Genomic DNA, 55,533 nt, shown 5'->3' with positions numbered 1-55,533 from the left:
CCGAGATCGCCGGTGTGCAACCAGCCCTGCGCGTCGATCGCCTCGGCGGTGGCGTCGGGATCGTCGAAGTAGCCCTGCATCACCGAGTACCCGCGGACCAGTACCTCGTCGTCGGCGGCGATGCGGATCTCCACACCGTCGCACGGGGTTCCGACCGTGGTGGCGATCTGCTCGAAGGTGTCGCCGGGCCGCGAGGCGGTCGCGGTGCCGGCCTCGGTGAGCCCGTAACCGGTCATGATCGACCGGAACGGTAGTTCGGTCTTGATCCGCCGGATGAGTTCGACCGGGATGTCGGCCGCCCCGGTCACCGCCGCCCGCAGCGACGACAAGTCGCGGGTGGGCGGTGCGTCGAGCAGCGCGTGATAGAGGGTCGGTGGGCCGGGCAGCATCGTCACCCGCTCTCGCTCGACGAGTTCGAGCACGCGATCGATGTCGAACACCGGCACCGGCAGCACGGTCGCGCCCCGGATGAGCGAGCTGATCAGCCCCGCCTTGTACCCGAAGGTGTGGAAGAACGGGTTGACGATCAGATACCGGTCGCCTTCGCGCAGGTCGGCCAGATCGCACCACTCCGCGTACAGGCGCAGGGTCTGGCGATGATTCATCATCACACCCTTGGGCCTGCCGGTGGTGCCGGAGGTGTAGATGATGTCGGCGATCTCGCTGCCGCTCAGCGCCTGTTCGAAAGGTTGTCCGCTGGACAGGAAATCGGACTTCAGGTCGATCACCGGCACACCGTCGGGTGCGGTGTGGTGCGTGCCGAGGAAGCCCTGCTGCACCAGCAGCAGCCGAGCGCCGCTGCGCCGCACCACGTCGGCGGCTTCCTCGGCCTTGAACCGGGTGTTGATCGGGACGAGCACGCCACCGGCGGTGACCAGCCCGAACGCGGCGACGATCCACTCGGCGGAATTGGGCGCCCAGATCGCCACCCGGTCGCCCTTGCCGACGCCGACCGCCGCGAACGCGCCCGCGGCGACCCGCACCCGATCGGCGAGTTCGGCGAAACTCAACCGCAGTGGCCCGTCCACGATCGCTTCGGCATCCTCGAAGCGATCGGCGGCGCTGCGGACCAGCTGCGGAATGGTCTGCCAGGTCATACCTTCAGCAGCCTCGCGAGATTGCCGCCCATGATCTTGGCCTGATGCTCGAGGTTCATGTCCTTGATCTCGTGGATGTAGCGCGCGGGCTCGGCCAGGCCCTCCGGGTGCGGGTAGTCGGAGCCGAACAGCACGTTGTCCACGCCCATGAGGTCGGCGATCGCGCCGAGATCCTCCTCCCAGAACGGGCTGACGAAGATGCCGCGCTTGACCGCCTCCACCGGGTCCTGATGACCGAAGCCCTCCGGCGCCTTCTTGGCCACGTCGGCGAGGTTCTCGAGCAGCGGTGCCAGCCACGACGCGCCGTTCTCGATGACGGCCACCTTGAGTTCGGGGAAGCGGAACAGCGCACCGTGACACACCCAGGAGGCCACCGCGTCCTGGATGGGGCGCCACTCGGTGGTCATCCGGAAGGTGTTGGTCTGGAACGGCAGCATCTCCAGACTCGAGCCCTCCCACTCGGCGTTGTGCCGGGAGTAGCCGCTGTCGGAGGAGTGCATGGTGACCAGCACGTCGTGCTCGACCACCCGTCGCCAGAACGGGTCGAACTCCGGCATGGCGAACGAGCGCGGCCCGCGCAGGCCGGGGACCGGCGCGGGGCGGACCAGGATGGCCTTGGCGCCGTGTTCGACACACCAGTCGAGTTCCTCGATCGCCTTCTCGACGATCGGCAGGCTCACCACGGGCACGGTGAAGATGCGGTCCTTGTAGACGAAATTGCCGTCTTCGCCCCAGGTTTCGAGCAGCCAGCGGTTCAGCGAGTGGACCACCGCGTGGATGAGATCGGGGTGGTGGCGCATGCGCTCCTCGACGAGGCTGGCCAGCGTGGGGAACATCAGCGAGCGGTTCAGCTGGAGCTCGTTCATGAGTTCCAGGCGCGCGCCCGGCTCGCGGAACGCCGGAATCGAGCGCATGGCCTTGCCGAAGATCTCCCGGCGGCTCTTGCCCTCCGGGTTGCCGTTCTTGAAGTAGTCCTCCATCGCGCCGGGCCGGGCGACCACCTCGAAGGTGGGGTTGGGGATGTACTCGCTGATCTGGCCGAGCACCGCGATCTTGGTCCGGCCGTTGATCTCGACGTATTGGATGGTCCCCTCGTACTCCTTGGGGAGGTACCTGGTGAGAGCGTCCTTGGTCTCGTAGAGGTGGTTGTCCGCGTCGAACAACTGATACGGCAGATCCAGCTGCGTCATGAGAGCCTCCTTAGTGATTGATGAGAATCATATTCTCGCAATGGGTGCATGGCAATGTCCCGCTCTCACATCTGGGCCCACACCGTCTTGGTCTGCAGGTACGCGTCGAGGCCCGCCTTGCCCGCCTCGTGTCCCCAGCCGGACTGCTTGTAGCCGCCGAACGGCATGGAGTGGTCGAACACGAGCTGGCAGTTCAGCGACACAGTTCCGGCCTGCAACTGCTTGGCCAGGCGATGCGCGCGTCCCAGGTCCTTGGTCCATACGGTGGCGGCCAAGCCGTAGGTGCTGTCGTTGGCCATCGCGACGGCCTCTTCCTCGGTGTCGAACGGCAGCACCGTGACGATCGGCCCGAAGATCTCCTCGCGGTAGAGGCGGCTGGTCGCCGGGTCGACCTCGGTGACGACGGTGGGGTGCACGAAGTAGCCGGTGCGGTCGAGACGCTCACCGCCGGTGACGAATTCGACGCCGTCGGACCTGCCCTGCTCGACGTAACCGAGTACGCGCGTGAGCTGCTTGGCGCTGATCAGCGGGCCGACCATGGTGCCCTCTTCCTTGGGCCCGCCCAGCTTCATGTTGTCGGCCAGCGTGGCCATGCCCGCGACCACTTTCTCGTAGGCGCCGCGCTGGACGAAGACGCGGGAACCGCACACGCAGGCCTGGCCCGAGTGGGTGAAGGAGCCGAAACCGGCCATCATGATCGCCATGTCGAGGTCGGCGTCGTCGAAGATCAGCACCGGTGACTTGCCGCCGAGTTCGAGGGTGATCTTGTTGAGATTGCTTGCCGCCGAGGCCTGCACGATGGCCCTGCCCACCTCGGTCGACCCGGTGAAGGCGACCTTGTCCACGTCCGGGTGCGCCGTGATGGCCGCGCCGGTGGTGTGGCCGTAGCCGTTGATGAGGTTGACCACGCCGTCGGGCACCCCCGCTTCGGTGAGGAGGCGGTCGAGTACCAGTGCCGACAGCGGTGTCTCCTCGGCGGGTTTGACCACGCTGCTGCAGCCGGCGGCCAGGGCGGGCGCGACCTTGGCGCAGTAGTTGAACACCGGCCCGTTCCACGGGAAGATCAGCCCCACAACGTCATAGGGCTCCTTGAGGGTGTAGGCGTGCTGGTGCGATTCCACGCCGACGAGTCCGCCTGCGTTCACATCGTGGGCGATGCCGTCGATCTTGGTGCACCAGCCCGCGTAGTAGCGGAACCATTCCGCGCCGACGGCGACGATGGTGGCGGCCTGGTTCTGTGGGATGCCCGCGTTGAGGGATTCGAGATCGGCCAGGACGCCGGTGTTCTCCTCGATGAGATCGGCGACGCGCCACAGGATCTTGGCCTTTTCGCTGCCCGCGAGGTTCTTCCAGATGCCGGACTGCGACGCGGCCTTCGCCCGTGCCACGGCGGCGTCGACGGCATCGGTTCCGCCGTCGGTGAATTCGGTGAGCCGTTCCTCGGTGGCGGGATCGATGACCGGGATCACGTCACCGGTGCCGGGCCGGTTGCGGATCTCGTCGAGCACGTTCTGTACGGACATCATGTTCTCCTATAGTGGAAATGGAATTCTCGCAAGCGTATGCGGATGGCGATCGAGGTGTCCAGGGTTGAGCGGGGTGGTTGTCAGCGTGGGCCGGGCGTGAAGCTGCCGCCGTAGGGAGTGGGGACGGTCAGCGGCCCGGTCGGGGCGGGCGTGGCGGTTTGCAGAGGATCGGCGGGCGGGGGTTGCCGAACGGGGTCGTCGGCAGGGCGTGGCGCGTTGCGGGCGCCGCGCGGCAGGAGGGTGGGGTCCGGGTCGGTGCAGTCCGCGTTGACATACGGCTGCGCGTAATCGGGCACCGACCCTGGGCGCCGCGGCACGTCGTAGTCGCAGGCGTAGCGCGGGTAGATGCTGGCCAGGGCCCACACACCGCCGTCGTGGAACGCCGAGGCGACCGCGTCGAGCGCCGATCCCGCACGCTGGGTGGGGAAGAAGAATTCGTTGAGCGCGGGGATCCGGGAGTAGGCCACCTGGGAGACGGTGACGAGATTGCCGAGCAAGGCGACCATGGTCGGCGAGTTCTCGGCCAGCACCGCATCGAGCTCGGTGAGCAGCGGCGGTGTCTGCGCGAGCAGCCGCTCGTAGCCACCCGTCATCGCGGCCGTGCCGCCGAGGACGGCCGCGAGATTCGCCGATGTCGAGCGCAGCGTGCCGCGCCCGTCATGCAGGGCGGTGAGTACTACCCGGCTGTTGCGCAACAGGTTCACGGTGTTCGGCAACACGGTGTCGAGGGTGGACACGAGGAAGGTGCCGCCGTCGATGATTTGCGCCAGTTTGTCGGGGCCCGCGCTGCTCACCCCGAGCTCCCGCGAGATCGTCGCGAGCCGTTCGGGATCGATCTGGGCGAGGGTGCCGCTGAGACTTTGCAGCATGTCCGCCATCGGAACCGGGGTGGAGGTGCGGTCGAGCGTGACCACCGACCCCTCGGCCAGGTACGGCCCGGCATCGGTGTCGGGCACGAAATCCAGATACTGCTCGCCCGCCGCCGACAGGGCCGCGGCGCGGACCCGTCCGGTCGCCGGGATCCGAACGCCGTCGTCGATGGCGGCGACGGCGACCACCTTCTCGTCGACCACCCGCACCGAATCGACCCGCCCCACCCGCACACCGCGCAGAGTCACCTCCTGGCCGGGCAACAGCCCACCGGACTGCGCGAGTTCGACACGGACCCGATAGGGGCGCGCGAGCGGTTCGATGCCGAAGGTCGAGATCAGCAGGTGCGAACAGGCGCCGGCCAGGACGGCGAGCAGCCCGAGCAACGACACCGCCGACCGGTGACGGTGGGCCACCCGGACGAACCCGACGAGCAGGCGCGCGGGTGCTTCGGCGGGGCCGCGCCCGGTCATCGCGGCACTCCGACCAGGCGGCCGCCGAGCCGGGCGATCATGTGCTGGAGCGAACCGACGAAGGCGGTCCAGTCGGTGATGTCGGGTGCCCGGCCACCGGCTCCGCCCGGGCTCGCCGGGTCGGGGACGGCCAGTTGGGCGATGTCCACCGCGACATGGCCGTTGGGACCGCTGATCATCTTGAGGACGATCTTGATCATGTCGTTGACCGCGTTCAGGTCGGCCTGCGGGTTGGTTGCCGCCGCATTGAGCCCGGACGCCAGGGTGTTGATATTCGCGGCCATGCTCGTGTCGTTGGTGCCGCGCACGCTGGGGAACCTGGCCAGCTGGGTGGTGATCGTGTGCACGCGATCCACCAGGGTGACCAGCGCGTCGGTGTTCTCGGCGAGGACTTCGACGGCGGGCCCGGCCGCAGCGACGGCATCGGCGAGGGCCGCCTGCTCGGCGGCTACCGTCCCGGTGAGCTCGGTGGCGGAGCCGAGGACACCGTTGATCTGATCGGATCGCTGGGTGAGGATGCCGAGCAGGGCACGGGTCTCGTCGAGCAGTGCGGCGAGTCGGTCGCCGCGCCCGCCGACGTACTCACTGAGCGCGGCCACCACGGTGGTCAGGTACCCGACGGTGCCGCCGTTCACCAGAAGTGCTGCGCGCGAGAGCATTTCCTCGATCGTCGAGGCCGCCGAGGTCGACTCCGGCCCGATCGCCGCGCCGTCGGCGAGTACGGCGGCGCCGGGCTCGACCACCGGCGGTGGCTTCATCGCGACGAAGACATCGCCCATCGGTGTGGCCGACCGCAACTGCGCCGACGTGCCGACCGGCAGTCGCACGGCCGCCGTGATGCGCAGTGTCACCACGGCGGTGTAGTCGCGGGCCGCCATCGACTCGACCCGGCCGATCTCGGCGCCGTTTAGCGTCACCTTCGCCTGCGCGGGCAGATTCAGCGCGTTGGTGAAGGTGGCCGTGAGGGTGTAGGTGTCGCCGCCGAGACCCGGTGCGGGCAGCGGCAATCGATCCAGGCCCGTCGCGCAGCCCGTGCAGGCGACCGTGATCGCGGTGAGCAGGCCCGGCAGAATCCGGCGCGTCATCGGCCGCTCTTTTCCGCGATGCCCGACAGGATGGCGGTGATGCCGAAGTCGGGGCCCATATCGTGCAGGGTTCCGGTGGCGCAGCCCAGGCTCTGCAACTGCAGTAGATTGCAGATCTCCTTGACCATCTGGCCGTCGAGCAGTATCCGGTTGACGTCCACTCCGGCCCGCAGGGCGCGCACGTTCGGGTCGACGGAGTTGTAGGCGTTGTCGACGACCATCGGGAACACGTCGAGGAACTGGGCGAGGTTGTAGTCGTAGGCGGCCAGGGAACCGGTCAGGGTGTTCGCATTGCCGACGAGCCCGGAGATCGTGCCCCTGTGCCGCTGCAGCAGCTCGGTGACCTGGTTGACGATCCGGTTCACCGCCGCTCCGGTGTCACCGGTCCCCAGCTGTTGCCCGGCCAGGAAGTCGCTCAGTTGTGCCACGGCACCGCCGAATTCGCGCAGGGTCCGGTCGTTGCGCGCGGCGGCGGCGGTCAGTTCGTCGAGCTCGGTGACCACGGTGGTGATTGCGTCGCGGGTGGCGGTTCCGTTGTCGTCGCCCAGTCGCAGGGCGCGGGAGAGCTCGTCGAGGGCGGCGCGCATGTCCGTGCCGTTGCCCTCGGTGGCGGCCGCGCCCAGGTCGATCAGGTCGGCCACCGGCCCGGCGCCGGTGCCGTCACCACCCAGCGAAGTCGACAACTGCTGTGCCATCGAGAGCAACGCGTCGAACTCGACCGGTGACTTCGTGTACGCCCGGTCCAGCACCGCGCCGGGCGGGAGGGTCGGCCCGCCCCGGTACACCGGGGTGAGTTCGATGTGGCGATCGGTGAGCAGCGAATCCGAGATCGTCACCGCCTGCACGTCGGCGGGCAGCGCGATCGCGCTGTCGACGCTCATCTCGACTTCGACCTCGGTACCGCGCGCCTCGATCCGCACGATCCGGCCGACCCGCATACCGAGCACCGAGACGGCATTGCCCACGTAGAGACCGTTGGCGTTGGCGAAATGGGCGGTGAGAGTTGTGGTGTCCGCGCCTGCCCCGGAGGAGCAGCCGGCGAGGCAGGCGGCGGTCAGGGTGACCACGGCCAGTTTCAGGGTGGACAGCAGCGCATTCATCGGCAGTCCTCGAGGTAGGGCGCCCGGCCGGCCTCGACGGCGAGGGCGCTCAGCGCGCACATCCACGAGTCGACGAAAGCGCCGTCGGGCGCGTTGGCGGTGAGTTCGGCTCCCGTGCCGGTCGCGTTGGCGAACATGCGCCACGGCACCGGGAGGATTTCCAGGATGTTGCGCAGCAGCTCGTCGTGGCCCGCGATCATCGCGGTCATGTCGTGCAGGTCGGTCAGCAACTGCTCGATCTCCGCGTGCTCACCGACCACGATCGGTTCGAGTCGCTCGACCAGCCGGGTCGTCGCGGCCAGTAGGCTGCGCAGCGCGTCTTGGCGGGCCAGGATCTGCTGGAGCACCGCCCCACCGCGGGTGACCACCGCCGCGAGTTCGGCCTGCTGATCGCGGATCACCGTGCCGACCTGCTCGGTACTGGTCAGCAGGGTGCCGATCTGGTCGCGTCGGGTCGCGATGACGTTCGACAGCGAGCGGATATCACGCAGGATGCCCGGCACCAGCGACGGCACGCCTTCCAACCCGCGCGACAGCGATGTCATCGATTCGGCGATCTGGTCGGCGTCGAGCTGATCGAAGGTGGTCGTCGCGTCCTGCAGCGCGGTCTCGAGGTCGTAGGGCACAGCGGTGCGCGACAACGGAATCCGGTCGTCGGCCAACCCGCCGACGCCGGTGGAGCGCAGTTCGACATAGCGGGAGCCGAGCAGGGTGGTCAGTTTGATCGCGGCCGAGGTATCGGCGCCGAGGGCGATGTCCTCCTCGATCGTCAACACCACCTCGACGTGGTCACCCGCCAACCGGGTCGCGGTCACAGTGCCGACCGGGATGCCCGCCCAGGTCACCGGGTCACCGGGGGCTATCCCCGCGGCCTGTGCGAAATCGGCCGACACCGTGCGCGATCCGAGATGCAGCGAATTGACCACCACGAGCACGACCAGCACAAGCACCATCGAGCCGACGGCGACGAGACCGGTCCGCAGCGAGGAATCGGCGTGCCGGTCCGCGCGTGCGGGGACCGGGAACAGGCGGGTGAACGCGCGAAACGGTTTGTTCATGGTCCTACCTACAGATCGCGGAATGCTGGGGCCGACCAGTCGGGGAAGTGCCGCCGAGAATCTGGGCGATCAACGGATCCAGGCCGGGGATGATGCTGAAACCGATATCGCAGACGTAGGCGTTGACGAACGCACCCGCGTCGGTGGCCCGGATCATGGCCTGGAACAGCGACGGCAGATTGAAACCGAGAAACGCGAAACGCTCTCTGCCGTCCACGAAATGACTGGCGAAGCCGGGTTCACGGTTCATGAACTCCGTGAGCGAGGGTCCCGCGCCGTCGACGACAGCGGCGGCATCGGCGACCACGGTCGAGATCTGCGCGGTCTGGTCCAGCAGGGTGTCGCGGCTGGTTTCGAGTGCCTCGAAGATCTTGCGGGTCTGGGCGATGGTCGTCCGCAGTCCGCCGGTCTGCCCGGCGAGGGCGCTCATCACCGCCGAGAGGTTGTCGATGAGGGCGCCGAGCACCTGGTCGGGTCCGGCGAAGGTCTGCACCAGCGTCGCGGTCTCGGTGATCAGCGCGGCGACCGCGCCGTCGTCGCCTTGGAGCGCGCGGATCAGGGCGGCGGTCAGGTTGTCGACGTCGTGGGGGTCGAGCGCGCTGAACAGTGGCTGGAAACCGTTGAGCAGACCCGACAGATCGAAGGACGGTTCGGTGCGCTCGAGTGGGATGCGCGCGCCGGGCGCCAGGGGAGCGGCCTCACCTTCCGCGCCCCGCGAGAGGCCGAGATAGCGCTGCCCGATCAGGTTCTGGTAGATCACCGAGGCGATGGTGTTGTCGTACACCGTGTGCTCGCGTTGCAGCCGGAAACCCACCACGGCGTGCGGTCCGTCGATGTCGATCGAGTCGACCCGTCCCACCTGCACGCCCGCGACGCGCACGTCGTCACCGACCCGCAGCCCCGAAACATCGCTGAACACAGCGGAATACGCGTGGGTGTCGCCGGGGACATCGCGTTGCAGCGTCACCCGGACCATCCAGGTCAGCAGGGCGGCGACGAGCAGGAATGCGGTCAGGCCGACGAGATCGCGTCTGTGTTTCACCGTGGTTCTCCAGCTGGTGGGGCAGGGACGAGCAAACCGAAGAGGTCGGCCAGGTCGACGGCTTCCGTTGGCAGACCGAGGCTTTCGGCGATGATCGCGCGCTGGTCGAGGGCGGTCACCGGCTGATCGGCGGCACCGATCACCGGCGGACCCGCGGCGGGTCCGTTCGCGCAGCTCGCACCGGCCAGTTCGCCGTAGCGGGGACAGTCGGTGCGGGTGTACTGCTTGTGCGGGGTGAGTTCGACGATCACCTTGGCGGTGCCGCTCTGGGTGTCGGGCTGCCAGAAGTCGTGTGCGAACACGGTCGCGATCCGGGTCTGCGAGGTGGTCATCTGCACGAAATTGCCGCTGCCCGCGGCGAGGACCGCCAGGACCGGGCCCAGCCTCGAATTCAGGTCGATGATCGAATCGGTTCGGTTGTTCAGCGCGGTGCCGACCTTCTCGCCGGTGGCGACGCCCGCGGTGAGCAGTTCGGTGAGCCGGGCTCGCTGCTCGGCCACGGTGCGCAACGGCACGACCGCATTGTGCAGTGCGGCAAGCAGATCGGGCGCGGCGTCACGGAGGCCGTGCACGGCCTCGGTCAGTCCGGTGAGCAAGGAGGTGGTGTCGTCCCCGCCCGACGCCTCGGCCCGGTAGGCCCGCACGATCCGTTCGAGCTGGGTGGCGGCCGCCGCCGCGTCGGCGCCACGACCTCGGGTCGCGCGCTCGAGCGTCTCCAGAATCCCGACGGTCGGGTCGGATTCGGGACGGCCGACCGCGTCGGCGATGCGGCTCAGCGCGGTGAGTGAGGTCTGCAGCTGCACGCTCGCCCGGCTGCGGTCCTCGGGGATCGACGCACCCGGCGTCAGCGGGGTACCCGGGCCGTTGTCGATGAGCTGCACCGACGGCACGGCGAAGACATTGCTCGGGACGACGCGCGCGGTCACCGTCGAGGGGATACCCGCCGCGTGTTCGGGCAGCAGCTCGATGCGAATCCTGTTGGGCGCTCCGCGATCCGCGGGCTCCACCGCGCGCACGGTGCCGACCAGTACGCCCCGGTACTTGACGTCGGATCGTTGCGGCAAGCCGTCGCCCACGTCGACGAGCATCGCGGTGACCTCGACGGTCTCGGTGAACGCGCCCTCGGATCGAGCGATCATCGCCCCGACGGTCGCGACGACCACGCTCAGCGCGGCCACCCCGCGCACGAACAGGCCCGCGTTGCTCAGGTGCCGGTCGTCGGATTCGAACACTATCGCCATCGCGCTACCCACTGATCCGCGAGCCGGCGTCGAAACCCCACAGCGCCAACGTCATCAACAGATTCACCGAGATCATCACCGTGATGCTCGCGCGCATCGCCCGCCCGGCCGCGACCCCGACGCCCTGTGGTCCGCCCCGGGCGTAATAGCCGAAATAGCACTGGATGGTGGTGGTGATGGTGACGAACACGACGGCCTTCAGGAGCGAATACACGACATCGGTGCCGCTGAGCACCAGATCGAAATAGTGGGCGTAGGTGCCGAACGACTGACCGCCGACGATTCCGACGAACAGTTCGACGGCCAGGTAGTCGGCGGCCAGCGCGGCGAGGAACAACGGGATCACCGCGACGATCGAGGCGATCAGCCGCGTCGAGACCAGGAAGGGCACCGGGCGGATCGCGATCGCGTCGAGGGCGTCGATCTCCTCGGCAATCCGCATGGCACCCAGCTGGGCGGTGAACCGGCAACCCGCCTGTGCGGCGAAGGCGATCGAGGCCATGATCGGGGCGAGCTCACGCGTCGCGGCGGTCGCCGCGATCATCCCGGTCGCCGGCTCCATGCCGAGCAGCTTCAGCGCGTTGAAACCCTCGATTCCGACGATGCCGCCCGCGGCGGCGCCGAGGATGATCATCACCCCCGCCGTCCCACCGCCGACGATGAGTGAGCCGTTGCCCCAGGTCACATCGGACAGGATGCGCAGCGATTCGCGACTGTAGTGCCGCAGCGCGATCGGGATCGAGAGTACCGCCCGCACGAAGAACGTGACCATGTGCCCGAACTGGATGACGACGCGCCACGGTCCCGACAGCACGACAAGCACGGTCCGGACACCCGGTGGGCGGTAGACGCTGGCCATTACAGTGTCGTCCTCGGGAACAGCATCGTGTAGAGCTGGGTGAAGCCCAGGTTGACGACCATCAGCGCGACGATCGAGGCGACCACGGCGGCGTTCACCGAGTTCGCCACCCCACCCGGCCCACCACGGGTGTTGAGGCCCTTCTCGCACGCGATGACGACGACGATCACCCCGAACACCGCGGCCTTGACCATCGCCAGATACAGGTCACCGGCGGTGGCGAACGAGGAGAAGGTCTCCATGTAGCTGCCCGGTGTGCCGTCCTGGACATAGACGTTGAACAGGTAGCCGGCCAGGAAGCCGACGAAACAGCTCACGGCGGTGAGCGCCATCGCGATGATGATCCCGGCGGCCAGCCGCGGCACCACGAGCCTGCGTAGTACCGACACCCCCATCACTTCCATCGCGTCGATCTCCTCGCGGATCTTGCGTGAACCCAGGTCGGCGCACAGTGCCGAACCGACGGCCGCCGCCAGCAGGATGGCGGTCACCAGGGGAGCCGACTGCCGGATGACGGCCAGGCCGCTGGCGGCCCCGGCCAGTGCGGTGGCACCGACTTGCCCTGCGAGCAGGCCGAATTGGATGGACAGCGTGGCACTGATCGGCAGGGCAACGGCCACGGTCGGGAGCAGGGAGGTCTTCACCATGAACATCGCCTGCCCGACGAACTCGTCGAACGGGAACCGCCGGGTGGCGATGTCGGTGACGAGATGGCGAAACGCCCGCCTGCCGAGCTCGACCTGTCTGCCGACCGTCCGCAGCGAGGCGATCGGGTGGCGCCGGGTGTAGTCCTTGGACCAGTCCTTGATCTCGGCGACCGCGGATGCGCTGGGTTCCATGGCAAGCCCCTCTCTTTCCGGTGTCGCGCTATCGCGGGACGGGCGCGGCGAGTTCCCGAAGCGAGGACAGGAACAGCTCGTCCATGCGAGGACTCAATTCGCTCAGCGTCGCCGCCCCGGCATGGCCTGCCGTGCCGAAGACTCGTTCGAGGGCGTCGGGGGAGGTGGTCGACCCGATCGACAAGCACAGGCAGGCGACGCCGTCGGCCCGCAACTCCTCGAGCGCCTTGGCGGCATCGGCCTCGGCGTAGTGCCCCTCGTACCCGTCGTCGTAGGGGCATCCGTCCGACAGCACGATCAGCAGCCGGTTCTGTGTCCCCGCTTCGTTCTTCAGGATTTCTCCCGCGCCGCGAATCCCGGCACCGAGGCGCGTGTAGTTCGCGGGCTGGAGCTGATTGAGCCGGGCCCGGCCGACGGCGCCGAAGCGCTGATCGAAGGTCTTGATCGCGGGCAGATGCACCGCGTGCCTGCCCTCGGACCGGAAGGCGTACACCGCGACCCGGTCACCGAGCTCCTCGAGCGTGGCGGCCAGGGTGGCCGCCGCGCGTCGCTGGTGTTCGTGCACCGACAGGCCCGCCTGGTCGGCGTCGGTCGACGAGCCGGAGGCGTCGAGCAGGATCAGCACACCGAGGTTGCGGTCCAGCTTGCGGTGCTCGAGGTAGACGTGTTCCGGTCGCGAATAACCCGAGCGCAGGTCGACGAACAGATCGATGAGCGCCTCGAGATCGAGCTCGTCGCCGTCGGCCCGCCCACGCAACACCTTCGGCCCCAGGCCGACGCGAGCCAGCCGGCGCCGGAGCACATCGTCCTCCGGCACTCGTGCGGCCGCGATGTCGGCGGGGACGGTGAGCGGAAAGTCGATCACCCGGCACCATTGCGGCTTGTACCGGTTGCCGAACACATCCCACTCCGGATGCAGTGCCCCACCGATTCCGGCTGCGGCACCGGGTGTTTCGGCATCGGTGAACCTGATCGGGGTGGGCAGCGGGCGGGCATGCGGTCCGGCCGTGCGTGCCCGGCGAACCGCGCTCACCGGTGTCTCGGTGCCCGCGGCGCCGTCGCCGTCGGAACGCGAATTGCCCATGGTCTTGCGGAAGAAGTCCATCACCGATTTGCCGCTGAACAGTGGGTTCTCGAACAGCTTCAGGATCTTGCTCTCCTCGGACTTCTCCACGCTGTCCTCGACCTCGTCGCCGGCGTCCGGGAGGGCACCGAGGTCGAATTCCAGGCGCAGCTCGCGGTCGGAGGCCCGGGCACCGGGCCCGGGATCGACCGATACGAGACGGGAGGGTCTGATCGTGCCGAACCACGTCGGCGGAGCAGTCACCGCGCCTTTGCCTTTGGCCGCGGCGAGCGAATCCGCGGCGCTCGCGGTCGGTGGCCTGCCGTCGAGTTCGAGGGTGGCCGCCAGCGGAACGCGGCGGGCGAGGTCGGTGAGCACGCGATGACCTTCGAGGGACAGGTACCGGCGCGCCGTAGAGGGCCGTCCCCGCAGCGACTTCACCAGTGCCGGATCGAGGCTCCCGGCGCCGAGCAGCGCGGCCTGGACAAGTACTTCGTGGCGCTGCTCACCGTCGGGGGACACGTAGATGATCCGGCCGTCCGTGAACGGGGATCCCCCGGCGGGCAGCTCGGCGATATCCACCGACCTGCCCGCCAGATAGGTGGCGAGCAGCCGGAACCGGGCGGGCCCGCGCGGATCGTCGTCGCCGGTCATGACGGCGGAAGGACGGCGTCGACGAGTTCACCGAGCGCACTGATGATGTCGGCGTCGTCGGACAGGGCCTGCACCACGGCCGACTGCACGGCACCGCGCAGGTCGAGCCCGCCCGCGACGAGCCCACCGGCGAGGATCAGCATCCGGGTGGAGGACACCTCACGCAGCGGTGAGTTGTCCAGATTCCTGATGGCGGTGCCGAGCGCGACCAGGGCACGCGCCGTCTCGGCGTCGACGCCTGCCTCGTGCGCCACCACCTCCCGCTCGATCTCCGGCGGTGGGAATCCGAGTTCGATGGCGACGAACCGCTGCCGGGTCGACTCCTTGAGGTTCTTCAGAACGCTCTGGTAGCCGGGGTTGTAGGAGATCACCAGCTGGAATCCCGGTGCCGCCCGCAGGGTTTGGCCGAGCCGGTCGACGGGGAGTTCGCGACGGTGGTCGGCGAGGGGGTGGATCACCACGGTCGTGTCCTGGCGCGCCTCGACCACTTCGTCGAGGTAGAAGATCGCGCCCGTGCGCACCGCCCGCGTCAAAGGGCCGTCCACCCAGACGGTTTCGCCGCCTTTGAGCAGGAAGCGGCCGACCAGATCGGCGGAGGTCATGTCCTCGTGGCCGGCCACCGTGACGAGCTCGCGGCCGAGTTCGGTGGCCATCGTCTCCACGAACCGGGTCTTGCCACATCCGGTCGGGCCCTTGAGCAGCAGCGGCAGACCACCCGCGGCCGCCGCACGGAACACCTCGACCTCATTGCCGACAGAGCGGTAGAACGGTACCTGCGGGACGTCGAGCACAGCGCTGGGTCGACTGGTCATCTCATTTTCCTTTGTCGGTATCGGCGAAGGGCACGATCTTCGGGAGTTCGGCGCCTTCGGGTAGGACGAGCCGGCCGCTGGAATCGATGTATCCGCTGTTGCGGAACGGAACCGGAAGATCGGGGTGCGGGCAGAGCCGGTCGGTGCCGTCGCCGCAGATGCCCATGTTGAAGTAGGACCGCTTCTGGATGTCCTCGGGCCACGGATCGGTATGCAGCGCGAAGAACTGCGCGGGAATGTTGTAGCAGACGAAGAAGAAGGTGCTCACCGCCGCGAAAATCGCGAGGAATCGGATGAACTGCTGTTTCACGAAACCGCCCTGGATCTGGTCCAGGCCGCGTTCGACGAATGTGCGGCCACGATCGTCGGTGAAGTAGCGCAGGGCGCACAGGCCCGCCTGCACACCACCCCACATGAGGCCCTCGTACAACGGCCACTGGTAATAGGTGCCGGCATTGATCGACCAGTCCTGCAATGCGCCGGGATAGGTGAAAAGACCCATCGGCATCAGGAAAAGGCCCTCGATGACGAGATCGAAGAAGAATGTCCACACGATCAGGACACCGATCAGTCCGCCCGTATTGATGCCGGGGAAGCGCTGTTTGGTCTTACGCATCACCCAGCAGCCGAGAATGGTGCACAGCAGCACGCCGTACGAATATCCCGGTGCGTTCATCAGGATCGGTTCGGCCATCATCGCACCGGGTTCGCCATAGGATTGCCAGCCCGGTACGTCCTGCACCCACGAGCCCATGTTGAACATCCAGGTGTTGTACGTACTCCACGTATTGAAGTAGTTCAGCAGGGGATCCTGGAAGAACATGAGGCCACAGGCCACCAGCAGCATACCGTCGAGCGTTATCCGCCGCTCCCGCCGCCAGGGCCGGACGATGAAGAAATAGATGCCCACCGGTAGCCCGAGCAGGATGACGCCGGTCCATACGCTGAGAATCACCTTCATGAAGGTGGGCGGGTCGCTCGGTCCGGTGGGGACCCGCTCGAAATTGGGGCCGGTGATCCAGCGCAGCCACACATATATCTGGAGCGCGAGAATGGCGCCGCCGAGGGTGGCCCAGATCTTGACTGCTTTGCTTGTCGACTGAATTTTCGCGCCGAGGGTGGCCACATTGCCGAGTGGCTCGGTGACGGTGGTTCCCTTTTTCGGCGCCGACGGTCCGCTCACGGCGCACCTCCTGATTTTGAATTGTGAGGAATCTCTACGAATGGAAATATACCAGTTGGGATCTCAGATTCCGAGGAGTTTCTGAGATTCGTGGCATACTCGCTGGCATGGCTGAGCGTTGGACCAGAGAGCGGAGACTCGAGCACACCAGGGGTCTGCTCCTGGATGCCGCCCAAGAGGTATTCGCCGAAAAGGGTTTCGCGGCGGCGACACTCGACGACATCGCCCATGCCGCCGGCTACACCAAGGGCGCGATCTACAAGCACTTCGCCACCAAGGAAGAGCTCTTCCTCGAGGTGAACGACCGCTACATGCAGCGCTACTTCGACACTTTCACCGAGGTGCTCGCCGCGGCGTCGAACTTGGGGCCCGAGGAGTTGGATCGGGTGGGGGAGCTGTGGCGCAGGCTCGGCGCCGACCGGGGTACCGAACACGCCGCGCTCGGCATGGAGTTCACCCTGTACCTGTTGCGCAACCCGGAAGTGCGTGAGCGGGTGGCCGCCCGGCAGGAAGAAACCGTGGAAGCGTTGGGGCGCTTCATCATCGAGAATCTCAAGCGCATCGGCGCGACCTCGCTGATCCCACCGATGACGATGGCGCGGGTGCTCATCCATACGACACCCTCGGTGGTGCTCGGCACCAAGCTCGACGGCGTCGATCTCTACGGTCCGATTCTCGAGATGTACATGTCGGCGATCAAGCTGCCGTGACATCCGGGCGCTCATGAGCGGTCTACCTGCTGCGGTCGGCTGGCCGTCGGCGCTGCGGTAACGGTTTGTGGCACTGCGGAATTCGCTGCCGCTGGTCGGATCGACAGTGACATCGTGTCGAGGTAGCCCGCGAGCCCCTCAGTACCGAATTCGCGGCCGATTCCGCTGTTCTTCATGCCGCCGAATGGTGCGACGGGGTCCATGCTGTACGGCTCGTTGATGCCGAGGGTGCCCGTGCGCACCCGGCGCGCCACCGCCGTCGCGCGTTCGATGTCGGGGGACCAGACCGATCCCGACAGCCCGTACTCGCTGTCGTTGGCAAGCGCCACGGCGTGCTCGTCGTCGGTGTAGGCGATCAGGCTCAGGACGGGACCGAAGATCTCCTCCCGGGCGATCCGCATGCTGTTGTCCACGCCCGCGAACAGCGTCGGCCGGATGTACCAACCACGGTCGATACCGTCGGGCAGTCCGGTGCCGCCGACGAGCAGCCGGGCACCGCTGCGCAGCCCCAGGTCGATATAGGCGCGGACGCGCTGCTGCTGACGCTGCGAGACCATCGGCCCGACACGGGTCGCGGGATCGAACGGGTCACCGACACAGAGGTTTTCGACTTCGGCCACCAGCGCGTCGGCGAACTCGGTCGCCCGATGCACGGGAACCAGGATCCGGGTCTGGGCGACACAGGCCTGTCCACCGTTCATCAGACCGGCGACCATCATGCCGGTGGCGACGGCCGCCGGGTCGGCGTCGTCGAGCACGATTGCGGCGGATTTACCGCCCAGTTCCAGGCTGACCCGCCGCAGCGCCGATCCGCACACCTGGGCCACCTGCCTGCCCGCGGGGGTGGAACCGGTGAACGAGACCTTGTCCACGCCCGGGTGCGCGACCAGATGGCGGCCCACCTCGCGGCCGCCGGGCAGAATGCTGACCACGCCGGGTGGCAGCCCGACCTGATCGAGCAGTTCGGCCATGTGCCGGGCGTCGAGCGGCGTCTCCGGCGACGGTTTGAGCACCACCGTGCAGCCGGCCAGCAGGGCCGGGATCAGCTTCGCGACGGTCAGGAACATCGGCATGTTCCAGGGAATGATCGCGGCGACGACACCCACCGGCTCGTGGCGGACCACCACGTCGCGGCCGAGGAATCCGGTTCTGGTCTCCTGCCAGCGGTAGCCCGCCGCGGTGTCGGCGAAGGCGCGCATCATGACGCCGGGCAGCCTCGCGTGTGCCGAGCGGGCGAAGGTGATCGGCGCGCCCATCTCGGCCGTGATGAGTTGCGCCAGTTCCTCTTCCCGCGCACGGTAGGCCTCGGCCAGGCGCCGGACCAGCGCTACCCGCTCCGCCGGGGCCAGCCGCGGCCACGGTCCGGTGTCGAACGCGCGGCGGGCGGCCGCGACCGCACGGTCGATATCGGCCTGCGCCGGGTCGGCGACGCGGGCGATCACCTGCTCGGTGTGCGGTGAGATCACCTCGATGGTCGCGCCGGTCGACGGGCGTACCCATTCCCCGCCGATGTAGAGCTGGTGACGTGGCGACATTGCTACCTCGATCCCTCGGGCGGTGAAGTGTTGCGGGCGAACGGCTTACGGCTTCTTGTGGATGCGGCCGTCCTTCATCACGAACCGCACGTCGTCGAGAACGGTGATGTCGGCGGTGGGATCACCCGGCACGGCGATGATGTCGGCGAGCAGGCCCGGCGCGAGCCGGCCGCGGTCGTCGACACCGATCAGTTCGGCACTGGTGACAGTGGCCGCGCGCAGCGCCTGGGCCGGTGTCATGCCGCGATCGACCAGTGCCCACAGCTCCTTCGCGTTCTGCCCGTGTGGCACGGCGGGTGCGTCGGTTCCGCAGGCGATCCGCACGCCGGCTCGGATCGCCTTGCGCAAGGTCTCCCGTGCCCGGGGAAAGACCTCGGCGGCCTTCTTCCGCAATGCGGGAGCGGCTTTGGACACATCCAGGCCTTCGGAGAGGTAGCTGGTGGGGACCAGGAAGGTGCCCTGCTCGACCATCAGCGCGAGGGTGTCGTCCTCGGCCAGCGACCCGTGCTCGATGCAGTCGACCCCGGCGCGCAGACAGGCGCGGATACCGGCGTCGCCGTGCGCGTGCGCGGCGACACGCACCCCCGCGCGGTGCGCCTCGTCGACGATCGCGGCCAGTTCCTCGTCGGAGTACTGCTGGGCGCCGGCGACGGTGCCGTGCGACATCACCCCACCCGACGCGGAGATCTTGATGACCTCGGCGCCGTATTTGATCTGGTAACGCACCGATTCGCGGACCTGGGGCACACCGTTGGCGCGGCCCTCCTCGACGGTGATCGGCATGATGTGCGGGGCGAGCCGCTGGAACATGGTCGGGTCGAGATGGCCGCCGGTCGGGGTGATGGCATGCCCGGCCGACACGATGCGCGGGCCCTCCAGCCAGCCCTGTTCGATGGCGCGCTGCAGGTCCACATCGAGCAGGTAGCCGCCGGTCTTCACCATCAGACCGAGGTTGCGGACCGTGGTGAATCCGGCGTGCAGGGTGACGCGGGCGTTCACCGAGGCGCGCAGGGTCCGGTACACCGGGTCGTCCTGCACGCCGTGCATCGGATTCGGCAACCCCGACGGATTGTCGGGCCCGCCGATGAGCAGGTTGACCTCCATGTCCATCAGACCAGGCAGCAGCGTGAGGGCACCGAGATCGATGACCTGCGCGTCGACGGGGATCTCGGCCGGATCGACGGCAGCGATCAGGTTGCCGTCGACGACGATCACCGCGGGTGTGTGCCGCTGCCCGGTCTCGACGTCGACCCACGCCGCGGCCCGCAGGACGACGCGTGACCCGCTCATAAGCTCGGCTCGAGGACGCAGGTGAGCGACGCGGCCCCGGTGTCGGGAATGCGCGGCTGGCGCCACACCTCGACGGGGAAGGACACCTGAACCATCGAATACAGCAGGTACATCAGGTTTTTCGCGTCCTCGGGCAGCTCGTCGAGCGCGAACTTGTCGCAGTAGGTGAGTGCGTCCTCGGCTCGCGCGGTGATCGCGTCGTAGAAGCGCTGCATCTCGGCCATGGTGGAGTTCAGCCGCCGGTCGTAGCGCTCGGTCTCGGTGGCGAGACACCACACCGCGGCGTACGGCTCGAGGTCGGCGAATTCGGTGGGCAGCAACTGTTCGCTCATCGCGGTGCCTCCGTGCGCTCGCGCTGGTAGTCCTCGACCCAGTCGGCGGCGACCTTGTGCAGGTGCCGCAACAGGATCTCCTGGTCGTTGAGCTGGAAGGTGCGCACCGCACGCGATTCCAGCATCAGCTGCGTCGCCTCGAGGGTCGAGGAATCCTGCAATCCGTATTCCTTGAAGGTGACCGCGGCCATTTCGTGTGCGACCCGATCACGCGGGGTACGCGCGGGCGTGAAGTACAGATTTCCCTCGAAGATGTGTGTGTTGTGCGAAGTCGGCCAGTACTGGTAGGTGAGATACCAGCCGCCCGACCAGATGAGAATGGTGAAATTCGGCCACAATTGGAAGGAATCGAGCCCCCAGGGTTCGCAGCCGGCGGGATTGAGACCGGCGGGCATCGGTCCGAGATCGGGAACATCCCACGGACCGAAAAGACCGCTGCGGGTGATGTCTTCCATCGGTTTGCGCATCGTCGGATCGAGTTCCCAGGTGACCACACCGGACGTGCTGACCAACCGGTGCGGACCGTCGAGCTGATAGTGCGGTGCCTCGAATCCGGCCTGCTGCGCGGCGACGGAGAAATTGTCCGGCGTCTGTTTTCCGTGCAGCACCGGTGCGTGATAGAACTCCTGGAAAGCGTCGAGGTAGAGCTTCCAGTTCGCGCCGACCTCGGACCGGTAGGAATAGCGTTCGGTGAGCTTGTCGAACGGATAGCCCTCGAGTCCGGTCACCATCGGGCCGAGGAATTCCCGCAGCGTCTGCTGTGGTTCGGCGGCCAGGTTGACGAAGATGAAGCCGGCCCACACCTCGCAGTGCACGCGTGCGAGACCGAGTTCGTTTTTGTCGAGATCGAAGAATTCGCTTTCCTGCTGCACGAAGGTCAGCGCGCCGTCGAGCCCGTAGCGCCAGCCGTGGTACTTGCAGGTGAACTGGCGGCATGTCCCGGAGGTCTCCTCGCGGGGAAACTCGTTCCACACCAGCTTGTTTCCCCGGTGCCTGCAGATGTTGTGAAAGGCGTTGACCGCGCCGTCGCGGTCGCGGACCAGGATCACCGAGGTGTGCGCGGCGTGGATCTCGCGGGTGAAATAACTGCCGGTGCGTGGAAGTTGCTCGACGCGACCGACATTGAGCCAGGCACGCTTGAAGATCGCGTCCCGTTCGAGTTCGAAGAACTCGGGGGAGATCGAGTCTTCGTAGGACATCGGTGCGGTACCGAGTTCCGGGTAGTGCTGTGTCCAGCTACCCTCGGCGGGTTTGGGCCAACGAGGCATGACTACTCCTGACGTGCTGTGTCGGTGGGTTATTCGATCGGTTCTTCACCGAGCACGGTGGTGCGCAACATCTCTCGCGGTGAGCCCGCCGGATAAGGGGCGGCGCGGTGGATGACGCCACGGTTGTCCCAGATCACGGTGTCGCCGACCGACCAGGTGTGCCGGTAGACGCGGTCGGGGGCGGTGCAGCGGCGCAGCAGGTCGTCCAGCAGCGCCCGGCTCTCCTCGGCGGGCAACCCGACCACATAGTCGGTCGAGGCGCCGAGCACGAGCGAGCGACGGCCCGATTTGTGCGTCCAGATGAGCGGATGCTCCTTGGTCGGGCGCCTGCGCCACGCCGCCAACTGCTCCGGTGTCGGGTCGGTGGTGACCCCACGCTGCGAGGCTTCGAGCGAATGCACCACCCGCAGCGACCCCAGGTAGGTGCGTTCGGCGGGGGACAGGTCGTCGTAAGCCCGGTAGGTGCTGGCGAATTCGGTCTCCCCGCCGCTGGTCGCGACCGCCTTGGCGGTGAGCACCGTCGCCATCTGCGGGTAGGCGTCGTCCTCGGGCGTGCAGCCGTCGATGTGCCAGTCGAAGGTGGCACGCAGATAGCTCGCCGAGGAGTTCTTGGTGGTGTCGAGACTGACCCGGTAGATCCCCTCCACCGGATGATGCCCCGGTGAGATGTCGACCTGGCCCAGCGTGCGGCAGAAGGCCACCTGGGTCTCCGGATCCAGATGCAGATCGCGGAAGACCAGCACCCCGTTGTCCTCGAGCGCCGTCATCACCGTCTCGGCGACGCTGTCGTCGGTGAGGAGCTGGTCGCGTGTCACGCCGATGACCTGGGCGCCGACGGCCTGCCCGAGTTTCTCGATGGTGATCGTCATAGTGGGGTTCCTTCGTGTCTCACGGCCAGGGCGCGGCGACGCGCTCGAGCTCGGCATCGGCGCTGTCGACCGGTTTGGGTTGCTGGAAGATTTCGACCGCCATGGCGACCATCACGAGCGAATACACCAGGTGCAGTAGGTGAATCGCGTCCTCGGGCAGGTCGTCGAGCGGGAATTTGTCGCAGTAGGCCAGGGCGTCTTCCAGGCGTGGAAAGCAGGCGTCGTAGAACTCGAGCAATTCCTGCATGGAGCTGCCGAGGCGGCGGGCGTAGCGCTCGTGTTCGGTGGCAAGACACCAGGTGGCGGCGAACCGCTCGAGGTCGGCGAAGGCGGGTGGGAGCATCGTCGACGTCATCGGGCACCGGCCTCGGTGCGGTACTGCTCGACCCAGTCGGCGACGACTTTGTGGAAATGGCGAACCAGGATTTCCTGATCGTTGACGGGGTACCGGGTGATACCCGCGGTGCGATACGCCGATTCCAGCGCCGTCTGCGTGCCGGTGAGCATGCCCGCGTCCTGGAGCGCGAATTCCTTGAACACCACCGAGGCGACTTCGTGTTCGACCCGCTCACGAACCGTGCGCGCGGGCTGGAAACACAGCATCCCCTCGAACCGGTGGGTGTTGTACGAGGTGGGCCAATAGCGGTAGAGCAGATACCAGCCCCGGTAGATGAGGATCTCGATATTGGGGAAGATCTGGAAGTTGTCGATGCCCCACGGTTCGATCCGGCCCGGATTCAAGCCCGTGGGCGGCTCACCGATGTCGGGTGATTCCCACGGGCCGACGAGACCGCTGCGGGTGACCCGTTCGATCGGATACATGAATTCCGCGGGCAATGTCCAGCGGCGCGCGCCGCCGGTCGACACCATCCGATGCGGGCCGTCCACCTGGAAATGCGCGCACTCGAAGCCTTTTCCGGGCGTTCGTACGGCACTGGGCACCTGCTGGGAATGCAGGCCGGGGACGTGGTAATACTCCTGGAAGGCATCGGCGAACAACTTCCAGTTGCTCTGGTTGTCGGCCGTGAACTCGTACCACTCCGTCATCTTGTCGAACGGATAACCCTCCAGATCGGTGATCATCGGGCCGAGGAATTCGCGCAACGTCTGGCGTGGTGTGTCGTCGAGATTGACGAAGATGAAGCCGGCCCACACCTCGCAGTGCACCGCCGCCAGTCCCAGCCCGGCCTTGTCGAGGTCGAAGAACTCGTCTTCCTGCTGCACGAAACTCAGTGAGCCGTCGAGCCCGTAGCGCCAGCCGTGATATTTGCAGGTGAACTGACGGCAGACCCCCGAGGTTTCGGCCTTGGGAAACTCGTTCCACACCAGCTTGTTTCCGCGGTGGCGGCACACATTGTGGAAGGCGCGCACCGTTCCGTCGTGGTCGCGGACCACGACGATCGACGTGCGGACCGCCTCGATTTCCTTCGTGAAATAGCTTCCGGTGCGCGGCAGTTGCTCGATCCGGCCGACATTGAGCCAGGCCCGCCGGAAGATCGCGTTCCGCTCGAGTTCGAAGAACTCCGGTGACACCGAATCCTCGAACGACATCATGGACGTGCCCAGTTCGGGGTAATGCTCGGTCCAACTGCCTTCGGCGGGCCTCGGCCACTGATGCCGGGTGGCCGGTTCTTCTACGAGTTCACTCATGATCGTTCCTCCCGTTCCGGGTCCGGTTGCAGCGCAACGCTGTTGAGCACCATCGCCAGGCACAGGTACGAGCCGGCGACGAACAGCAGCTCGATGAGCTGCCTGCTGTCGAAGTGCGATTCCAGCTGCGCCCAGGTCGGGTCGTCGACGCGGTGCCGGGCCAGCAGCTGATCGGTCATGGCCAGCAGGCACCGCTGCACCGGCGACCAGACCGGAGAATGCGATCCGTGGCGGATCGCGGAGATCTGTTCCTCGGTGACGCCGAGACCGGTGGCGATCCGGACGTGCTGCGCCCATTCGTAAGCCGACTCGCTGCGCCAGGCCACCCGCAGGATCACCAGTTCGCGGTCGCGTGGGTCGACCGTCGGCCGCTCGATGAGCTGCCCGTTGTAGGCCAGCCACGCACCGGCCAATTCCGTATGGTGAGCCAGCAATCCGAGAATGCCCGGCATGGCCGGGGCATCGGGCGCGCCGGACAGATACCGATCCGCCGATGTCACGTGACCCCGGAACACCGCCCGCGTGTCCTCGTCCCAGTCCCGCACCGGCAGCGGCGCCAGGCGGGGAGTGGCCGAGCTCCTCATATCACCGATCCGCCGTTCACGCCGAGAACCTGGCCGGTGATATAGCCGGCCTGTTCCGAACACAGGAAGACGCACGCCGCGGCGATGTCCTCACCGGTTCCCAAGTGCCCCACCGGAATCGCGGCCGCCATCCGTTCGTTGTCGGGCAGGTGCCCGGCGGCTTGGGACCGGCGCGACATCGGTGTGTCGATGCCCGAGGGCGGGATCGTGTTCACCGTGATGCCCGCCGCGGCGTACTCCCGCGCCAGGGCTTTGGTCATCGCGACCACCGCGCCTTTGGCGGCGGTGTAGTGCACCATTCCCGGCGAACCGCGCTGCGCGCTCGACGACGAGATCGTGACGATGCGACCCCACCCGGCCGCGACCATGTCCCCGACCACCGCCTGGGCGCAGTGGAAGACCCCGTTGAGGTTGACGTCGACGATGCGGTTCCACGCCTGCGGGCTGATGTCGGTGAACGGTGCGAAATCCACGGAACCCGCACTGGTGACCAGGATTTCGACGGCACCGAACTCGGCCCGCACCTTGTCCATGGTCGCCCGGACGGCAGCGCGATCGGTGACGTCGACCGCGGCGGCCATGGCCGCCGCACCGGTTTCGCGCAGCTGTTCGGCGGTGCGCTGCGCGGCCGCGCCGTCGATGTCGAGAACCGCGACCCGATGGCCCGCCGCGGCGAACGCGGCGCAGATCGACACGCCCATCCCGGAGGCCCCGCCGGTCACCACGGCGACCCGGGCGGGTGCGGTCGAGCCCGAAGGCGTTGGGGCTGTGTTGTTCATCCGAATTCCTCTGCTCTCGGCAAGGCAGCGAACACCCGTTCCGGGCGCGATGGCGCCGGCTGCGCGGCGCGGGAAACCCTTCACCGGTGGGAAGGGCGGTCAGTGTGAATGGCCGTCGGCGGGCCACCGAAATGACCCGTCAGGCCTGATCCGGGGTCTTAACCGACTGCTCAATTTGAGCGAGTGATTAAGATATACGTGACGACGCTCACCACTGTCAAGGGTGTAGCGCGACGCTCGCGAGCGGCGATGTGCCGCTCGCCCGACAGACAGGCCTACATGTGAAGCCCGCCCGTGACGCCGAGAACCCGACCACCCGTTCCGCTTTGCTCGACGCGGCCGAGCGCATCATGCTCGAGGAGGGCTATGCCGCCGTCAGCTCCCGACGCCTCGGCACCACGGCGGGCGTGAACCCCGCGCTCGTCTACTACTACTTCGGCAACATGGACAATCTGTTCGTCGAGTTGTTCCGGCGCGGCGCCGATCGCAGCTACGAACGTCAACTGCGCGCGCTGGCATCGCCGCAACCGCTGTGGGCACTGTGGGACGCCATCAACGACCAGTCCCAGACCGCGCTCACCATGGAATTCGTCGCGCTGGCGAATCACCGCAAGGCGATTCGGGCCGAGATCGCCGAGTCCTCCCGTCGATTCCGCGCGCTCCAGCTCGATGCCGTGTCCTCGGCGCTGGCCGATCACGGCGGCGCGGGCTACAGCCCGGGTGCGCTCATCCTGCTGATGTCGAGCGTCTCGCGCTTCCTGCGCATGGAGGAGGCCTTCGAGGTCGACACCGGCCATGCGGAGGTCGTCGAACTCATCGAATCGTTCCTGCGCGAGGTCGAAGGCGAGCGCGTGAGGTAACCCGCCTCTCCGCTGCGGGAACGTTCCTTCCGGCTTCGCTCGATTTCGTTCCGGCGGGCGAGTCCGAGTGGTAGCGTCCGATCGACAGTAACATGGTTACTACTCGAGAAAGGCGCCCTCACCTCGGGCGACGACTGCATACATGAGCACTATTTCTGCCCGTGCGCACTGGCGCGCCGGACTGATTCTCGTCACCGCGTTGCTGGTGTCGATGGGCGCGGTGAGCGCGCACTCCCAACCGGCCGCGAGCCGGGTCGACTGCCTGCCGGGATCCGCGCCCGAAACCGGCCTGCAGGGCGACGTTCCAGCGGCCGATCGCGACAGCGGACGGTCCCGCGAGGGATTCCGGTGCAACATGCGGCTGCTCGGCGCGGCGGGCGGTCGCGGCGGTGGCATCACCTCGGTCACCTTCGAGCACTGCGCCTACGTCGGCACGTTCTTCCCCGGTGACCTGCTCGGCCCCGACGCGGGCGTCCACGTCCTGGACGTGCGCGACCCGTCGGCGCCGGTGCACACCACCACGCTGACCGAGCCGGCGATGCTCGCCGGCACGTGGGAGAGCTTGAAGGTCAACAAGACCCGCAAACTGCTCGTCGGTGCGGGGGTGCCCGCGCTGGTCGGTGCCGGCCTGCTGTCGATCTACGACATCAGCGACTGCGCGCACCCGCGCCTGCTCAACCCCGGTACCGGTTCGAATCCGCTGCTGCCGCTGCCGATCACGGCGCACGAGGGTGGTTTCTCCCCGGACGGGCGAACCTATTGGAGTTCGGGCACGGCGCCCGGCCTGCTCAGCGCCGTCGACCTGACCGACCCGGCGAATCCCCGGGTGGTGTGGCAGGGGATGCCGGGGATGTCCATGCACGGGCTCGGCGTCTCCCCGGACGGCAACCGCCTCTATCTGGCGAACAACCTCGGCGGAATGAAGGTGCTCGACATCAGCGCGGTGCAGCGGCGCGATCCGTCTCCGCAGGTTCCCGAACTGTCGGACATGACCTGGTCCGACGGGTGGGCCACCCAGCACACCGTTCCGGTGACCTACGGCGGAGTGCCGTATGTGTTCGCCGTCGACGAGGCGGGATCGGGCGGTGTGAAACTCATCGATGTCTCCGACGACCGTCAGCCGAGGATCGCCGGGTCGATCAAGCTCGAGATCAATCTGCCCGAGAACCAGGACTCGATGCTCGCCTCGGCCGCGGGCGGCTCGTTGTTCGCCTACGACGCGCACTACTGCGCCGCCGACCGGCCCGCCGACCCGACCGCCCTCGCGTGCGGCTGGACCTCGTCGGGAATCCGCGTGTTCGACGTACGCGATCCCGGTGCTGTCCGGGAGATCGGTTACTTCAATCCGCCCGCGCGGACCGGCGAGAACGCCCAGCTCTGGAATTCCCCGCACGCGCTGGCCTCGATCATCGGCGTGCCGGTGCTCTCGGCGCCCGCGGTGGTCCAGTCCATGTTGCGCGGCGTGTTCGACCCCGCCCAGGCGCTGAGCGCGCGCAGCGGCACCCTCGCCCTCGGTGATCTGTCGACCGACTGGTGCTTCTCGCCACCGGAATGGCGTGGCAACCAACTCTGGACCACATGCGCGGACAACGGTTTCCTGGCGCTCGAGCTCTCGCCCGAGGTCTACACTCCGCCGCCGGACCAGGACTCGACGACCGGATCATGAGACGGCACAACGCTTTCCGATACGCCGGATTCGGTGCGCTGGCGATCTTGCTGCTCGCCATGGGAGCGGCGCTACGGCCTGCGCTGCCCACGACGACGAGCGCGCCGAAGGTGCTCAGTGAGACCGAGATCGGTTTCATCCAAGACATGCTGGCCCACCACACCCAGGCGATGCTCCTCACGCAACGACTGGACACCGGCGCCGACCCGTTCGTCGTGGGACTCGCCCGTCAGATCGCCGACGAGCAGCGCACCGAATCGGGCATGTTCCTCGGCTGGCTCCGGTTGGCCGGCGCACCGGTCACCAGCGACCGGGCCATGGCGTGGCTGCCGGATGACCTCCACGGGCAACGACATTCGGCAGGACAACCGATGCCGGTGATGCCGGGCACTGTCACGGCCGCCGAGCTGGACCAGCTCTCGGCCGCGCGTGGCACCGAGGCCGAGATCGTCTTCCTGCGACTGATGCTCAGACATCACGCGGGTGGCGTCGACATGGCCGCGGCGGCCGACGCCGTGCTCACGGGCGGCGAGGTCGAACGCTCGGCACGCGAGATCGTGCGCACTCAGGGCCAGGAGATCGGCCTGCTTTCCCTCCTACTGGAACGGCGCGGGGTCGACCCGTGCCAGGACGACACGATGAAGGTTTCGACATGCCGATGATGACCCGCCGCGCCCTACTCGGCGGTGCCGCAGGCGCCGGACTACTGCTGGCCTCCGCCCGCGGCGCCGCCGCCGCTCCCGGGATCGCCGCCCGCAGCGGCGGGATCCCACTCACCAGGGAGGAACGCCGGGCGGTGGTGATCGGCTCGGGCTTCGGCGGCGGCGTCGCCGCCCTGCGCCTGGCCCAGGCAGGTGTTCCGGTGCTGCTGCTCGAACGCGGCCGACGCTGGGCCACCGGGCCCAACTCGGAGACCTTCCCCCGCGCCACCCAGCCGGACAAGCGGTTGCTGTGGCATCGGTCCAGCCCGACACTCTTCGGCACACCCCTGATCTTCGACCGCTATGCCGGACTGCTCGAAGCGGTCTCGGGCACGGGGATGACCGCGCTGTGCGCGGCCGGGCTCGGCGGCGGATCGCTGGTGTACCAGGGCATGTCGCTGCAACCGACGCGCGAAGTCTTCGAGACGCACTTCCCGGCCGGGATCGACTGGGAGCGCATGGACCAGGTCTTCTACCCGAGGGTGGCGCGGATGCTCGGCCTGGCCACCGCGCCGGACGAGCTGGTCGACAGCGCCCCCTACGCGGCGGCGCGGATCTTCGCGGAGCGCGTGCGCGGCGCCGGACTGCCGCTGTCGAAGATCCCCATGCCGATCGACTGGAACTACGCGCTGGCCGAGCTGCGTGGGGAGATGAAGCCGTCCTACACCAACGGCGACGGCGCGATGGGGGTGAACAACGGGGGCAAGAACTCCGTCGACGTCACCTATGTCGCCGCCGCCGAGGCGACGGGCATCGTGGACGTGCAGACCCTGCACGAGGTCACCGACATCGAGCGGGCTCCCGACGGCCGCTGGGTGGTGCGGGTCGACCGCATCGACACCGGCGGCGTGGTCCTGGAGAACAAGGTCATCACGACGCCGACCCTCGTGCTGGCCGCAGGCAGCCTCAACACCACCCGCCTGCTGGTGCGCGCCGGTGCCAAGGGCGCGATTCCCGACCTGCCGGACGAACTGGGGAAGGGCTGGGGTACCAATGCCGACCGGATCTATGTCTGGCGGGATCCGTCGGCGAATTTCGGTGCGGCCCAAGGTGGCCCGGTCGTCTTCGGGAGCAAGAACTGGGACGATCCGCAGGCGGCGTTCACCTTCATCCAGGCGTCGATCCCGCCGCTGTCGCTGGACGCGGGCAGCACCATGCTCGTCGGGTACGGGGTGAGCGACGGACGCGGCGACTTCGTCTACGACCCCGGATCCGACGACGCGCGACTGCGCTGGCCCCACGAGGGTGACCGAGGCATCCAGGCGCACATCGATGCCGCGATCCGCCGTGTCGCGGGCCCGAGCGCACACCTGATCGACACCAACGCGATCTTCCCCTCCACCTGGCATCCGCTGGGCGGGGCGAACATGGGCAGTGTGTGCGATCTGGAGGGCCGGGTGCGCGGCCAGCGGGGCCTCTACGTCCTCGACGGCGCCCTCATGCCCGGCAATACCGCCGCGTGCAATCCCTCCATGACCATCGCCGCGGTGGCCGAGCGCGCGCTGGATGTCCTGGTGCGCAACGATGTCGGTGTCGTGATCTGACGGGCAGCTAGCCGGGGTGTCGCCCGGATCCGTCGGAGGTGATCGCGGCGCGGGCCGCGAGAAAGTCGTCGACGATCCGGGCGCAATCCTGGCGAGTCGATTCGCGCAGGCCGAGCAGTTTGGCGAAGACGAGCGGGCCGACCAGCTGCGACAGCGCGAAGTAGGTATCGAAGTCGCCCAGTTGCGCACGGGCCTCCGGTGTTTCGAGCACCTGGTCGAACGGTGCGCGGTACTGGTCGATGAGGCGCCTGCGCAGCGAGGTGATGGCGGGGCTGTCGGCCGTGCGGTCGGAACCGGTCGCCAACCACGCCAGGGTCGACACCTGCAGGGGAGTGTCCCTGATCGCGTCGGCCTGACGCGCGAGCAGAGTGATCAGCCGGTCGCGCAGCGGGCCTTCGGGTGGGGTCTGCACCGCCGAGGGCAGCAGGCGCTCGATGGTGGCCGCCCGCAACTGGACCGCGTTGTCGAAATGCCGGTACAGGGTGGTCCTGGCGACTTTGGACAGTTTGGTGACGCCCTCGATGGTCACCGCCTCCAGGCCGCCGTTCTGCAGCAGGGTGGTGGCGGCCTCGAGCAGCCGGGCACGTGACCGCACGCGGCGCGGGTCGACCTCGTCGGCGTCGAAATCACTCATATGGCCCAGTATTCCGCTGTCGACCATCTCGTAGGCCTACCTCCCGGCGCATACTTATGCTACATCTTGTAGCGAAGCGATACTGATAGTAGCGGAGGACAGATGGTTTCCACCGGACGTGCCCGATTGTCTTCCGTCCAGCGCCGCCTGCTGACGTTGTCTTGTCTCGCCGTGGTTCTGGTCACCGCTTCGATGGCCGCGCTGTACACCGCGCTGCCGCAGATCGCGGCCGATACCGGCGCCAGCCAGGCCGAACTCACCTGGATCGTCGACGGTTACACGCTGGCCCTCGCCTGCCTGGTCCTGCCGGGCGGTGCGCTGGGGGACAGGTACGGCAGGCGCATCGTCCTCATCGTCGGACTGGTGATCTTCGCCGTCGGTTCGGCGGCGCCCCTTGTGCTCGACAGCCCGCTCTGGCTGATCGCCACGCGGGTGTTCACGGGAATCGGTGCGGCACTGGTGATGCCGTCCACGCTGTCGCTCATCACCGCCGGCTTCCCCCTGGAACGCCGGGGCAGCGCGGTCGGATTGTGGGCAGGAGTCGCCGGTGTCGGCGCGATCCTCGGCATCCTCGGCTCCGGTGTGCTGATCGAAAACTTGTCCTGGGTCGCGATTTTCGTCGGGATGGCGATCGCGGGCGCGCTGCTGTCGGTAGCCGCGTGCACCCTGCCCGAATCGGTCGACACCTCGCGGTCGGCGATGGACCCACTCGGTACGGTGACCAGCGCTCTGGCCATCGGCGCGATCGTCGTGGCCGCCATCGAGGTACCCGCGCGGGGGTGGCTCGATCCGTTGGTGCTCGGTGCGACGGTCGCCGGTGTGGTCCTCGGTGTCGTCTTCGTCGTTGTCGAGAAGCGGGTGGCGCATCCGCTGATCGATGTCGGGCTGTTCGCCGACCGGGGTTTCGGCAGCGGCACCGCGATCGTGACGGTGCAGTTCCTGGTCACCTTCGGGCTGTTCATGCTGATCGTGCAATATTTTCAGCTGATCCTCGGCTACCGTCCGCTGGTCTCGGCACTCGCGCTCGCACCGATGGGCCTACCGATGGTGGTGATCTCCGTGATCGCACCCCGGCTCGCGACGCGGTTCGGGCTCCGGGTTCCCGCCTTCGCCGGTCTCGCGTCGATCGGTGCCGGGATGTTTCTCATCGCGCAGGTCGATGTGCACACCTCCTACCTGGACGTCCTCGGTCCGCTGCTGCTGATGAGCGCCGGAATCGGGCTGTGCACCGCGCCCGCGACCGCCGCCATCGTCGACGGCACACCCGTGGCGAAACACGGTGTCGCCGCCGCGGTCAACGATGCCGCACGTGAAGTCGGCGCCGCCGTCGGCATCGCCATCTCGGGCAGTGTGCTCGCCGCCGGATACGGCGAGCGGATCGCACCCGCGCTGCCGAGCCTTCCCGAGACCGCCCGCGAACCGGTCGGTGATTCGCTCGCGGCTGCCCTCGAGGTGGTCGCGCGGGCGGGACCGGTCGCCCAGCAACTCGGCGACTTCGCGAAATCCGCGTTCCTGCACGGCATGCGGGAATCCGCGATCGTGCTGGGATTCCTGACGATCGGTGCGGCCGTCCTCATCGCCGCGTGGGCCCCGGGCCGCCGTCCAACCGCCGATGCCGTGGACTCCGACGAGGACGTCGGCGGCCTCGAGCCAGGGGCTCGGAACGGTGTGGTCGAGATCGCGAAGGAGTAGTGGCTACGCCGGTTCCGTACAGGTGTCACGGTGGGCCTCTGGCCTTCACCCACGGCCAGGAATTCCTCGAGCGGCGAAGCTCAACGGCAAACGCCGGCGCGGCTCCACCCGTCGCACGCCGAATCTCTGGGCCCTCGCCCACGGCGAACTCGACGGACAACCCGAACGTCGCCGTCAGCACGCAGCGATGGACCTACGCATCGAACAATGAAGGCCGCCAAGACAATCCGGTATCGACGGTGCTCACGAAGGACCGCCCACACCGGCGGAACCCGGCTCGCTGGCATCACCGCGTCGCTGAACCGGACCACGGGCGGGTGTGAAGTATCGGGAAAGCGTGCCGATACTGATCGCCGCCTCGGCTGCGATTCGATTGGGCGAGACGTATGTGATCCCTGGTTTGAAGTTGTCCGCCGCCCGAAAAGGAGTGGAGCCGACCCACGACAGCGCGTTGGATGACTACCTGCGGCGACCGCCGCGCGGCCCGCGAACACCGATGACCGAGGAGTACATGATGCCGAAAGCCACACTGCGGGGCGTGACTCTGGACTGCGCTGATCCCCGGGCTCTTGCCCGGTTCTACCAAGAGCTGACGGGCATGCAGCTCGGCTACGACGCCGACGAATTCGTCGCTCTGACCGATGGTTCGGGTTGTGACCTGGGCTTCCAGCGGGTCACCGGATACCGGGCCCCCTCGTGGCCCGGCCAGGACGTGCCGCAGCAGTTACACCTGGACTTCAAGGTCGAGGACCTCGACGCGGCGGAGAAGTCTGCGTTGGGTCTCGGCGCGGTCAGGGTGGACCACCAGCCGAGCGTCGACCGGTGGCGGGTGCTGCTGGACCCGGCCGGTCACCCGTTCTGTCTGGTCGTCGGCTGATAGAGGACGTCAACGACGAGTCGCCGACGTGCCGAGGACTGGAACTATTGCGGGTCGGGATCTACGTGGACGTGGAGGAATCCTTGGTCGAGAAGACTGGAGCGGTCTGCTTTGCCGCCTGATCGGACCCATTGACTGGACACGGCATCCAGTACAGCGGTCGCGGCGTTGATCAGTAGATCTGCTGCGTACGCGTCGATCTCGACGCCCGGGCGAGCCTGGAGCGCGTCACCGACTCGCCCTCGCCACTCTGCTCGTCGTTGGTGGAGTCGTCCTATCAGTGCGGGGGTGGCCTCGATCAGCCGCAACGTAACCAGGACCTGCTCACTGGCATGGATCTCGCCCAGCCGGGCGCGGAGTACGTGATGGAGAGACTCCCAGGGGCTTTCGCCCGCAGGTCGAGCGGCGATGTCGGCGACCACGTCCGCGCCGGTGAGGTCTATGCCATCGAAGACGACGTCATCCTTGGTCGGGAAGTACCGGAAGAAGCTGCGCTTGGTCATGCCGGCTGCATGTGCGATCTCATCGACAGTCGTGTTCTCGAAGCCCTGGCGGGTGAACAAGTCGATGGCTACCTCGGCGATCTCGGCCCGCACGGCTCGCCGGGTCCGTTCCCTCAGTCCCTCACTCATGCACTCAGACTAAGCTGTACACTTGATGACTAAAGTGTCACCAAGTGTCAGAATCTCGGCGAGCGGAGTGATGGTTGTGGATGGCAAGACCGTGCTGGTGACCGGAAGTACCGGAGGGATCGGTAAAGAGACAGCGCGACAGTTGGCCGAAATGGGCGCACGCGTGATCCTCGTCGGGCGCGACAAGAACCGCGCTGATGCCGCCGTGGAGGAACTCCGCGCCTCCAGTGGGAACCACCGAGTCGAGGCGATAACTGCCGACCTGTCCCGGCTCGGCGACGTGAAGCGCCTCGCCGAGGAGGTCAGCACCCGGAGTCGTGGCGTCGACGTGCTGATCAATAACGCGGGAGCGACCAGATCTCATCGTGAGATAACTGAGGACGGTATCGAGACAGCGTTCGCGGTCAACGTGGTCGCGCCGTTCTGCCTCACGCACTGGCTGATGCCGGCCCTGACATCCTCGGGTGCGGCCCGGGTCATCAACATCACCGGCGGCATCCCGAAGGGCCGGATCGATCTGGACAACCTCCAGGGTGAGAAGTCCTACGTCGGCTTGTCCTTCTACAACCAGACCAAGCTGGCCCAGATGGCGATGAGTTACCGCTTCGCCCAGGAGGTCGAAGGGGCACCGGTGACGCTGAACGTGGCCTACCCCGGACATGCGTACACCTCGATGAACAGGGACCTCACCATCGGCACCTACCCACCGCTGGCGCGTCCGATCGTGCCGCTGCTGCGGCTGGCGATGCCGGTGGTCTATGGCCACAAGGCGCTGCTCAGGGCCACGCGGTCCAGCATTCATCTCGCGACCAGCCCCGAGGTCCGCAACACCAACGGCGCCTACTTCAACACCAAGGCCATCCCGACCCCATGGCCCGACGCTGTCCTGGACGAACGCATCCGCAACGCGATCTGGAAACTGTGTGAAACGCACCGCGCCCGGTTGGGTGCATCGTGACGTCGTTTGCGCCCCGCGCCACCCTCAACCACTACGACGCCGACCACTTCACCGTCTATCACCCGCCGGTAGTGGAGGAGATCCTCATCGATCAGATCGACTTTCTCACCACCCACCTGCTGTGACGCCGAGCCGGCGCGGGACTGCAGGTTATCGGGCGGGATATTCACCGGGAACGGAGCTGCCGGTTGGCTGAGCGGGGCGATGTCGGCGACCCTCACCAGATTCGTTGCGGCGGTGGTGAAGTCGCGATCGAACCGACAGGTGACGACGGCAATCCGCACGGAAGCCGGCTCAGGAATCGGTGCGCTTGATCAACCGTCGGGGATCGAAATCCATCACGCTCCATACCCGCTCGACGACGGGATGGGCGTTGACCAGCCGTATCGACCGGTGTGCACGCTGGGACGGATCCATGCCCGCCAGTACCGCCGAGGCGCGCACACTCAGGAACGCCAGACCGCTGACGTCGAGGTCGGCGCCCTCGCTCGGCAAGACCTCGAGCGCGCCGATCAGGGCGGGAATGCTGAATTGATCGATCTCGCCCTCCAGGAAACGGTGGCCGTCTCGCCAATGCATCCCGAACGTCGTGGGGACCCGGGAGGGGCCGTGGCGCAACGGGTGTACGGCCATGACCGCGCCCAGATCCTCGCCGGTCGCGGTGAGGTCGTAGGCACACATCGCGGCTACCGGGTTACCGCCGGCCATGAATGCGTCCGCGACGTGTTCCCACCGGAGGTGACCGGGACGGCGTGCGGGATCGAGGTTCAGGGCGGTGATGTCGGTGAAGACGCGAATGCCCGCGAAACCCGCGTCGAGGGCCGATGCGACTTCGCCCCGGAAATGAGCAAGCTGGGCTTCGGCGTCGATCGGCGCGGACAAGTCGTAGACCTCCCCGAGGGAGGTATGGGTCAGCTCGTAGCCGGCATCGGCCGCGGCGAAAGCGGCTCGCAAGCGGCCACCGGCATCGTCGTCGTCGGTGACCGCGAGCAGCCGCTGCCCGAGCGCGGCACCCTCGAGCAGCCATTCCACGGCGGCGCGGTCGCGTTCAGCGCGGGTGGTATACGCGACGCAGGCATGATCGTGGCAGCCGCCGCTTCGCTTATCGATCAGTGCACCAGCCGCCCTGGCCACCGAGGTACCGCGCGCGGGCGCGGAGAGATCGATCGACATATCTCAGATTCCTTCCCTCAGGTCAGGGGAGGGGATTTCGCACCACACGTTCTTGGCGTGCCCTGCCGGGTCGGGTTCGATGCCCCATCGGCTGCCCAGTGCCGCGATCAGGATCAAACCACGTCCACCGACCGCACTTCCGCGGTCGGTGCCCAAAACCGGTCGGCGCGGGCTGAGGTCCTCGGCCTCGATCTTCACCGTCCCCTCGGTCTGGGACAGACGGATCCGGAACGCGGTGTGCGCGTGGGCAACTGCGTTGGCGGCGAGTTCGGAAACGACCAGGGCGGCATCGTCGATGACCGCGGGGCCGTGCTGCCATTCCCCCAGCCTGCCGGTGACGAATCGGCGCGCGGCGCTGACGGCGCTGGGTACCGGCAGATAGGTTCGAGAATCGCTGTCCGGGTCGGCGCTCGGCCCGAGTTCGGGCTGGGCGGCGGTGTAGCTGTCGGGAGCGACGATCTCGGAATGATGGGCGCACACTTGCTGCAGGCGCACCAGATCGTCGGCGCCGGCGAGCATGTCACGCGGATAGGCACAGTAGAGCAGGAACCGATGGCTCTGAGCCAACTCGTTCCACATCGCTTCGAGCTCGATCGCAGCGGCCGGATCGCCGTCGGCCCACAGCAGCGCCACCATCTCACCGAACGCGCGCACGGAACGCCCACCCGCACTCGCAGCGGCGATGACCTCGCCGATCACTTCGGCGAAACGAGCCCGGTCGAGCGCGCCGTCGACGGTGAAGCTCGCCAAGGTCTGCGCGGCATCCAGGGCTCGATAGCGGCCGGCCGCGGTCAGGGCGGCCAAGTCCAAGCCGTGCTCGCTCAACCGCGTCGCGATGGCTTCGCGATGTGCGGGTGTGGCGATCACCACGGCCGCACCGTCGGTGTCCAACCCCTGCCCGAGGAAGTCGCTGACGTTGCGGGCCAGCTCATCCAGTCCGTCATAAATGCTCACGACGTGGTCGTGCGGTGAAGCCACCCCAGCCTGGACACTCATAAGGACGAGGCTACGGTATCCGGCCGGTCACCGGCACCGCGATTCCGAGCGGAGTGGAGCTGCGTGGGCCCGGCGAGGCTGCAGACGCCTCGGGCCCGGGTGGCCTCCGCTGATGTCGTCGGTTTCTCGAGGATCTCTCAGATTGAGTGGTGTTGAACCCCACGCGCTCTGCCTGCGGTTTCGCGACTCGCACGCTTGTCCTGATGCTGACCGCGGTCGGCTTCACCGACACCGGGCTGTACCTGCTGTTCGGTGGCTGCGCCGGGAACGGCAGGTTGATCGGCAATCAGGCTCGAAACCGAGCACCAAGACCGGACTGGGTGACGAAACCTCGTTGACGGCGTGTCATTCGGGGCCTTCGTGGGAGTCGGCGCACACTACAGCACACGCATCGATCGCGAAGATTTCATACAGAAGGGCCTTCTGGATGAAGACATCGATTCTCGACCTGCTCGGACGAATTCGCGTCGGAAAAACGGTGCTCGCGTTGGTCGCGAGCACGCTGTCGGTGATGGCGGCTGTGCCCGGCCCGGCGATGGCAGCGCCCGCCGATTCCTTCACGTCCGCCGATGTCGGCTTCGCGGAAGGCTCAGGTGACGGTGCCGACATCGTGCGGCGTCTGCCCGCCATGCAGTCCGCGGTGGCGCCCAAGGTTCCGCTGCTGCGCCTCGACCTCGACTGGTGGTCTGTCGAACCGGCCCGTGGGGCGCCGCTGCGGTGGGACCGGTTGGATCCGGTCGTGGATGCCGCCGCTGCCCGTGGAATGCGGGTTCTGCTCGTTCTCGCCTACGCGCCGCCGTGGGCGAACGGCGGTCACAGCGGCGACAAATGGTTCCCGACCCGCGACCAGGACTGGACCTCGATCGTGGATCGCACGGTCGCGCACTTCGGCGGCAAGGTCCAGGCGTACGAGGTCTGGAACGAACCGAACTTCGTGAACTTCGCCAACTTCGTCGGCGACCGCAAAGCGCGTTACTGGCAGCTCGTCAAACTCGCCTACCCGCGGGTGAAGGCGCGCTGTCCCGGGTGTGTTGTTCTGGCCGGGGCTTCGGGGGCGGGAACGGTGCAGGGCGGGACCAATCCGAACGCGCCGTCGGTCTGGTTGGACTGGGCGTACAGCCGTGGGTATCGCGGCTATTTCGATGCCGTCGCGCACCACCCGTATCCGGCGTGGAACTCGGGCAAAGGCCCTGCCGACCCCGAATGCGTCAATCGTTGGTGGAACATGTTCGGGCCACCCTCGGAGTCCACGCCGTGTGGTGAGCTCGCCCTGGTGCACTCGGTGATGGTTCGCCACGGCGACACCGCGAAGAAGGTGTGGGCTACCGAATTCGGCTATCCGACAGCCGGACTCGCGGCCATCCCGAGCGCGAGCACCGTCAGCAAGTACCTCGTGCAGGGCGTCCGGATGTGGCGTGCGCTGCCATACGCGGGTCCGCTGATCGTCTACTCCTACCGCGATCGCTGCACCGCCGCCGATGATCCCGAGTGCCACTTCGGCCTGGTCACCACGACGATGGCGAGCAAGGAGCCGATTACCACCGATGTCAGCGCGGTGCTGCGTGGTGACGGTGTCACGCCGGTCCCGAGTTGGCCCGAGCGGTTGGCGGCGGGCGCGACCCTGCCCCGCGCGTCCGCGCTCCGGTCCCGCAACGGACTCTACGAACTGTGGCTACAGGGTGATGGCAACCTGGTGCTTTATCGGAACAGCGGGGAAGTGCTGTGGTCGACCGCGACGACGAACGGAGAGAATCTGGTCAACCAGAACGACGGCAACCTGGTCCTGTACACCGGCAGCGGGGCCGCGGCATGGTCGTCGAGGACGTGGACCATGGGCCCGTCGACGTTGGTCCTGGAGGACACCGGCAATCTGGTGCTCTACCGCAACGACGGAGGAGCGATCACCTGGTCCACGGGAACGGCACAGGGATGACCGAAGCCTGGAACTTCATCGAGGCCCGATTCCGCGGCGGATCCGCGCTGACTCGCTGTCGACCATGAGCGACACGGCGGGGGAGTCTCCACGCCGGGGCGAGCAGGTCGTTCGGAGTTCTGTCAGGCGGATCTAGCCAGGGTCGGATGGTGCCGCTTGGTGTCGGTGGCGGGGAGTTCGGTGGATGGGGTGTTGTCGAAGCTGCGAGCGATCATCGCCGAGCGCAGTTGCCACAGTCCTGACACTGCGGTGGGGTCCAAACCTGTGATCTGGGCGATGCGGCGCAGGCGGTAGCCGACGGTGTTGGTGTGGATGTGCAGCAGGTGTGCGGTGCGTTGGCGGTTCATGTTGTTGGCGATGTGCACGCGCAGGGTTTCGAGGAGGAGTTCGGGAGTGCGTTCCAGGGGTGTCAGCAGTTCACCGAGCCTGGCCCGACCGGGTCCTGGTCGGGTCAGCTGGTATTCGAGGGCGAGGTCGTTGAAGTGGTACAGCCCGGCGGCGCTGCCCAGGCGGGCGACCATGTCGAGTAGTTCGTGCGCGCGTTCGACCGCGCCGGGGATTTCGGCGGTCTTCGCGGGTACCAGCGCGGCCAGCAGTCTGCGCAGCTTCCGTCGGGCCACCACGGTGGCGTCGAGGCGCGAGTCGTGCTCGCTGGGGTGTTTCGGAACAGACAGCGCCAGAACGGAATACGACTCGGCGATCGGGATCCGGCTTTCGCGGGACAGGGTCGATGTGGGCTGTCCGGCGAGTAGTGCGGAGGTGAGGGTGTGTACCGCGGTGTGATGTTCGGTGGCGACGTTGCGGTGTTCCCGCATGTAGGCGCGGGTAGCGGTGGTGCACAGCAGATCCGAAATGGTCATCGCGGTGCGGAAACTGTCGAGCATGGCTTTGCGGTCGAATTGCGCCTGGTTGTGCACGAGGTTCAGGCACAGGGCGACGCCCTCGTGGAAGGCGTGCAGGATGGCGTCAATCTCGGTATCGCGCAACAACTCAAGACCAAGATCAACACCGTCGAGCACCACGTTTCCACCATCGAGGACAAACTCGGCCTCGTCCAAGCCGACGACCCGGCCCGTCCACACGTCAACATCCGAGTCCTGGCCGCTTTGACCTACCTCCGCGGCAACCCACAATGAGACACCGCCACCGTCGCCCGGCCCTACACCGATGCCCGCGTAGCCAGAATCTGCGCGGGCACCGGCGAGGTGATGAAAATGATCATCGCCAGGTACCTCGGTGTGGCGTGAAACCGGAGATCGGCCGGTCAGAAGCGCGCGAGGTCATAGAGTTCGGCCCCGGAGGTGTCGAAGACCGACGCATGATCGGCATCCGAGAACACGACGAGGTAAGTGGCACGATTGGAGCTCTGTACGACGCGTAGCGAGTACCTGCCTTCGGCGTCGGGTTTGCTGGATATCGAGCACGTCATCGGGCCGCCGATGTCGAGCGGTCGACCGTTGCTGTAGTAGAACCCATCGCAAGCGCCGCCGTCGGAACCGAAGGTTTTGGTGCCGGTGCCGTCGGAGGCAGACCAGGTGCCGGACATCGTCTCGGCACCGCCGACCTGCTGCGTTTCTTGTTGGCTGGTCAGCTGGTTGGCGGAGAAACCGAGCAGCGCGACCACCCCGATGACGACGAATGTCGCGAGGACCGGGTGGCGCCGGGCCTGGTTGACGACCTTGTTCCTGACATTGACCGGGCCCGAGGCGTGAATATCGCCCGCTACACCGAAATTGCCGGAGTAGGTGCGCGACCCGGCATCGGACGGGACGGGAGACGGAGCCGGGGTTGCGGTCAGTCGCGCGAGTTCGGCGCCGAATCGGCTGTCGCCGGCGACCGCCGCCGAAATCGACCGTTCCACCGCGACCTGGGTTTCTGCGGACACCGCGCCGTCGGTGGCGCGGGCCTCGTAGAACAGTTGTTGCACGGCCGGGTCGCCGCCGAGCTTGGCGACAACTGCCTCGCGCACCCCATCGATCGCGAGGTCGAGCGCTCGGCCGGTGATTCCGTTGATAGGTTGGCGGACTCGGCCGGCCTTGCCGATCGCCCAGGCGACCAACATGGCCACGGCAATTTCCACGGTCATCGCGTATTCACCTTTCCCGAATTGCGGTGCGCGCCGCGGTGGTCCGCTGCGCGCCGGTTCAGCCCCATGTGCTGGAGTCCCAGTCGACGGCGTTGTCGATCTGCTGTGTGCCGTTGCGGCCCGCCTTGCCCCCGGTGTCCTTGCTGAATCCGAAAGTGCCGCAGTAGGAGTCCACGTCGGTGCGCACGCCGATGGTGTTGGCCGTCGACAGCGTTTCGAGGTCGTGGGCGGACAACAGGTCGTCGAGGGTTTCGTTCTGTTCCTCGTAGCTCATCGCCGCGAACTCGGAACAGGTCACCTTCGTCGGGTCCTGCCCGCACGAGACGGACGCCAGGACCAAGACGATGCCTACCGTCACCGTGGTGACGCGTCGGAATGTCATCGGCGATCCACTCCCGGTCATCGACTCAGGCCTGCGAAGAGGACGAGCCCACCCACGATGGGCAGCGCGTAGAACCAGTCCGTCATGAAGTAGCTGCCGCGCGAGAACGCGATATAGCCTCCGTATCCCACGGATATCAGCCCCAGCACGATCGCCACGATCGCGCCCGAACCGTAGAAATTGAATCCGGCTACACAGAGCGTGATTCCGAATACCGCTACGAACAATGCGTTGACATATCGCATTCGATTACCTCTTATCCGTTTCCGAAGGGCGGGGTGCGCATTCGAGTGCACCCCGCCCGGCGCCCGAATCGGCGGGCCTTCTCGTGACGACGCCGTGGGCGTTGCCGCATCGAGAATGCGCTGCTGCGGTGGTGTGGGGGCGTGTGGCGTGGAAACGCTGAAATGCGCTGAACGCCACTGGAAACGGAGAGGTAGCCCTCAGGCGAACAGGGTGGGGTTCCCCCAGGCCAGAGCCGGTAGCTTGCTTGGACGCCCGACGGCCGCACCCAATCCGGCGAGCATCGGATTGGCGACCGTGTCGGGACGATAGGCGACCAGGCGTAGCCGCAGGACATCGCTCACGTCGTAGCGGATCCGCGCCGGTTCACCGTAGGTCACCTCGACCTGTTTCTGCGCCTCGCCGTCGAGGAAGACCTGGAAGTAGCCGATCTGGCGCGCGTCGACGGCGTCGTCCAGGATTCCGACCAGGGTCTCGAACTCGTGGAACGACCGGCGCAGGTTGTACTCGATCGGGCTACGCGGGTCGCCACAGAAATTCGCACAGCGGTGAACAATGCTGTTGCCGTAGTGGATTCCGTTCAGATCGGCTCCGGTGATCTGCAGATCCGGTCCGCGCGTGATCGGGTCCAAAGCGTCGGTGAGCAGTCGTGCCTTGCGCTTGCGTGGTGCGACATCGGCAGGCTGTGTTTCGGTGCGTCGGGTACCGAACCGCGGCCCGACCCAGGTGCCACGAGGCGGCGCGGGATGTTCGGTGACTCCGCTGAGCGCCGCGAGCAGATCGTTGACGCCCTCGGTCGTGAATTCGCTGATCTCATACCGGGTGGTGGAATGAGCGGTCAGGAAGACCGGGACCTCGTCGACCGAGCGGCCAGGGAGGATGACCGGCAGAATTCGCCGGGTTTCCCTCGGACGATCCCTCGTGATGCCGTCGCGGATGATCGCCGCCTCGAACTGTGCGCCCCGCCCCTCGTCCGCGGCGGCGGTGCCGTCCGCACGGCGTTTGTAGGCGGGAGAGGCGATGACGAGCACGAAATCCGCCTCGGTCAGTTGCTCGATGGCCCACAGCGACCAGTCGAGGCGCTCCTTGTCGTCCCAGACGTCGAGCCGGACGTCGACGCCCGCCTCGCTGCGAAGGAACGTGCTGAACTCGCGTACCAGCTCCTTGTGCTCAGGTGAGTCGTGCGAATAGGAGACGAACACCCGTGGTGCGCTGTCCGAGGCCGGCGGGTCGGCCGAGTCCAGCTCGGTGCTCACTGGAGCGAGGTGGGCTGCTCAGCAGCCCGTGTCGGCGTCATCGTTGTCTTGTTCCTCATGTCGTCCCTTCTGATCGACGTCCCGAAGATGTTCTGCCCGAGTGGAATACGAATCGCGCGGCGCGCTCGCCACCCCGTGGCGAAGTCGGTGACGGGCCAGAATGGTAGGCGAGGTCGACCTCGTCGCGGATTGGATTCACCACGACAGATCCGCCACGGTGTCCAGAGCCCGCACCAACCGGGATCCCGCCGCGACGGTCAGATCCCAGGTGAGTGGCAGCGGAAGTATGCGGTGGTGGTGATCGACCGTGCGCACGGCCAACGCGATCGGCGCCTGGGTCGGGTACAGCAGCGGGAACAACAGCGTCAGCACGAGCGAATCGGTGCGCAGAGCGACCGCGATATGCACGACCCCTTCGACATCGGCGGTTCTCGGTGTGGATACCGATGCGCCGAGTGTTGCCGCGAGTCTGGCGCAGTCGCGTCCGATCGGCAGGATCTGCACCCGGGCGGGACGGACCTCGACCGTGCCCAGCGTGGTCGGCGTCGAGACGAAGACGGCCATGACGCCGTTGGGCAGGAGCACGTGGTGGTCTTCGGTGCGCTGATTCTGTCGGGTCACAATGGGCGTGACATACCTGCCCAGCCATGGCGTCAGGCGCAGGCAATCGGCGAACGCCACGAGGTCCGCGGCTGAGGGATGCTCGGCGCCCTCGGTGTGCGAGTGCACGATTCCCTTCAATTCGAGGTCGGGTTCGACCAACTCGACGCGCGTGAGGGCGCGCTGGAACGCCGCTGAGAAACGGAAGGTCGCCGTCGGCGAAACACCGTCCGGATCAGGAAGAAATGACGTGATCAGTGGCATTCCGAGCGGACCGAGCAACCCGCCACCACGTTCCGGTGGGTGGGCGGCAACGTGCTGGTCGATGGCGGTGAGGGCGGAGTCGACGATGGAGATGTGGCGGAACATCTGCCTTCACGCGCCCCGTTGGGCGTCGGGGCCGAAGTCGTTGCCGCCCGCGGGTAGTCGACGGCGTCGCGCAGCGGTTCGTGCGTGCAGCGGCACGGTCGTCACCTGCGAGAACTGGCGATCGAGTGGCTCGTCTGCCCTGTCCACCAGCAGAATTCGGCCGTCGGAGTCCAGCACCAGGCCGTACGGACGGAACGGATCGCACCTCGGCCGCGACCCTGCAGCATCGAAGGGGACGTCATCGTGGGATCTGGGTCTGCTCATCGCCTCGGACACAGGCGTCTCCTTCGGTAGACTGAACCGTCATGCCAGCACGGGCGAGGTGCGGGGCGCCCGGAGATCTGGAAAGCGCTCGAAAAGCCTGCAGGATGCTGCGCGGTCCCGAGCAGGAGGCTGACTGTGGGCAGCAAGAAGACAACGCCGAAGTTCGCGCGATTCGCCGCCGAGTTGAGAGCCGCCAAGCTACGCGCCGAGCGGACTTCCGGCCCGGTGGCATGCAGCAAAGTGGCCAAACTGGTCGGTGTCTCCGCCAGTAGCGTCTACGCCTACCTGCGGGGAGAGACCCTGCCCGATACCAAGCGCCTCGACGAATTGCTTGCGGCGCTGAATATCTCGGGTCCCGATGCCAAACGGCTGGCCGATCTGCGGGAATCGCTCGAGATGTGGCATCGGGGTGAAGGTGCGGGTATCGCGCGCGGCGCCGAGGACTGCCCCGAGACCGAGACGACCGCACGAGAGATGTTGCGGCACAACGACCTGCCGCGCGATATCGCCGTTCTGCACGGCCGGGAACGCGAGCTCGACGAGGTGATCACGGTGGTCGGTGACGGCGGCACGGTCTGCGTTCTGTCCGGACTCGGTGGAGTCGGCAAGACCGCGCTGGCGGTTCGTGCCGCGCGACACCTGCTGTCACGGTTTCCAGACGGCTGCCTCTTCCTAGACCTGCGCGGTTACGCGGCCGGGCCGGTCGTGGCACCGGCGGTAGCCGCGGGTGCGCTGTTGCGGCAGATGGGAGTTGCCGCCGAATCGATTCCCGCTCAACCGGACTCGCGGCTGTTGCTGCTGCGAGACAAGCTCGGTGCGGGAAAGTATCTCGTCCTGCTCGACAACGTCGTCGACTCGGCGCACATAGCGCCGCTGCTGCCGGGAGCGGGTGCCTGCGCGATCATCGTCACCAGCCGCGGCACGCTCAACGGACTCGACGAGGTGGATCGAGTGCCGATCGGTCGGCTGAGCGAGGACGATGCGCTCGCGCTACTCGATCGCCTCACCCGCGGGCTGCCTCCCGGGTGTGTACCGAGCGCTTCCCAGCGCGCCGCGATCGCGCGCCAGTGCCACGGCCTGCCGGTGGCGGTCCGGATCGCCGCGGCGATCCTGCGCAGCGAGATGTGGCCGACGGCCGAGCACGGCGAGCCACTGGTCGCGCTGGAGATGCTGCACGACGGTGACCGTGATGTCGAGTCGCTGTTCGAGTACTCCGTGGTCCGTCTGCCACCGGAATCGGCGCGGGCGTTCACGGTACTCGGCCTGCACCCGGGTACGAGTTTCGACATCGGGAGCGGCGCCGCGCTGATGGGCATCGAGCCCGCGGACATGTGGCGGCATCTGCGCCTGCTGATCGAGGTGAGTCTGCTCGAACCCGCCGCGCGCGGACGATACCGCTGCCACGATCTGGTCCGCGAGTTCGCGCGCCGCCGCGCCGCCGTCCACTGCGATCGGGCCACCGCGCGGGCGGCGCTGGTTCGTCTCGTCGAGCATTACACCGCTTTCGCCGACCGCATGGACAGAGTGCTGACCCCGTCCCGGCATCGCGGCGAGATGGCGCCTGGTCCGCGTCGAGTCGCGGCGACAGAACCGACGTACCAGGAGGCCATGCTGGCGATGACCGCCGAGCGTGACAATCTGGCCGCCGTGGCCCGCGCCGCGTTCGAACACGGCCTCGACGAGCAGTGCTGGCAGATCGCCTTCGCGGTGCGCGGGTTCGCGTTCATCGCCAAGGACATCGAATTGTGGACCGAGACCCATGAGCTGGCCGTCACGGCCGCCGTGCGGGCCGGAAACCAGTATGCGGAGGCTGTCACCTGCAACAATCTCGGGCTCGCCCTGATGACGGAGGGCGAATCCGCGGCGGCTGCCGTGCGTTATGAGCAGGCGCGGGCGCTGTTCGTGCGGCTCGGCGACCGGCACGGTGAACACACCGCGCTGGCCCATCAGGCGTGGGTGCATGTGCACAGGCGCGAGTTCGAGCAGGCGCTCGAGCTGAGTCTGCGCGCCCTCGCGTTCGCCGATCTGCATGGTGCGCCGCGAAATCGGGCCATCCTGTTGCGGGACACAGCCCTCATCGAGGTGAGTCTCAACAGGCATCTCGACGCCTTGCCGAGGCTGCTCGAAGCGGCGGAGATGTTCCGGACGTTCAACCTGTTCGCCGACGAGGCCATGACCGCGAACGTACTCGGTGACGCCTATCTGTCCCTCGGCGATTTCTCCGATGCCCGAGAGGCCTTCGAGCATGCTGTCGCCCTCGGGCAGATGGCCTGCAGCGCCGCCGAGCAGGCTCGTGGTCACGCCGGGCTCGCGAAGGTCGCCGACGCCCGTGGCGAACAGGCGGTGGCGCGACACCATCGGCGCAGCGCGATCGACCTGTCCACCCAGGTGGGCGACACCGTTCGGGTCACGGAGATCGTGGCCCGATCCGAGGCGGTCGAGGCTGCGCCGGCCTCGGCTGGAAGTCGGCTGGAAGACTCTGTAATCGCCTGAACGGCAACCCTATCCAGATTCGGGCGCGGCGTGGCTACCGTGAATTCCGTGAACATGGTGGCCACTCTCATCACGGCCGTGACGACCGTCGCGGTCGCCGGACTCGCCTATCTGCTCAACCAGCGCGGCCAGCTCGCCCAGGAACGGCGGCAGGCGCGACTGGTCAGGATCAGCAGGCAGATTCGTGAGCTGTACGGTCCGCTGCACGTCATGGTCGACATCAACGAACGCATCTGGGAGAAGCTGCGCGAAGCGCAGGTTCCCGCCGCGGCGCACCGTCGTCCTGATCTCGCCACCGAGACCTGGCGGCGGTGGCGAGACCACGCGTTGATGCCGGTGAACCGGGCGATGCGCGATCTGATCATCGAACACGCCGATCTCGTACCGGATTACGAGGTTCCGGAACCGCTGCTGAGGTTCTGTTCGCATGTCGCGTCCGTCGAGGTGCAACTGGCCGCCGAGTCCGACGGTGTGCATGTCCGCCCTCTGGTGCCACACCCGGGTGCCGCATACGTGCGCTACGTACGCGACACCTACGGACAGCTTAAAACCGAACAGCAAAAGCTGGTTCGTACGGCGCACTAATTCCGACCGTCCAGAATTCATTTCCGGGCGGTATCGGTTTGGGGTGCGCAATATCGCCGAAACGGCTGCGGCAGAACGAATAGTGCCGTATTCATCTACCCGGTGAACCTTGCCCGGCAACGCTGCCGCGAACCGGCTCACCACCGTCTTGAATCTGGACTGGAGCATGTCTTGAGTTTCATCAAAGCGAGGCCGTCGCGATGGCTGGCCGTGACAACGGTTTCAGCTTTGCTGGTGGCCGGCCTCGCGAACGCCGAGGGAGCACTGTCGTTACTGGAACGGTTCACCTCGGCAGACGAGCGTGCCCTGCCCACCGTCTCCCCGACATCGGCGCTTCCCTTCGCTTCCACGTCGAGCCTCGCCCCATCCCCGGGGGTCGCGCCTTCGACAGGTGCCCGCGCGGACGGGTGGTACGAGTTGACCTCGTACCGAGCCGTCTCCTGGAACAACGGTTTCGACCCGGTCGATCCAGTTCGAATCGGATCGGCGAGCTTCCCGAGCAGCATTGTCGGCTACTACCCGTCCACGTCGTCGGACCCCATGAATCGCGCGATCTGGACGATCGGCGGCACATGCGATCGGTTTTCGGTATGGATCGGCAAGGACGCTGATTCCGGTTCGTCCGACGGAATCGGTCGATTCGTCGTGCAGGCCGATGATCATGAGGTCTTCACCGGCGAGATGACGATGGCCGACGGCGCCCGCGAGGTCGCCGTCGACATTTCCGGTGCCATCCGGCTGACGTTGTTCGATACGAGAAGGCCCCAGGATGCGAAGAATGCGTGGGGCCGGCCGAGGGTGCATTGCACGGAGCCGCCCGGGCGTAAGCGCTGAGACCGAGTCGGTAGGAATTCGTTCGCACCGGATAAAACTTTGGCAAACCAGCAGCAGAGTGCGTCCCACCGCGCTGCGGAAAATGGAAGAGAAAAATGAACCCACGGATCGGAACAATCGAAAGAGACCGCGCGCTGGGGCTCCTCAACGAGCATCAGGCAGCCGGGCGCATCGACCTCAGGGAATTCGATCTGCGGGCGCAAAAGATCACCGCTGCCGCCACCCAGGCCGACCTGGACGCCATCTTCGCGGATCTGCCGTCGCCGGTGAGCAACCGACGTAATCCATTGCTGCTCGCCACCGTCGCGTTGGGGATTACATGCGTCGTGCTGGTCGGCGCGGTAGTGGTACTTGCCTCGCAGCGGTCGTCCGCACCGGCGAACGACACGGCGGCGCCGGTTTCGGTGACCGCCCCGCGTCCGAGCGCTGTAGCCGCCGCGCCGACCACTTCCCGATCCGGCACATCGACATCGACATCGGCTGCCGGGTCGACCTCGGGAGCTCTGTCGGACGTGAGCACCGATGCCGTGCAATACGTGATGGACTTCAAACCTTTGTCGGGTGGGGAGTCCGCGGATCTCGAGTTCGGGCCGAGCCGGGTGTCGGGAACTTCCTACAGCCGCTCTGTTCTGCTCTCGCCCTACCGGAAGGAAATGGCGTTCGTCGAGTACGACCTCGGACGCAAGTTCACCCGCCTCGACGGTGTGCTCGGCGTACAGGACGATTCGACGCCGAGCGACATAGCCGTGCAGTTCCAGATCTACGCCGACGGAACGCTACTCACCGACGTCCTCGTGAAACTCGGTGCCTCTGTGCCGATCCATCTCGAATTCGACAAGCCGTTGCGTCTGCGCCTGCAGGTGACCGATACCACCGGGGGTGCCTGCGTGGGAGTCTTCGGAGATCTGCGCGCTACCCGGTAGCGGATGGTCAGCTGGGGTCCTGTTCGACTGACTCTCGGCCAGATCCTCCACCAGCTCGGTCACATCGGCGTCGCCGGGACTGCGTCGTCCGACGGCCGCGCGCAGGTCGGCGACGAACGAGCGTGACTGCGGGCCGGTCTCTTTCCGGGTAGATCCGTCGCGAGGCCGGATCGGTGAACCATCGGTAGATTGAGCTTCTCGCGCGACCGTGGTGCGCGGAAGGGTCGCCGAGCATCGCGACCGCGAGCGGGTTCTGGGCAGAACGGTGTGCAAGTCAGTACTCACCATCGCCGGGGTCGCGTCGATTCACTTGACAGCGACCAGCTTCGATGTCGTCAACCTCGATGTCCAGGTGGACGCGGACCGTGCCGATCTTGGGCTTGGCCACTCGGTAGAAGGTCAGACACGGTCTGTCGTCGAACCTTTGGCCCATGGTTCACACATCCCGGATCGTCGCCATGTTCGGCTGCGGCAGCTCCTCTGGCACAGCTCGAATCTTGTGGGCGCTGGGAGAGACTCGTCGTCCACAACGTGTCCACAGGGTGGCATGATGCGACAGCATGGACAGTCACAGCGCTATCGTCGGTGCGCAGCTCCGAGCTGCCCGCGAGGCTGCAGGCGTGTCGTTGGCTGCGTTGGCAAGCCGGATACACCGAGGGAAGTCGGCGTTGGCCTACTACGAGGCCGGGGAACGAACACCGCCTCCGGATGTCATAGGTGAACGTTCGTGCAGGTCAGAGAGATTGCTACAGTGTGGCGTGCCACGCATCGTCCCCAACACAACTCACCGCGATCGCCTCGGGGGTGTCATCGCGAACGCAATTGAGGATCTGCGTGAATCACGCCTCGAGACCGCTGTTCGGCTCGGCGTCAATGAGGCCGACGTACCGTTGCTCGTCGCGGGTGGACGAGGGCGTTACACCGTCGACCGACTTCTCGACTTTTGTGAACCGCTGGGCCTGGTGCCAGGAATGACCATCATCGGTCTCAACCCAGAACCGGCGCCGCCGCCCCGAATGAGCGGCAAGGTGCGCCCCCTCGATCCCGAACGTGACTACACCCCGCGGGGACAGTTCCACCGCCGACTGCTCTCCGCGTTGTCGCATCAGGTGAGCACCTCAGGTAGGACCCAGCACGAACTTGCCGCCGAGGTCGGGATTCATCGCTCGACACTGGGGTCGCTGCGGGTCATGGAAGGCAAGCGGTTCCGACTCGACCGCCTCCTCGACCTTGCACCCAAACTCGGGTTGACCGTCGAACTCACCACCTACCCGGCAACAGGACTGAAATAGTGACCAGCCCCGAGACCCTGACCGCGGCTTCGATGCAGTCGTTATCGGCGAGCCTCAACGTGCCTTCTACGGCAACCAGTTCGGCCTGACCTTCCCCGTCTTCGTACACTACGGTGTCCGACTCTGGGTGCCTGAAGTTGGCGGACAGATCGAGCCGGACTCCGAAGCCCACGACATGATCATGTCCGTCTTCGGCGGAATGTCCAAGGGCGAACGCAATCGGATCAAGATTCGCGTCCGTGCCGCAATGGCAGCGCAGGCTCAGGTTGAAGGCCGTTACCTTCGCGGTCGGCCGCCATACGGCTACAACTGGCCGACGCAGGTCCACACCCGCACCCGGGCAAGGCTGCCGACGGCAAACGGTTGCATCGGCTCGAACCTGACCCAATTGCCGCACCGGTGGTGCAACGGATCTTTCGCGAGTATTTGTCTGGCGTTGGCGTGTTCGCGCTCGCTCAGCTGCTCACCACGGATGGAATTGCTTGTCCCTCAGCGCACGCAACAGCCACCGCGAAGGGGCTGCGTGGTCCAAGCGCTATCCGCGCGATTCTCACCAATCCGCGCTACACCGGATACGCCGTCTGGAACAGGCAACGCAAGCAGGAATCTCTCATTGACGTAGAGGACGTCGCCCTTGGCCACGAAACACGGCTGACCTGGAATCCGAAGTCACAATGGGTATTCTCCGATCAGCCCGCGCATGAACCGTTGATCGATCGCTCTGTGTTCGATGCGGTGCAGCTGCGGTTGGCCTCGCGCGGACCGCGATCAACGGGGCGGGCTACCCAGCGTCGTAAGCACCCCTATGCGTTCAAGGGGCTGATCTCGCACGAGTCGTGTGGTCGCCTGATGCAGGGCACTTGGAACCACGACAAGGCGCACTACCGTTGCCGGTACCCGTCTGAATATGCCATCGCCAACCAGATCGACCATCAACTATCGGTCTACATCCGCGAGGACGAGTTGACAGGACAGCTTGATCACTGGCTGGCTCAGATCTTCCGGCCCGAGCAGGTCGAGGAGTCGTTGGTCACGCTCGAGAGCGCCCAAGCTGACCGTGCGCCCCAGCTGGCGAGCTTGAACGAATTGCCGGTGAGAAGCCGCGGCTGAACCGTCGAGAAATTCGGGAGCTGGTCGAGTCCCTCGGTGGGATAGTGTCGGCCCTGGGCCGAGCCAATCCTGAGGACAAGAACGCGGTCTACCGTCAGCTCGGCCTCAAGCTGACCTACATAGACAAAAAACAGGTGGTGATCGCCGAAGCGACACCACCCGTGGGTGTACTGGTTGTGTCCGGAGGGGGACTTGAACCCCCACGCCCTAATACGGGCACTAGCACCTCAAGCTAGCGCGTCTGCCATTCCGCCACCCGGACTTGCTGGTGTGCCAAAAGATTATCCGACTGATTGTCGTAAACCAAATCGCCTATCTGACCTGCGGTTTTGTTGGAGGTTCGGATGAGTTGGACAGTGCCGTCAGGCGCCGAATCCTAGGGCCCGTCAGGTCTCCCTGATTCGGAGGCGATCCAGGGAGGCCGATCACGACGCTCAGCGCTCGGTGATACGCGAGTAGTTCAGTTCTGGGCGACGTGCTGGACGCTGTGAGTTCCCGCACGGCGGCCGGCGAAGACGCAGTCCGCCAGGGACAGGCCGCTGACGTAGCCGTTGGAGCAGATGCCGACTGCTGCGCGGCCGGCGGCGTAGAGGCCGGGGACGGTGTCGCCGGTTTCGGTGCGGACGGCGCCGGTTTGTTCGTCGACGAGGAGGCCGCCGAGGGTGAGCATCGGCATCGGGTAGGTGAGGCGGGCGGCGAAGGAGATGTCGAGTAGGGCGTAGGGGCCGGTGTGGATCGGGCGGCGGATGTCGTCGGGTTTGCCGAGCGGGTCGGGGGCGCCCTGCTCGATGGCCTGGTTGTGGGCGTCGACGGTGGCGCGCAGGCCTGCGGGGTCGACGCCTGCTCGTGTCGCGGCTTCTTCGATGGTGCGGCCGGTGGTGCGGCCGAATCGGAGGAGCCGTTCGGTCTGCATGCGCTGGAACCACACCGACTGGCCGGCGATCTGGGTGCGTGCTTCGGCGGCGAGCTCGGCGTCGACGAGCAGCCAGGCGCGGTGCCCAGGGGCGGTGGCGATAGCGGCGCCCAGTGCCGCGCCGTAGCGTGATTCGTCGACCATGCGACTGCCTTCGGTGTTCACCGCGATCGCGCCGTAGAAGGCGCTGGGCGGGCCGATGAAACGCCATGCCGACATCGCGTCCATCTTGCCGGTGGCCGCGCCGATCTGCTCGGCCATCGTGATGCCGCTGCCGTCGTCCCCGGCCGACCCCAGCGGCAGACCCTGCGCCCACGGGTAGTGGGGACTGTGCCGGGCGACCATCGCCGCGTTGGCGATGAATCCGCCGGTGGTGAGTACGACGCCGGAGCGGGCCCGGATGCGCACCGGCACACCGTGTTTGCGCTCGATCCGTGCGATCAGCGCTTGCACGGCCCGGCGCAGGCCTTGGTGGTACACGCCGGGTTTCGACGAGATTCGTGCCAGTGCCGCGAAACGTCGTCGGACGGCGGCGGGTGCGCCGTCGAGGGTGACCGCTTCGATGCCGGTCACCCGGCCGTCCTCGACCACGAGCCGGGTCGCTGTGGTTCCGGTTCGGACCCGGACGCCGCGTGCGGCGGCCGACCGTGCCAGTGGGCGGAACACCGCCTTGCCCGAGACGCCGGGTCCGTGGGCGCGGTGTCCGCGCTGACGTGGTTTCGCGAGTTCCCGGTAACCACCGGCATTTTCGCTGCCGGAGTAGTAGAGGTAGTAGTCGTCGGTGGGGTAGGAGGTCTTGTACGGGCACACCGATGCCTCGAACGGCACGCCGTGTTCGGTGAGCCAGTCGACGAGCGCGGGAGACTCCTCGCAGAAGCGGCGCAGCGTCTCCGCGCTCACCGCGTCGCCGACCTCGGCCTGCAGGTAGGCGAACATATTGTCGGCGTCGTCGTCGATTCCGGCGGCGTGCTGCACCCAGGTGCCCGCCCCGGCGTAGATGATTCCGCCGGACAGCTCGGTCGCGCCGCCGCCGAGGTACCGGTCGATGGCGAGGACATCCGCGCCGCGTTCGCGAGCGGCGAGCGCCGTCGTAACCCCCGCGCCGCCGTATCCGACAACGACGACATCGGCTTCATCGTCCCAGGTCAGCACCTGTACCACCTTTCGTGCGGCGGGTTGTCCTTGCCGCATCCAGAAACTATAACGTGTTCTAGAAATGGCGGGACCTTGTTCCGTCGGTGAGCGCCGCCGTGACCGGGCGGGGGTGCCGGACGGTGGCGCGACACTCCGTGAAACGCCTTGACTGTCTTACGATCCCGTTGTCGCTATCCATGGCCATCGGAGGACTTCATGCCCGTGACCATTTCCGCGTCGACCCGCGCTGTGTGGAAGATCGGCGCACAGGGGCAGGCGCAGATCCTGTTCGTCGACGACTCCGCGTCGAACGCACCGGCCCGTCGCTGGCCCGACACCGCCATGCCGGGCGGTCGTCCGGGGCATCTGGCATTCGACCCGAACGACTATCCGACCCTGACGCACGTCCGCACCCTTGTGCCCGAGTACGGCGCGCTGTGGGATGCCGTGGCCGAGGACTTGGCCGCGATGAGCGCCGGTACCGAGTCCGCTGCGAGGACGTACCACTAGACCGGTGGGGTGCTCCCGGCGTGCTCCTCGGGCGCAAGCCGCTATGCCGGAGCGGTCCTGTCGGGTGCCGACTGGGCCTCGACCTGGCGGCGCAGTTCGTGCACTGCCACTTCGAGGGCCCTGAGCAGTTCCTCAGTCGACAGGACAGTCGTCGGAGGTGTCGGTTCCGATTCGTGGATCAGGTCGCCGCGTCGCACGGAGAGCAGGAGTCGGCATGCCGTACGTTCTTGTGCGTCGATGACCGCACGGTGATGACGTTCACGGTCGTCCAGTTCGAGCAGGTGACGGGCGAGCGCGGCCGTGCCGGTTTGGAGCTGGTGGTCGGCTGCGGTGATCTCGTCGTCGCGAGTGCGCGCGATCGTCACGATCTCGGCCAGCTCCGAAAGGTAGTCGAGGTAGTTACGGTGTGAATCCGGCACTGCCACCGAGACATTCGACGGATCGAGATCGACTCGCCCGGGTGGGCACGCCTGCCAGACGAAGTCGTTTCCGTACCCGCGCAGGGGTCGTGAGAAGTCGAGTCCCGCGCACGAATCGCGGTGTTCCGGATCGTGGTGGAGGAGGATACTCACCCCGTGCTCGTGTCCGGTCCTCATCAGCTCGGTGAGTGCCGTGGCGGTGTCGTCATCCATGCCACGCGGATAGTCGAGCACGACGAGCAGTCGAGCGGATGTGGCCCGCGTACGGGTCAGCCCGTGGACCAGGTCAGCGAATTGTTCCGGCGCCCGCTGCGCTGCCCGCTGAAGATGCCCTCGCCCCGCTGGATCGAAGCAGTGCACATCGAGCGACCGCACGACGGCTCGCACACGATCCACGATCGCGGCGAAGAGCTCGCCGACCACCCCGGGCGCACCGCCCGATACCACCAGGTTCCCCTGGCCGAGCAGCGGAACCATCAGCGGGACAACACTATCCGGGCCGAACGACACCTCGCCGATCCGAACCGAACAGTCCGCCACTAGTGAGCCCGCATCGGACCCACCTGCCCGCTTCTCCACCGCCGCCCGCGCGCGGGTACAACAGTCGCGCACCCGCGCATCGGCGACCGCATGGGCCGCCGCGACCCGCCGTGTGTGCGTGGCCTCCGTCTCTCGCCGCAGGATATATGCCCGCGTAGTCGCGGATCCGGCGAGCGAATCGAGCCGTGCGCGGGCATAGGAACCCAGTGTGAAGACCGCCGCCGCAGCCATTCCCAGCCGTCGATCAGCGTCGTTCGTCATCACGTACCCCCGGATTCTTCCCCCTGCCACCGCTATCGATGCGGACTACGGCGCGATCGGTTCGTCGCAACTCCGACGATGGACCGCCTGCGACACCACGCCATGCGAAGACTGCGAATAGGCGTTTTGCCGAACTCCACCCGACAGCGAACCGATCGGGGGCCGTATCGCATCACTGATGACGAGACCAGTCGTCGGCACTGCCCACGACGCGTCTCGTGTCGTGGGTGAGGAGATCGCTGGGGGGTCTCCTCACCCACGACCTGTCCGCCGCGCCGGGGCCGTTCCTGGCACTCAGCTCAATCCGGCGACGATCGCCGACCGAACCGGGTCGCCGATCGGCAGACCCTTGGCGACCCGCCGCCACGCGTTGCGTCCGGCCGTCAACGAACACCGCACGGCGTCGGTGATCGCCGCCGTATGCGTGTGGCCCAGCGCCGTGCCCGGCACGATGGAGATCTCCAGGTGCTCGGCCAAAGTCAATGCGCGGGTGACGATCTGACCGGTGAGCGAGCCGCCGGCATCCGTATACAGGACGACGAGG

At 66.9% G+C, this 55,533-nt stretch carries 55 protein-coding genes, 1 tRNA gene and 3 pseudogenes (2 of these 59 running past the window's edge); 20 read left to right on the top strand and 39 right to left on the bottom strand.

Annotated elements, in window-relative coordinates; all coding sequences use genetic code 11:
• The 14 genes from LDL21_RS11860 to LDL21_RS11795 form a co-directional block, all read right to left on the bottom strand.
• Positions 1-1,097, bottom strand: the 5' portion of a protein-coding gene (locus tag LDL21_RS11860; protein WP_225280044.1) for a FadD3 family acyl-CoA ligase. The gene continues 364 nt to the left of window position 1, outside the view; the window shows 1,097 of its 1,461 coding nt (coding positions 1-1,097); the start codon lies at positions 1,095-1,097; its stop codon lies off the left edge, out of view.
• Positions 1,094-2,287: an amidohydrolase family protein gene (locus LDL21_RS11855; protein ID WP_225280043.1), complete on the bottom strand. Its 1,194-nt coding sequence runs from the start codon at positions 2,285-2,287 to the stop codon at positions 1,094-1,096. Before LDL21_RS11855 ends, LDL21_RS11860 begins: the two co-directional genes overlap by 4 nt.
• Before the next feature lie 65 nt (positions 2,288-2,352).
• Positions 2,353-3,810 carry an aldehyde dehydrogenase family protein gene (locus LDL21_RS11850; RefSeq protein WP_225280042.1) on the bottom strand — a complete coding sequence of 486 codons (1,458 nt, stop codon included), beginning with the start codon at positions 3,808-3,810 and terminating at the stop codon, positions 2,353-2,355.
• An 83-nt stretch (positions 3,811-3,893) separates the two neighbouring features.
• A complete protein-coding gene (locus tag LDL21_RS11845; RefSeq protein ID WP_225280041.1) occupies positions 3,894-5,156 on the bottom strand; it encodes an MlaD family protein in 1,263 nt (420 codons plus the stop codon).
• Positions 5,153-6,241 carry an MlaD family protein gene (locus LDL21_RS11840; protein WP_225280040.1) on the bottom strand — a complete coding sequence of 363 codons (1,089 nt, stop codon included), beginning with the start codon at positions 6,239-6,241 and terminating at the stop codon, positions 5,153-5,155. The genes LDL21_RS11845 and LDL21_RS11840 overlap by 4 nt, the downstream gene beginning before the upstream one ends.
• Positions 6,238-7,341 carry an MCE family protein gene (locus tag LDL21_RS11835; RefSeq protein ID WP_225280039.1) on the bottom strand — a complete coding sequence of 368 codons (1,104 nt, stop codon included), beginning with the start codon at positions 7,339-7,341 and terminating at the stop codon, positions 6,238-6,240. Before LDL21_RS11835 ends, LDL21_RS11840 begins: the two co-directional genes overlap by 4 nt.
• Positions 7,338-8,399, bottom strand: a complete 1,062-nt coding sequence (locus tag LDL21_RS11830; RefSeq protein ID WP_225280038.1) for an MCE family protein — start codon at positions 8,397-8,399, stop codon at positions 7,338-7,340. Before LDL21_RS11830 ends, LDL21_RS11835 begins: the two co-directional genes overlap by 4 nt.
• A 4-nt stretch (positions 8,400-8,403) precedes the next feature.
• On the bottom strand, positions 8,404-9,441 hold the full coding sequence (locus LDL21_RS11825) for an MlaD family protein (RefSeq protein WP_225280037.1): 1,038 nt from the start codon (positions 9,439-9,441) through the stop codon (positions 8,404-8,406).
• On the bottom strand, positions 9,438-10,682 hold the full coding sequence (locus tag LDL21_RS11820) for an MlaD family protein (protein WP_225280036.1): 1,245 nt from the start codon (positions 10,680-10,682) through the stop codon (positions 9,438-9,440). The genes LDL21_RS11825 and LDL21_RS11820 overlap by 4 nt, the downstream gene beginning before the upstream one ends.
• A 4-nt stretch (positions 10,683-10,686) precedes the next feature.
• Positions 10,687-11,541: an ABC transporter permease gene (locus LDL21_RS11815; RefSeq protein WP_225280035.1), complete on the bottom strand. Its 855-nt coding sequence runs from the start codon at positions 11,539-11,541 to the stop codon at positions 10,687-10,689.
• On the bottom strand, positions 11,541-12,380 hold the full coding sequence (locus LDL21_RS11810) for an MlaE family ABC transporter permease (RefSeq protein WP_181696061.1): 840 nt from the start codon (positions 12,378-12,380) through the stop codon (positions 11,541-11,543). The genes LDL21_RS11815 and LDL21_RS11810 overlap by 1 nt, the downstream gene beginning before the upstream one ends.
• Before the next feature lie 28 nt (positions 12,381-12,408).
• The gene (locus tag LDL21_RS11805) at positions 12,409-14,097 is read right to left on the bottom strand and encodes a nitric oxide reductase activation protein NorD (RefSeq protein ID WP_225280034.1); all 1,689 of its coding nucleotides are present in this window, start codon (positions 14,095-14,097) and stop codon (positions 12,409-12,411) included.
• On the bottom strand, positions 14,094-14,909 hold the full coding sequence (locus tag LDL21_RS11800) for a CbbQ/NirQ/NorQ/GpvN family protein (RefSeq protein ID WP_225280033.1): 816 nt from the start codon (positions 14,907-14,909) through the stop codon (positions 14,094-14,096). Before LDL21_RS11800 ends, LDL21_RS11805 begins: the two co-directional genes overlap by 4 nt.
• Before the next feature lies 1 nt (position 14,910).
• Positions 14,911-16,092 carry a spirocyclase AveC family protein gene (locus LDL21_RS11795; RefSeq protein WP_181696058.1) on the bottom strand — a complete coding sequence of 394 codons (1,182 nt, stop codon included), beginning with the start codon at positions 16,090-16,092 and terminating at the stop codon, positions 14,911-14,913.
• 107 nt (positions 16,093-16,199) lie between these two features.
• On the opposite strand from LDL21_RS11795, the gene LDL21_RS11790 reads away from it, so the two are divergent.
• Complete coding sequence (locus LDL21_RS11790) at positions 16,200-16,802, top strand: TetR/AcrR family transcriptional regulator (RefSeq protein ID WP_225280032.1); 603 nt, start codon at positions 16,200-16,202, stop codon at positions 16,800-16,802.
• Between the two features lie 11 nt (positions 16,803-16,813).
• Here the strand turns inward: LDL21_RS11790 and LDL21_RS11785 are convergent, their stop codons facing one another.
• The 9 genes from LDL21_RS11785 to LDL21_RS11745 are packed head-to-tail and all read right to left on the bottom strand — an operon-like array spanning position 16,814 to position 25,109.
• Entirely contained in the window at positions 16,814-18,337 is a 1,524-nt protein-coding gene (locus LDL21_RS11785) for an aldehyde dehydrogenase (RefSeq protein WP_225280031.1), read from the bottom strand.
• Positions 18,338-18,382: 45 nt separating this feature from the next.
• Positions 18,383-19,627, bottom strand: a complete 1,245-nt coding sequence (locus LDL21_RS11780) for a metal-dependent hydrolase family protein (RefSeq protein ID WP_225280030.1) — start codon at positions 19,625-19,627, stop codon at positions 18,383-18,385.
• Entirely contained in the window at positions 19,624-19,959 is a 336-nt protein-coding gene (locus LDL21_RS11775; RefSeq protein WP_181696054.1) for a hypothetical protein, read from the bottom strand. Before LDL21_RS11775 ends, LDL21_RS11780 begins: the two co-directional genes overlap by 4 nt.
• Positions 19,956-21,227 (bottom strand): aromatic ring-hydroxylating oxygenase subunit alpha, encoded by a 1,272-nt coding sequence (locus LDL21_RS11770; protein ID WP_225280029.1) that lies wholly within the window; start codon positions 21,225-21,227, stop codon positions 19,956-19,958. Before LDL21_RS11770 ends, LDL21_RS11775 begins: the two co-directional genes overlap by 4 nt.
• Positions 21,228-21,256: 29 nt before the next feature.
• Complete coding sequence (locus LDL21_RS11765) at positions 21,257-22,096, bottom strand: TauD/TfdA dioxygenase family protein (RefSeq protein ID WP_225280028.1); 840 nt, start codon at positions 22,094-22,096, stop codon at positions 21,257-21,259.
• A gap of 19 nt (positions 22,097-22,115) precedes the next feature.
• On the bottom strand, positions 22,116-22,451 hold the full coding sequence (locus LDL21_RS11760; protein WP_225280027.1) for a hypothetical protein: 336 nt from the start codon (positions 22,449-22,451) through the stop codon (positions 22,116-22,118).
• Positions 22,448-23,746: an aromatic ring-hydroxylating oxygenase subunit alpha gene (locus LDL21_RS11755; protein ID WP_181696050.1), complete on the bottom strand. Its 1,299-nt coding sequence runs from the start codon at positions 23,744-23,746 to the stop codon at positions 22,448-22,450. The genes LDL21_RS11760 and LDL21_RS11755 overlap by 4 nt, the downstream gene beginning before the upstream one ends.
• Complete coding sequence (locus LDL21_RS11750; RefSeq protein ID WP_181696049.1) at positions 23,743-24,330, bottom strand: carboxymuconolactone decarboxylase family protein; 588 nt, start codon at positions 24,328-24,330, stop codon at positions 23,743-23,745. Before LDL21_RS11750 ends, LDL21_RS11755 begins: the two co-directional genes overlap by 4 nt.
• On the bottom strand, positions 24,327-25,109 hold the full coding sequence (locus LDL21_RS11745) for an SDR family NAD(P)-dependent oxidoreductase (protein ID WP_225280026.1): 783 nt from the start codon (positions 25,107-25,109) through the stop codon (positions 24,327-24,329). The genes LDL21_RS11750 and LDL21_RS11745 overlap by 4 nt, the downstream gene beginning before the upstream one ends.
• Positions 25,110-25,390: 281 nt before the next feature.
• Between LDL21_RS11745 and LDL21_RS11740 the strand changes: the two genes are divergently transcribed.
• From LDL21_RS11740 to LDL21_RS11725, 4 genes are all read left to right on the top strand, one after another.
• Positions 25,391-25,969, top strand: coding sequence for a TetR/AcrR family transcriptional regulator (locus LDL21_RS11740; protein WP_225280025.1), 579 nt, complete (start codon positions 25,391-25,393; stop codon positions 25,967-25,969).
• Between the two features lie 211 nt (positions 25,970-26,180).
• Positions 26,181-27,635: an LVIVD repeat-containing protein gene (locus LDL21_RS11735; RefSeq protein ID WP_372462173.1), complete on the top strand. Its 1,455-nt coding sequence runs from the start codon at positions 26,181-26,183 to the stop codon at positions 27,633-27,635.
• Complete coding sequence (locus LDL21_RS11730; protein ID WP_225280023.1) at positions 27,632-28,297, top strand: DUF305 domain-containing protein; 666 nt, start codon at positions 27,632-27,634, stop codon at positions 28,295-28,297. Before LDL21_RS11735 ends, LDL21_RS11730 begins: the two co-directional genes overlap by 4 nt.
• The gene (locus tag LDL21_RS11725) at positions 28,288-29,880 is read left to right on the top strand and encodes a GMC oxidoreductase (RefSeq protein WP_225280022.1); all 1,593 of its coding nucleotides are present in this window, start codon (positions 28,288-28,290) and stop codon (positions 29,878-29,880) included. The genes LDL21_RS11730 and LDL21_RS11725 overlap by 10 nt, the downstream gene beginning before the upstream one ends.
• Positions 29,881-29,887: 7 nt before the next feature.
• On the opposite strand, the gene LDL21_RS11720 is transcribed toward LDL21_RS11725, so the two are convergent.
• A complete protein-coding gene (locus tag LDL21_RS11720; protein WP_225280021.1) occupies positions 29,888-30,514 on the bottom strand; it encodes a TetR/AcrR family transcriptional regulator in 627 nt (208 codons plus the stop codon).
• A gap of 102 nt (positions 30,515-30,616) precedes the next feature.
• Between LDL21_RS11720 and LDL21_RS11715 the strand changes: the two genes are divergently transcribed.
• Together LDL21_RS11715 and LDL21_RS11710 are read left to right on the top strand one after the other, a co-directional pair.
• A complete protein-coding gene (locus tag LDL21_RS11715) occupies positions 30,617-32,206 on the top strand; it encodes an MFS transporter (RefSeq protein WP_225280020.1) in 1,590 nt (529 codons plus the stop codon).
• A 514-nt stretch (positions 32,207-32,720) separates the two neighbouring features.
• Positions 32,721-33,083, top strand: coding sequence for a VOC family protein (locus LDL21_RS11710; RefSeq protein WP_225280019.1), 363 nt, complete (start codon positions 32,721-32,723; stop codon positions 33,081-33,083).
• 44 nt (positions 33,084-33,127) lie between these two features.
• Here LDL21_RS11710 and LDL21_RS11705 read toward each other — a convergent pair whose 3' ends face one another.
• The gene (locus LDL21_RS11705) at positions 33,128-33,715 is read right to left on the bottom strand and encodes a TetR family transcriptional regulator (protein ID WP_225280018.1); all 588 of its coding nucleotides are present in this window, start codon (positions 33,713-33,715) and stop codon (positions 33,128-33,130) included.
• Between the two features lie 91 nt (positions 33,716-33,806).
• Here LDL21_RS11705 and LDL21_RS11700 point away from each other — a divergent pair, with 91 nt between their 5' ends.
• A complete protein-coding gene (locus LDL21_RS11700) occupies positions 33,807-34,673 on the top strand; it encodes an SDR family NAD(P)-dependent oxidoreductase (protein ID WP_308017123.1) in 867 nt (288 codons plus the stop codon).
• Positions 34,670-34,798, top strand: a complete 129-nt coding sequence (locus LDL21_RS29810; RefSeq protein ID WP_255674609.1) for a hypothetical protein — start codon at positions 34,670-34,672, stop codon at positions 34,796-34,798. The genes LDL21_RS11700 and LDL21_RS29810 overlap by 4 nt, the downstream gene beginning before the upstream one ends.
• Positions 34,799-34,967: 169 nt before the next feature.
• Here the strand turns inward: LDL21_RS29810 and LDL21_RS11695 are convergent, their stop codons facing one another.
• Together LDL21_RS11695 and LDL21_RS11690 are read right to left on the bottom strand one after the other, a co-directional pair.
• Positions 34,968-35,846 carry an MEDS domain-containing protein gene (locus LDL21_RS11695; protein WP_225280017.1) on the bottom strand — a complete coding sequence of 293 codons (879 nt, stop codon included), beginning with the start codon at positions 35,844-35,846 and terminating at the stop codon, positions 34,968-34,970.
• Positions 35,847-35,849: 3 nt separating this feature from the next.
• Positions 35,850-36,842, bottom strand: a complete 993-nt coding sequence (locus LDL21_RS11690) for an MEDS domain-containing protein (RefSeq protein WP_225280016.1) — start codon at positions 36,840-36,842, stop codon at positions 35,850-35,852.
• A 427-nt stretch (positions 36,843-37,269) separates the two neighbouring features.
• Here LDL21_RS11690 and LDL21_RS11685 point away from each other — a divergent pair, with 427 nt between their 5' ends.
• On the top strand, positions 37,270-38,775 hold the full coding sequence (locus LDL21_RS11685; protein ID WP_225280015.1) for a hypothetical protein: 1,506 nt from the start codon (positions 37,270-37,272) through the stop codon (positions 38,773-38,775).
• Positions 38,776-38,897: 122 nt separating this feature from the next.
• Here LDL21_RS11685 and LDL21_RS11680 read toward each other — a convergent pair whose 3' ends face one another.
• Complete coding sequence (locus LDL21_RS11680) at positions 38,898-39,761, bottom strand: PucR family transcriptional regulator (protein ID WP_225280014.1); 864 nt, start codon at positions 39,759-39,761, stop codon at positions 38,898-38,900.
• Between LDL21_RS11680 and LDL21_RS11675 the strand changes: the two genes are divergently transcribed.
• Together LDL21_RS11675 and LDL21_RS30175 are read left to right on the top strand one after the other, a co-directional pair.
• Entirely contained in the window at positions 39,729-39,911 is a 183-nt protein-coding gene (locus tag LDL21_RS11675; RefSeq protein WP_225280013.1) for a helix-turn-helix domain-containing protein, read from the top strand. The two genes, LDL21_RS11680 and LDL21_RS11675, sit on opposite strands and share 33 nt — an antisense overlap.
• Positions 39,912-39,932: 21 nt before the next feature.
• A pseudogene (locus LDL21_RS30175) lies at positions 39,933-40,022 on the top strand (acyl-CoA dehydrogenase family protein); the annotation flags it as partial.
• A 17-nt stretch (positions 40,023-40,039) separates the two neighbouring features.
• Here the strand turns inward: LDL21_RS30175 and LDL21_RS11665 are convergent.
• The 5 genes from LDL21_RS11665 to LDL21_RS11645 form a co-directional block, all read right to left on the bottom strand.
• Positions 40,040-40,861 (bottom strand): hypothetical protein, encoded by an 822-nt coding sequence (locus LDL21_RS11665; RefSeq protein WP_225280012.1) that lies wholly within the window; start codon positions 40,859-40,861, stop codon positions 40,040-40,042.
• Between the two features lie 58 nt (positions 40,862-40,919).
• Positions 40,920-41,243: a hypothetical protein gene (locus LDL21_RS11660; RefSeq protein ID WP_225280011.1), complete on the bottom strand. Its 324-nt coding sequence runs from the start codon at positions 41,241-41,243 to the stop codon at positions 40,920-40,922.
• Between the two features lie 17 nt (positions 41,244-41,260).
• A complete protein-coding gene (locus tag LDL21_RS11655) occupies positions 41,261-41,488 on the bottom strand; it encodes a hypothetical protein (protein WP_225280010.1) in 228 nt (75 codons plus the stop codon).
• 198 nt (positions 41,489-41,686) lie between these two features.
• Positions 41,687-42,742: an SEFIR domain-containing protein gene (locus LDL21_RS11650; RefSeq protein WP_225280009.1), complete on the bottom strand. Its 1,056-nt coding sequence runs from the start codon at positions 42,740-42,742 to the stop codon at positions 41,687-41,689.
• Between the two features lie 195 nt (positions 42,743-42,937).
• Complete coding sequence (locus tag LDL21_RS11645) at positions 42,938-43,711, bottom strand: Mov34/MPN/PAD-1 family protein (RefSeq protein WP_225280008.1); 774 nt, start codon at positions 43,709-43,711, stop codon at positions 42,938-42,940.
• 399 nt (positions 43,712-44,110) lie between these two features.
• Between LDL21_RS11645 and LDL21_RS11640 the strand changes: the two genes are divergently transcribed.
• The 4 genes from LDL21_RS11640 to LDL21_RS11625 all read left to right on the top strand — a co-directional run bounded on the left by LDL21_RS11640 (position 44,111) and on the right by LDL21_RS11625 (position 48,810).
• Complete coding sequence (locus LDL21_RS11640) at positions 44,111-46,468, top strand: helix-turn-helix domain-containing protein (RefSeq protein WP_225280007.1); 2,358 nt, start codon at positions 44,111-44,113, stop codon at positions 46,466-46,468.
• A 54-nt stretch (positions 46,469-46,522) separates the two neighbouring features.
• Positions 46,523-47,053, top strand: coding sequence for a hypothetical protein (locus LDL21_RS11635; protein WP_225280339.1), 531 nt, complete (start codon positions 46,523-46,525; stop codon positions 47,051-47,053).
• A 171-nt stretch (positions 47,054-47,224) separates the two neighbouring features.
• A complete protein-coding gene (locus LDL21_RS11630; RefSeq protein ID WP_225280006.1) occupies positions 47,225-47,887 on the top strand; it encodes an NPCBM/NEW2 domain-containing protein in 663 nt (220 codons plus the stop codon).
• 95 nt (positions 47,888-47,982) lie between these two features.
• Positions 47,983-48,810 carry a DUF1707 domain-containing protein gene (locus LDL21_RS11625; RefSeq protein WP_225280005.1) on the top strand — a complete coding sequence of 276 codons (828 nt, stop codon included), beginning with the start codon at positions 47,983-47,985 and terminating at the stop codon, positions 48,808-48,810.
• Positions 48,811-48,817: 7 nt separating this feature from the next.
• Here the strand turns inward: LDL21_RS11625 and LDL21_RS30170 are convergent.
• Positions 48,818-49,057: pseudogene (locus tag LDL21_RS30170) on the bottom strand (hypothetical protein); the annotation flags it as partial.
• A 313-nt stretch (positions 49,058-49,370) separates the two neighbouring features.
• Between LDL21_RS30170 and LDL21_RS30165 the strand changes: the two are divergent.
• Together LDL21_RS30165 and LDL21_RS11610 are read left to right on the top strand one after the other, a co-directional pair.
• Positions 49,371-49,514, top strand: a pseudogene (locus LDL21_RS30165) (helix-turn-helix domain-containing protein); the annotation flags it as partial.
• A gap of 54 nt (positions 49,515-49,568) precedes the next feature.
• Positions 49,569-50,102 (top strand): helix-turn-helix domain-containing protein, encoded by a 534-nt coding sequence (locus LDL21_RS11610; RefSeq protein WP_225280357.1) that lies wholly within the window; start codon positions 49,569-49,571, stop codon positions 50,100-50,102.
• Here the strand turns inward: LDL21_RS11610 and LDL21_RS11605 are convergent.
• Complete coding sequence (locus LDL21_RS11605) at positions 50,071-50,430, bottom strand: hypothetical protein (protein ID WP_225280003.1); 360 nt, start codon at positions 50,428-50,430, stop codon at positions 50,071-50,073. The genes LDL21_RS11610 and LDL21_RS11605 overlap by 32 nt on opposite strands.
• 71 nt (positions 50,431-50,501) lie before the next feature.
• Between LDL21_RS11605 and LDL21_RS11600 the strand changes: the two genes are divergently transcribed.
• Positions 50,502-51,212 (top strand): recombinase family protein, encoded by a 711-nt coding sequence (locus LDL21_RS11600; protein ID WP_225280002.1) that lies wholly within the window; start codon positions 50,502-50,504, stop codon positions 51,210-51,212.
• Positions 51,213-51,389: 177 nt separating this feature from the next.
• Here LDL21_RS11600 and LDL21_RS11595 read toward each other — a convergent pair.
• Both LDL21_RS11595 and LDL21_RS11590 read right to left on the bottom strand, forming a co-directional pair.
• A tRNA-Leu gene (locus tag LDL21_RS11595) sits at positions 51,390-51,474 on the bottom strand.
• Positions 51,475-51,672: 198 nt separating this feature from the next.
• A complete protein-coding gene (locus LDL21_RS11590) occupies positions 51,673-53,316 on the bottom strand; it encodes an FAD-binding protein (RefSeq protein WP_225280001.1) in 1,644 nt (547 codons plus the stop codon).
• A 159-nt stretch (positions 53,317-53,475) separates the two neighbouring features.
• On the opposite strand from LDL21_RS11590, the gene LDL21_RS11585 reads away from it, so the two are divergent.
• Positions 53,476-53,769: a hypothetical protein gene (locus tag LDL21_RS11585; RefSeq protein WP_225280000.1), complete on the top strand. Its 294-nt coding sequence runs from the start codon at positions 53,476-53,478 to the stop codon at positions 53,767-53,769.
• A 41-nt stretch (positions 53,770-53,810) separates the two neighbouring features.
• Here LDL21_RS11585 and LDL21_RS11580 read toward each other — a convergent pair whose 3' ends face one another.
• Both LDL21_RS11580 and LDL21_RS11575 read right to left on the bottom strand, forming a co-directional pair.
• The gene (locus tag LDL21_RS11580; protein ID WP_225279999.1) at positions 53,811-54,989 is read right to left on the bottom strand and encodes a hypothetical protein; all 1,179 of its coding nucleotides are present in this window, start codon (positions 54,987-54,989) and stop codon (positions 53,811-53,813) included.
• Positions 54,990-55,283: 294 nt separating this feature from the next.
• Positions 55,284-55,533 carry the 3' portion of a hypothetical protein gene (locus LDL21_RS11575; protein WP_225279998.1) on the bottom strand. The gene runs 419 nt beyond the window's last position, so the window shows 250 of its 669 coding nt (coding positions 420-669); the start codon falls outside the window, past its right edge — the gene reads right to left on this strand; the stop codon is at positions 55,284-55,286.

The sequence above is a fragment of the Nocardia rosealba genome (assembly GCF_020216065.1).
Classification (GTDB): Bacteria; Actinomycetota; Actinomycetes; order Mycobacteriales; family Mycobacteriaceae; genus Nocardia; species Nocardia rosealba.
The sequence above is the reverse complement of the archived record's forward strand: the minus strand, read 5'-3'. Positions and strand labels throughout refer to the sequence as shown.

Coding starts and splice junctions, on each gene's coding strand:
- LDL21_RS11730 (WP_225280023.1), top strand. CDS start 27,632: ATGAGACGGCACAACGCTTTCCGATACGCCGGATTCGGTGCGCTGGCG.
- LDL21_RS11755 (WP_181696050.1), bottom strand. CDS start 23,746: ATGAGTGAACTCGTAGAAGAACCGGCCACCCGGCATCAGTGGCCGAGG.
- LDL21_RS11855 (WP_225280043.1), bottom strand. CDS start 2,287: ATGACGCAGCTGGATCTGCCGTATCAGTTGTTCGACGCGGACAACCAC.
- LDL21_RS11625 (WP_225280005.1), top strand. CDS start 47,983: ATGAACCCACGGATCGGAACAATCGAAAGAGACCGCGCGCTGGGGCTC.
- LDL21_RS11770 (WP_225280029.1), bottom strand. CDS start 21,227: ATGCCTCGTTGGCCCAAACCCGCCGAGGGTAGCTGGACACAGCACTAC.
- LDL21_RS11800 (WP_225280033.1), bottom strand. CDS start 14,909: ATGACCAGTCGACCCAGCGCTGTGCTCGACGTCCCGCAGGTACCGTTC.
- LDL21_RS11645 (WP_225280008.1), bottom strand. CDS start 43,711: ATGTTCCGCCACATCTCCATCGTCGACTCCGCCCTCACCGCCATCGAC.
- LDL21_RS11585 (WP_225280000.1), top strand. CDS start 53,476: ATGCCCGTGACCATTTCCGCGTCGACCCGCGCTGTGTGGAAGATCGGC.
- LDL21_RS11830 (WP_225280038.1), bottom strand. CDS start 8,399: ATGAACAAACCGTTTCGCGCGTTCACCCGCCTGTTCCCGGTCCCCGCA.
- LDL21_RS11780 (WP_225280030.1), bottom strand. CDS start 19,627: ATGAGCGGGTCACGCGTCGTCCTGCGGGCCGCGGCGTGGGTCGACGTC.
- LDL21_RS11775 (WP_181696054.1), bottom strand. CDS start 19,959: ATGAGCGAACAGTTGCTGCCCACCGAATTCGCCGACCTCGAGCCGTAC.
- LDL21_RS11845 (WP_225280041.1), bottom strand. CDS start 5,156: ATGACCGGGCGCGGCCCCGCCGAAGCACCCGCGCGCCTGCTCGTCGGG.
- LDL21_RS11840 (WP_225280040.1), bottom strand. CDS start 6,241: ATGACGCGCCGGATTCTGCCGGGCCTGCTCACCGCGATCACGGTCGCC.
- LDL21_RS11590 (WP_225280001.1), bottom strand. CDS start 53,316: ATGCGGCAAGGACAACCCGCCGCACGAAAGGTGGTACAGGTGCTGACC.
- LDL21_RS11820 (WP_225280036.1), bottom strand. CDS start 10,682: ATGGCGATAGTGTTCGAATCCGACGACCGGCACCTGAGCAACGCGGGC.
- LDL21_RS11655 (WP_225280010.1), bottom strand. CDS start 41,488: ATGCGATATGTCAACGCATTGTTCGTAGCGGTATTCGGAATCACGCTC.
- LDL21_RS11790 (WP_225280032.1), top strand. CDS start 16,200: ATGGCTGAGCGTTGGACCAGAGAGCGGAGACTCGAGCACACCAGGGGT.
- LDL21_RS11720 (WP_225280021.1), bottom strand. CDS start 30,514: ATGAGTGATTTCGACGCCGACGAGGTCGACCCGCGCCGCGTGCGGTCA.
- LDL21_RS11715 (WP_225280020.1), top strand. CDS start 30,617: ATGGTTTCCACCGGACGTGCCCGATTGTCTTCCGTCCAGCGCCGCCTG.
- LDL21_RS11835 (WP_225280039.1), bottom strand. CDS start 7,341: ATGAATGCGCTGCTGTCCACCCTGAAACTGGCCGTGGTCACCCTGACC.
- LDL21_RS11810 (WP_181696061.1), bottom strand. CDS start 12,380: ATGGAACCCAGCGCATCCGCGGTCGCCGAGATCAAGGACTGGTCCAAG.
- LDL21_RS11685 (WP_225280015.1), top strand. CDS start 37,270: ATGAAGACATCGATTCTCGACCTGCTCGGACGAATTCGCGTCGGAAAA.
- LDL21_RS11690 (WP_225280016.1), bottom strand. CDS start 36,842: ATGAGTGTCCAGGCTGGGGTGGCTTCACCGCACGACCACGTCGTGAGC.
- LDL21_RS11850 (WP_225280042.1), bottom strand. CDS start 3,810: ATGTCCGTACAGAACGTGCTCGACGAGATCCGCAACCGGCCCGGCACC.
- LDL21_RS11745 (WP_225280026.1), bottom strand. CDS start 25,109: ATGAACAACACAGCCCCAACGCCTTCGGGCTCGACCGCACCCGCCCGG.
- LDL21_RS11705 (WP_225280018.1), bottom strand. CDS start 33,715: ATGAGTGAGGGACTGAGGGAACGGACCCGGCGAGCCGTGCGGGCCGAG.
- LDL21_RS11785 (WP_225280031.1), bottom strand. CDS start 18,337: ATGTCGCCACGTCACCAGCTCTACATCGGCGGGGAATGGGTACGCCCG.
- LDL21_RS11735 (WP_372462173.1), top strand. CDS start 26,181: ATGGGCGCGGTGAGCGCGCACTCCCAACCGGCCGCGAGCCGGGTCGAC.
- LDL21_RS11725 (WP_225280022.1), top strand. CDS start 28,288: ATGCCGATGATGACCCGCCGCGCCCTACTCGGCGGTGCCGCAGGCGCC.
- LDL21_RS11665 (WP_225280012.1), bottom strand. CDS start 40,861: ATGACCGTGGAAATTGCCGTGGCCATGTTGGTCGCCTGGGCGATCGGC.
- LDL21_RS11765 (WP_225280028.1), bottom strand. CDS start 22,096: ATGACGATCACCATCGAGAAACTCGGGCAGGCCGTCGGCGCCCAGGTC.
- LDL21_RS11695 (WP_225280017.1), bottom strand. CDS start 35,846: ATGTCGATCGATCTCTCCGCGCCCGCGCGCGGTACCTCGGTGGCCAGG.
- LDL21_RS11580 (WP_225279999.1), bottom strand. CDS start 54,989: ATGACGAACGACGCTGATCGACGGCTGGGAATGGCTGCGGCGGCGGTC.
- LDL21_RS11805 (WP_225280034.1), bottom strand. CDS start 14,097: ATGACCGGCGACGACGATCCGCGCGGGCCCGCCCGGTTCCGGCTGCTC.
- LDL21_RS11750 (WP_181696049.1), bottom strand. CDS start 24,330: ATGAGGAGCTCGGCCACTCCCCGCCTGGCGCCGCTGCCGGTGCGGGAC.
- LDL21_RS11710 (WP_225280019.1), top strand. CDS start 32,721: ATGCCGAAAGCCACACTGCGGGGCGTGACTCTGGACTGCGCTGATCCC.
- LDL21_RS11635 (WP_225280339.1), top strand. CDS start 46,523: ATGGTGGCCACTCTCATCACGGCCGTGACGACCGTCGCGGTCGCCGGA.
- LDL21_RS11760 (WP_225280027.1), bottom strand. CDS start 22,451: ATGACGTCGACGATGCTCCCACCCGCCTTCGCCGACCTCGAGCGGTTC.
- LDL21_RS11660 (WP_225280011.1), bottom strand. CDS start 41,243: ATGACATTCCGACGCGTCACCACGGTGACGGTAGGCATCGTCTTGGTC.
- LDL21_RS11815 (WP_225280035.1), bottom strand. CDS start 11,541: ATGGCCAGCGTCTACCGCCCACCGGGTGTCCGGACCGTGCTTGTCGTG.